Source organism: Streptomyces sp. NPDC048258 (genome assembly GCF_043201995.1).
Taxonomy (GTDB): domain Bacteria; phylum Actinomycetota; class Actinomycetes; order Streptomycetales; family Streptomycetaceae; genus Streptomyces.
The window spans coordinates 1-55513 of record NZ_JBICZH010000027.1 but is presented as its reverse complement, the minus strand read 5'-3'; the positions used below and the strand labels follow the sequence as shown (position 1 = coordinate 55513).

Annotated in this window: 55 protein-coding genes (1 of these 55 cut by a window edge); 37 read left to right on the top strand and 18 right to left on the bottom strand. The window is 71.7% G+C overall.

Annotated features, from left to right (window positions below; translation table 11 throughout):
- Positions 1 to 523, top strand: the final stretch of a protein-coding gene (locus tag ACGFYQ_RS37200) for an FAD-dependent oxidoreductase (RefSeq protein WP_393750974.1). 1082 nt of this gene lie to the left of the window's left edge; the window shows 523 of its 1605 coding nt (coding positions 1083–1605); the start codon falls outside the window, past its left edge; its stop codon occupies positions 521 to 523.
- A gap of 105 nt (positions 524 to 628) precedes the next feature.
- Here the strand turns inward: ACGFYQ_RS37200 and ACGFYQ_RS37195 are convergent, their stop codons facing one another.
- Positions 629 to 2218, bottom strand: a complete 1590-nt coding sequence (locus ACGFYQ_RS37195) for an FAD-dependent monooxygenase (RefSeq protein ID WP_393750971.1) — start codon at positions 2216 to 2218, stop codon at positions 629 to 631.
- A gap of 229 nt (positions 2219 to 2447) precedes the next feature.
- Between ACGFYQ_RS37195 and ACGFYQ_RS37190 the strand changes: the two genes are divergently transcribed.
- The 22 genes from ACGFYQ_RS37190 (at position 2448) to ACGFYQ_RS37085 (ending at position 22789) form a co-directional block, all read left to right on the top strand.
- A complete protein-coding gene (locus ACGFYQ_RS37190) occupies positions 2448 to 2900 on the top strand; it encodes a DUF1772 domain-containing protein (protein WP_393750969.1) in 453 nt (150 codons plus the stop codon).
- The gene (locus ACGFYQ_RS37185; RefSeq protein WP_393750967.1) at positions 2897 to 3448 is read left to right on the top strand and encodes a hypothetical protein; all 552 of its coding nucleotides are present in this window, start codon (positions 2897 to 2899) and stop codon (positions 3446 to 3448) included. The genes ACGFYQ_RS37190 and ACGFYQ_RS37185 overlap by 4 nt, the downstream gene beginning before the upstream one ends.
- Positions 3445 to 5322, top strand: a complete 1878-nt coding sequence (gene asnB / locus ACGFYQ_RS37180) for an asparagine synthase (glutamine-hydrolyzing) (RefSeq protein ID WP_393750965.1) — start codon at positions 3445 to 3447, stop codon at positions 5320 to 5322. The genes ACGFYQ_RS37185 and asnB overlap by 4 nt, the downstream gene beginning before the upstream one ends.
- Positions 5323 to 5413: 91 nt before the next feature.
- Positions 5414 to 5785: a TcmI family type II polyketide cyclase gene (locus ACGFYQ_RS37175; RefSeq protein WP_393750962.1), complete on the top strand. Its 372-nt coding sequence runs from the start codon at positions 5414 to 5416 to the stop codon at positions 5783 to 5785.
- Entirely contained in the window at positions 5782 to 6213 is a 432-nt protein-coding gene (locus ACGFYQ_RS37170; RefSeq protein ID WP_393750960.1) for a cupin domain-containing protein, read from the top strand. The genes ACGFYQ_RS37175 and ACGFYQ_RS37170 overlap by 4 nt, the downstream gene beginning before the upstream one ends.
- On the top strand, positions 6210 to 7487 hold the full coding sequence (locus tag ACGFYQ_RS37165) for a beta-ketoacyl-[acyl-carrier-protein] synthase family protein (RefSeq protein ID WP_393750958.1): 1278 nt from the start codon (positions 6210 to 6212) through the stop codon (positions 7485 to 7487). Before ACGFYQ_RS37170 ends, ACGFYQ_RS37165 begins: the two co-directional genes overlap by 4 nt.
- Entirely contained in the window at positions 7484 to 8746 is a 1263-nt protein-coding gene (locus tag ACGFYQ_RS37160; protein WP_393750956.1) for a ketosynthase chain-length factor, read from the top strand. Before ACGFYQ_RS37165 ends, ACGFYQ_RS37160 begins: the two co-directional genes overlap by 4 nt.
- 25 nt (positions 8747 to 8771) lie before the next feature.
- Positions 8772 to 9035, top strand: a complete 264-nt coding sequence (locus ACGFYQ_RS37155; RefSeq protein WP_328930689.1) for an acyl carrier protein — start codon at positions 8772 to 8774, stop codon at positions 9033 to 9035.
- Positions 9035 to 9499, top strand: coding sequence for an SRPBCC family protein (locus ACGFYQ_RS37150; protein WP_393750953.1), 465 nt, complete (start codon positions 9035 to 9037; stop codon positions 9497 to 9499). The genes ACGFYQ_RS37155 and ACGFYQ_RS37150 overlap by 1 nt, the downstream gene beginning before the upstream one ends.
- A gap of 31 nt (positions 9500 to 9530) precedes the next feature.
- Entirely contained in the window at positions 9531 to 10280 is a 750-nt protein-coding gene (locus tag ACGFYQ_RS37145; protein ID WP_393750951.1) for an SDR family NAD(P)-dependent oxidoreductase, read from the top strand.
- Positions 10261 to 10605: an antibiotic biosynthesis monooxygenase family protein gene (locus tag ACGFYQ_RS37140; RefSeq protein WP_393750949.1), complete on the top strand. Its 345-nt coding sequence runs from the start codon at positions 10261 to 10263 to the stop codon at positions 10603 to 10605. Before ACGFYQ_RS37145 ends, ACGFYQ_RS37140 begins: the two co-directional genes overlap by 20 nt.
- On the top strand, positions 10602 to 10907 hold the full coding sequence (locus tag ACGFYQ_RS37135) for an antibiotic biosynthesis monooxygenase family protein (RefSeq protein ID WP_393750946.1): 306 nt from the start codon (positions 10602 to 10604) through the stop codon (positions 10905 to 10907). Before ACGFYQ_RS37140 ends, ACGFYQ_RS37135 begins: the two co-directional genes overlap by 4 nt.
- A 260-nt stretch (positions 10908 to 11167) precedes the next feature.
- Positions 11168 to 12421, top strand: coding sequence for a cytochrome P450 (locus ACGFYQ_RS37130; RefSeq protein WP_393750944.1), 1254 nt, complete (start codon positions 11168 to 11170; stop codon positions 12419 to 12421).
- A 56-nt stretch (positions 12422 to 12477) separates the two neighbouring features.
- On the top strand, positions 12478 to 13293 hold the full coding sequence (locus tag ACGFYQ_RS37125; RefSeq protein ID WP_393750942.1) for an SAM-dependent methyltransferase: 816 nt from the start codon (positions 12478 to 12480) through the stop codon (positions 13291 to 13293).
- Between the two features lie 54 nt (positions 13294 to 13347).
- On the top strand, positions 13348 to 14124 hold the full coding sequence (locus tag ACGFYQ_RS37120) for an SDR family NAD(P)-dependent oxidoreductase (RefSeq protein WP_393750940.1): 777 nt from the start codon (positions 13348 to 13350) through the stop codon (positions 14122 to 14124).
- A 130-nt stretch (positions 14125 to 14254) separates the two neighbouring features.
- Positions 14255 to 15235, top strand: a complete 981-nt coding sequence (locus tag ACGFYQ_RS37115) for a zinc-binding alcohol dehydrogenase family protein (RefSeq protein ID WP_393750938.1) — start codon at positions 14255 to 14257, stop codon at positions 15233 to 15235.
- A 351-nt stretch (positions 15236 to 15586) separates the two neighbouring features.
- Positions 15587 to 17179 carry an MDR family MFS transporter gene (locus ACGFYQ_RS37110; RefSeq protein WP_393750936.1) on the top strand — a complete coding sequence of 531 codons (1593 nt, stop codon included), beginning with the start codon at positions 15587 to 15589 and terminating at the stop codon, positions 17177 to 17179.
- 67 nt (positions 17180 to 17246) lie between these two features.
- A complete protein-coding gene (locus ACGFYQ_RS37105; protein WP_393750934.1) occupies positions 17247 to 18095 on the top strand; it encodes an SDR family oxidoreductase in 849 nt (282 codons plus the stop codon).
- Positions 18096 to 18275: 180 nt separating this feature from the next.
- Positions 18276 to 19778: a peptide MFS transporter gene (locus ACGFYQ_RS37100; RefSeq protein WP_393750932.1), complete on the top strand. Its 1503-nt coding sequence runs from the start codon at positions 18276 to 18278 to the stop codon at positions 19776 to 19778.
- An 18-nt stretch (positions 19779 to 19796) separates the two neighbouring features.
- Entirely contained in the window at positions 19797 to 20690 is an 894-nt protein-coding gene (locus ACGFYQ_RS37095; RefSeq protein ID WP_393750930.1) for an MBL fold metallo-hydrolase, read from the top strand.
- A gap of 120 nt (positions 20691 to 20810) precedes the next feature.
- Positions 20811 to 21656: an isocitrate lyase/phosphoenolpyruvate mutase family protein gene (locus ACGFYQ_RS37090; RefSeq protein WP_393750928.1), complete on the top strand. Its 846-nt coding sequence runs from the start codon at positions 20811 to 20813 to the stop codon at positions 21654 to 21656.
- Entirely contained in the window at positions 21653 to 22789 is a 1137-nt protein-coding gene (locus ACGFYQ_RS37085; RefSeq protein WP_393750926.1) for a cytochrome P450, read from the top strand. Before ACGFYQ_RS37090 ends, ACGFYQ_RS37085 begins: the two co-directional genes overlap by 4 nt.
- Before the next feature lie 8 nt (positions 22790 to 22797).
- Here ACGFYQ_RS37085 and ACGFYQ_RS37080 read toward each other — a convergent pair whose 3' ends face one another.
- A complete protein-coding gene (locus ACGFYQ_RS37080; protein ID WP_393750924.1) occupies positions 22798 to 23274 on the bottom strand; it encodes a phospholipase in 477 nt (158 codons plus the stop codon).
- A 302-nt stretch (positions 23275 to 23576) separates the two neighbouring features.
- Between ACGFYQ_RS37080 and ACGFYQ_RS37075 the strand changes: the two genes are divergently transcribed.
- Positions 23577 to 26531, top strand: a complete 2955-nt coding sequence (locus ACGFYQ_RS37075; RefSeq protein ID WP_393750922.1) for a BTAD domain-containing putative transcriptional regulator — start codon at positions 23577 to 23579, stop codon at positions 26529 to 26531.
- A 65-nt stretch (positions 26532 to 26596) separates the two neighbouring features.
- Here ACGFYQ_RS37075 and ACGFYQ_RS37070 read toward each other — a convergent pair whose 3' ends face one another.
- Positions 26597 to 26815 (bottom strand): hypothetical protein, encoded by a 219-nt coding sequence (locus tag ACGFYQ_RS37070; protein ID WP_393750920.1) that lies wholly within the window; start codon positions 26813 to 26815, stop codon positions 26597 to 26599.
- 207 nt (positions 26816 to 27022) lie between these two features.
- On the opposite strand from ACGFYQ_RS37070, the gene ACGFYQ_RS37065 reads away from it, so the two are divergent.
- On the top strand, positions 27023 to 29056 hold the full coding sequence (locus ACGFYQ_RS37065) for a BTAD domain-containing putative transcriptional regulator (RefSeq protein WP_393750918.1): 2034 nt from the start codon (positions 27023 to 27025) through the stop codon (positions 29054 to 29056).
- Here the strand turns inward: ACGFYQ_RS37065 and ACGFYQ_RS37060 are convergent.
- From ACGFYQ_RS37060 to ACGFYQ_RS37050, 3 genes are all read right to left on the bottom strand, one after another.
- A complete protein-coding gene (locus ACGFYQ_RS37060; protein ID WP_393750916.1) occupies positions 29050 to 31023 on the bottom strand; it encodes an FtsX-like permease family protein in 1974 nt (657 codons plus the stop codon). The genes ACGFYQ_RS37065 and ACGFYQ_RS37060 overlap by 7 nt on opposite strands.
- Positions 31023 to 31826, bottom strand: a complete 804-nt coding sequence (locus ACGFYQ_RS37055; protein WP_393750914.1) for an ABC transporter ATP-binding protein — start codon at positions 31824 to 31826, stop codon at positions 31023 to 31025. Before ACGFYQ_RS37055 ends, ACGFYQ_RS37060 begins: the two co-directional genes overlap by 1 nt.
- A 64-nt stretch (positions 31827 to 31890) precedes the next feature.
- Positions 31891 to 33504: a tryptophan halogenase family protein gene (locus tag ACGFYQ_RS37050; protein WP_393750912.1), complete on the bottom strand. Its 1614-nt coding sequence runs from the start codon at positions 33502 to 33504 to the stop codon at positions 31891 to 31893.
- 267 nt (positions 33505 to 33771) lie between these two features.
- On the opposite strand from ACGFYQ_RS37050, the gene ACGFYQ_RS37045 reads away from it, so the two are divergent.
- Positions 33772 to 34878, top strand: a complete 1107-nt coding sequence (locus ACGFYQ_RS37045; protein ID WP_393750910.1) for an IS701 family transposase — start codon at positions 33772 to 33774, stop codon at positions 34876 to 34878.
- Positions 34879 to 34974: 96 nt separating this feature from the next.
- The gene (locus ACGFYQ_RS37040; RefSeq protein WP_393750908.1) at positions 34975 to 35322 is read left to right on the top strand and encodes a transposase; all 348 of its coding nucleotides are present in this window, start codon (positions 34975 to 34977) and stop codon (positions 35320 to 35322) included.
- Positions 35323 to 35405: 83 nt separating this feature from the next.
- On the opposite strand, the gene ACGFYQ_RS37035 is transcribed toward ACGFYQ_RS37040, so the two are convergent.
- The 3 genes from ACGFYQ_RS37035 to ACGFYQ_RS37025 all read right to left on the bottom strand — a co-directional run bounded on the left by ACGFYQ_RS37035 (position 35406) and on the right by ACGFYQ_RS37025 (position 38858).
- Positions 35406 to 36677, bottom strand: coding sequence for a cation:proton antiporter (locus ACGFYQ_RS37035; protein WP_393750906.1), 1272 nt, complete (start codon positions 36675 to 36677; stop codon positions 35406 to 35408).
- 97 nt (positions 36678 to 36774) lie between these two features.
- Positions 36775 to 37950 (bottom strand): ABC transporter permease, encoded by a 1176-nt coding sequence (locus ACGFYQ_RS37030; RefSeq protein WP_393750904.1) that lies wholly within the window; start codon positions 37948 to 37950, stop codon positions 36775 to 36777.
- Positions 37947 to 38858 (bottom strand): ABC transporter ATP-binding protein, encoded by a 912-nt coding sequence (locus ACGFYQ_RS37025; protein ID WP_393750901.1) that lies wholly within the window; start codon positions 38856 to 38858, stop codon positions 37947 to 37949. The genes ACGFYQ_RS37030 and ACGFYQ_RS37025 overlap by 4 nt, the downstream gene beginning before the upstream one ends.
- An 87-nt stretch (positions 38859 to 38945) precedes the next feature.
- Here ACGFYQ_RS37025 and ACGFYQ_RS37020 point away from each other — a divergent pair, with 87 nt between their 5' ends.
- Positions 38946 to 39362 carry a hypothetical protein gene (locus tag ACGFYQ_RS37020; RefSeq protein ID WP_393750899.1) on the top strand — a complete coding sequence of 139 codons (417 nt, stop codon included), beginning with the start codon at positions 38946 to 38948 and terminating at the stop codon, positions 39360 to 39362.
- Positions 39359 to 39664: a transcriptional regulator gene (locus ACGFYQ_RS37015; protein ID WP_393750897.1), complete on the top strand. Its 306-nt coding sequence runs from the start codon at positions 39359 to 39361 to the stop codon at positions 39662 to 39664. Before ACGFYQ_RS37020 ends, ACGFYQ_RS37015 begins: the two co-directional genes overlap by 4 nt.
- Positions 39665 to 39739: 75 nt before the next feature.
- Here ACGFYQ_RS37015 and ACGFYQ_RS37010 read toward each other — a convergent pair whose 3' ends face one another.
- The 6 genes from ACGFYQ_RS37010 to lxmK all read right to left on the bottom strand — a co-directional run bounded on the left by ACGFYQ_RS37010 (position 39740) and on the right by lxmK (position 44414).
- Positions 39740 to 39895, bottom strand: a complete 156-nt coding sequence (locus ACGFYQ_RS37010) for an LxmA leader domain family RiPP (protein ID WP_393750895.1) — start codon at positions 39893 to 39895, stop codon at positions 39740 to 39742.
- A 104-nt stretch (positions 39896 to 39999) separates the two neighbouring features.
- On the bottom strand, positions 40000 to 40155 hold the full coding sequence (locus ACGFYQ_RS37005) for an LxmA leader domain family RiPP (RefSeq protein ID WP_393750893.1): 156 nt from the start codon (positions 40153 to 40155) through the stop codon (positions 40000 to 40002).
- 347 nt (positions 40156 to 40502) lie between these two features.
- A complete protein-coding gene (locus ACGFYQ_RS37000; RefSeq protein WP_393750891.1) occupies positions 40503 to 40667 on the bottom strand; it encodes an LxmA leader domain family RiPP in 165 nt (54 codons plus the stop codon).
- A 339-nt stretch (positions 40668 to 41006) separates the two neighbouring features.
- Entirely contained in the window at positions 41007 to 42311 is a 1305-nt protein-coding gene (locus ACGFYQ_RS36995; protein ID WP_393750889.1) for an NAD(P)/FAD-dependent oxidoreductase, read from the bottom strand.
- A gap of 26 nt (positions 42312 to 42337) precedes the next feature.
- Positions 42338 to 43306: a T3SS effector HopA1 family protein gene (locus ACGFYQ_RS36990; RefSeq protein WP_393750886.1), complete on the bottom strand. Its 969-nt coding sequence runs from the start codon at positions 43304 to 43306 to the stop codon at positions 42338 to 42340.
- A 1-nt stretch (position 43307) separates the two neighbouring features.
- Positions 43308 to 44414, bottom strand: coding sequence for a class V lanthionine synthetase subunit LxmK (gene lxmK, locus ACGFYQ_RS36985; protein WP_393750884.1), 1107 nt, complete (start codon positions 44412 to 44414; stop codon positions 43308 to 43310).
- A gap of 158 nt (positions 44415 to 44572) precedes the next feature.
- Between lxmK and ACGFYQ_RS36980 the strand changes: the two genes are divergently transcribed.
- From ACGFYQ_RS36980 to ACGFYQ_RS36945, 8 genes are all read left to right on the top strand, one after another.
- Positions 44573 to 45844, top strand: a complete 1272-nt coding sequence (locus ACGFYQ_RS36980) for a M16 family metallopeptidase (protein ID WP_393750882.1) — start codon at positions 44573 to 44575, stop codon at positions 45842 to 45844.
- The gene (locus ACGFYQ_RS36975) at positions 45841 to 47121 is read left to right on the top strand and encodes a M16 family metallopeptidase (RefSeq protein ID WP_393750880.1); all 1281 of its coding nucleotides are present in this window, start codon (positions 45841 to 45843) and stop codon (positions 47119 to 47121) included. The genes ACGFYQ_RS36980 and ACGFYQ_RS36975 overlap by 4 nt, the downstream gene beginning before the upstream one ends.
- A 5-nt stretch (positions 47122 to 47126) precedes the next feature.
- The gene (locus tag ACGFYQ_RS36970; RefSeq protein ID WP_393750878.1) at positions 47127 to 48101 is read left to right on the top strand and encodes an LLM class flavin-dependent oxidoreductase; all 975 of its coding nucleotides are present in this window, start codon (positions 47127 to 47129) and stop codon (positions 48099 to 48101) included.
- On the top strand, positions 48098 to 48709 hold the full coding sequence (locus ACGFYQ_RS36965) for a flavoprotein (RefSeq protein ID WP_393750876.1): 612 nt from the start codon (positions 48098 to 48100) through the stop codon (positions 48707 to 48709). The genes ACGFYQ_RS36970 and ACGFYQ_RS36965 overlap by 4 nt, the downstream gene beginning before the upstream one ends.
- Positions 48706 to 49644: a hypothetical protein gene (locus ACGFYQ_RS36960; protein ID WP_393750874.1), complete on the top strand. Its 939-nt coding sequence runs from the start codon at positions 48706 to 48708 to the stop codon at positions 49642 to 49644. Before ACGFYQ_RS36965 ends, ACGFYQ_RS36960 begins: the two co-directional genes overlap by 4 nt.
- Before the next feature lie 61 nt (positions 49645 to 49705).
- Positions 49706 to 50047, top strand: coding sequence for a transposase (locus ACGFYQ_RS36955; RefSeq protein WP_393750872.1), 342 nt, complete (start codon positions 49706 to 49708; stop codon positions 50045 to 50047).
- Between the two features lie 84 nt (positions 50048 to 50131).
- Positions 50132 to 51913, top strand: a complete 1782-nt coding sequence (locus tag ACGFYQ_RS36950; RefSeq protein WP_393750870.1) for an ABC transporter ATP-binding protein — start codon at positions 50132 to 50134, stop codon at positions 51911 to 51913.
- 97 nt (positions 51914 to 52010) lie between these two features.
- Positions 52011 to 52316: a hypothetical protein gene (locus ACGFYQ_RS36945; RefSeq protein ID WP_393750868.1), complete on the top strand. Its 306-nt coding sequence runs from the start codon at positions 52011 to 52013 to the stop codon at positions 52314 to 52316.
- A 76-nt stretch (positions 52317 to 52392) separates the two neighbouring features.
- Here the strand turns inward: ACGFYQ_RS36945 and ACGFYQ_RS36940 are convergent, their stop codons facing one another.
- The 3 genes from ACGFYQ_RS36940 to ACGFYQ_RS36930 all read right to left on the bottom strand — a co-directional run bounded on the left by ACGFYQ_RS36940 (position 52393) and on the right by ACGFYQ_RS36930 (position 55399).
- Positions 52393 to 53304 (bottom strand): hypothetical protein, encoded by a 912-nt coding sequence (locus ACGFYQ_RS36940; protein WP_393750866.1) that lies wholly within the window; start codon positions 53302 to 53304, stop codon positions 52393 to 52395.
- A gap of 353 nt (positions 53305 to 53657) precedes the next feature.
- Positions 53658 to 54449, bottom strand: a complete 792-nt coding sequence (locus ACGFYQ_RS36935; RefSeq protein WP_393750864.1) for an ABC transporter permease — start codon at positions 54447 to 54449, stop codon at positions 53658 to 53660.
- Positions 54446 to 55399 (bottom strand): ATP-binding cassette domain-containing protein, encoded by a 954-nt coding sequence (locus ACGFYQ_RS36930; protein ID WP_393750862.1) that lies wholly within the window; start codon positions 55397 to 55399, stop codon positions 54446 to 54448. Before ACGFYQ_RS36930 ends, ACGFYQ_RS36935 begins: the two co-directional genes overlap by 4 nt.
- Between the last annotated feature and the right edge of the window lie 114 nt (positions 55400 to 55513).

Below are 55513 nucleotides of genomic sequence, written 5' to 3'. Positions count from 1 at the left end.
GATGCTGCGCTTCGCGGTCCGCGAGGGCAAGCAGTTCCAGGACGTCGCCAAGGACCTGGTCGACGAGACCACGATGACCTTCGGGTACGCCTACCCGGCGGGCGCGTTCGCCGGCGAGGACCCGGAGCTGTGGACGGTCACCGAGGACCCGGACAAGCCCAGCGGCCGTCCCGGCTCGCGCGCCCCGCACGTGCTCGTCACCGGTGAGCACGGCCCGTTCTCCACCGTCGACCTCTTCCCGGTCGGCTTCACCCTGCTGACCGCCGGCCCCACCGCCCCGTGGGCCGCGGCCACCGCGGCCGGACGCGAGCTCGGCCTGGTGCTGACGGTCCGCGGCATCGGCGAGGGCGGCGACTACGCCGATACCGAGGGCACCTTCAAGGAGCGGTACGGGATATCCGAGGGCGGCGCCGTCCTCGTCCGCCCCGACGGCTTCGTCGCCTGGCGCTCCCAGGACGGTCCCGAGGGCGACGTCGCTCAGACCGTGACCGGCCTGCTGCGCCAGATCCTGTCCCTGGACTGAGCCGCCCGCCCCGACTCGGCCCCCACCGACTCGGCCCCCCACAACGACTCGGCGCGCCTCCCGGAACCGGGAGGCGCGCCGAGTCGTTTCCGCTGTGACCGCTGGTCAGACCGTGCGCGACAGCAGCCGGTGGACGACCGCCGACAGCTCGACCGCCGGGTCCGCGGGCTCCTCGGCCGCCCGCCAGGCCAGGAAACCGTCCGGGCGGACCAGCGCCGCGCCCGTGGCCGTGATCCCGTACTTCTTCAGGAACGCCTCCACGACCTCGGCCGGCTCCTCGCCGCCCACCCGGTGGAAGGCCAGCTCGATCCCGGTCAGCCGGGACACGCCGCCCGCCGCACGCTCCCACAGGGCGCTGTCGGGCCCGGCCAGCAGCCGCCAGCCGCCCGTCAGCGTGTCGTGCAGCGGCGCGCCGACGCCGCCGGCCCGCAGCTCGAAGTGCGGGGCCCGGGTGCCGGGACGGCCCGAGGGCTGGGTCGGGTCCTCGACCGGGGCGCCGTCGTCGTCGCCCGGCTCGGACAGCACCGCGCCCGAACGGTAGACGTGGCCGAACAGCACCGTCGTCTCCGGGCGGTGGCGGGCCGCGACCTCCTCGTCCAGGCCGCTGCGCTGCAGGTACCGGATCACGCCCTGCTCGGTGGTGAACTCGGCGACCGGGACCCGCTCCTCCTCGTACGTGTCCAGCAGCTCCGGACCGGCCTGCCCGCGCAGCACCAGCGCCAGCTTCCACGCCAGGTTGTGCGCGTCCTGCACGCCCATGTTGCCGCCGAAACCGCCGGTGGGCGGCATCACGTGGGCCGCGTCACCGGCCAGCAGCACCCGGCCGGAGCGGAACCGGTCGGCGATCCGCGCCGCGATCTCCCAGCTGGTGCTCGACTCCACCGCCACGTCCAGGTCCGGCACGCCGACCGCGGCCCGGACCATCTCGACGCAGTCCTCCTCGGAGTACTCGGCGTGGGTCTCCTCCGGCGGCAGGCTCGGCGCCAGCACCCAGCGGTCCGCGTTGTCGAGCCGGCCGAGCACGCCCTTGACCTTGTCGTTGCTGACGAAGCAGAGGAAGAACTCGCGGCCCGCGACGTACTCGTCGAGCGCCGCGTGGAAGATGACGTTCATCTGGCGGCCGAAGACGCCCTGGCCGTGCGTGCCGATGCCCAGTTCCTCGCGGATCGCGCTGCGGAACCCGTCCGCCGCCACCAGGTACTTGGCGCGGACCGAGGTCTCGGTGCCGTGCCGCACGTCCCGCAGGACCGCGCTGACCCCGTCCTCGTCCTGCTCGTAGCTCACCAGCTCGGTGGCGAAGCGGATGTCCGCCCCCAGCTCCTCGGCCTTCGCGCGCAGCACCGGCTCGAAGCGGTCCTGGCCGATCAGGGTCCAGCCGGTCGTGCTGACCTCGTTCGGGTCGTGCCGGAAGGGACCGTCGAACCGGCCCAGTTCGGCCCCCGTCAGCGACTGCACCTGCAGGATGTCGCCGTACTGCGCGTACGGGTTCTCCTGCGCGCGCACGGCCTGCTCCAGGCCCAGCGCGCGCATCAGCTCCATCGTGCGGGGGCTGGCCGCCTGGGCCCGGGGGTGCGCCGAGATGTGCGTGTGCCGCTCGACGAGGATCGGCCGTATGCCCTGCTGCGCGAGGAACAGCGCCTGGGCCAGCCCCACCATGCTGCCGCCCACGATCAGTACGTCGGTTTGCTCCGCCATCGGATGTGCTCCTTGTTCTCGATGCCGCTGCCGTCTCCATGCGGTTCCGGACACTCCCGGCCAGCCAACACGGCCCGGCTAGAGGACCGCTCGGACCCGGAACGCGCCCGCCACCACCCGTGACGCCGGGCGCCGGCCGCGTCCAGACCGCTTCAAGCGGCGCGCGAGCCCCGGCTGAAAACCTTCGTACCGCTGTTGACGATCCATGCTGGACGGGAGGCCTCGGGCCGTGCTGGAAACCCTGAGTGTGCTGGTGCTGCTGGGCACCGGGCTGGTGGCGGGGGTGCTCTTCGCCGTGGCGGTCAGCGTCATGCCCGCCCTGATCGCGATGACCCCCGACCGCTACGTCGACACCCACAAGCTGCTCGGCAAGCGGTACGACCGCTTCATGCCGTTCATCGTGAGCGGCTCCGTCGTCGTCGACGTGGTCTTCGCCGTGCGCGCCGACGAGAGCGGGCCGCGGGCCCTGTTCATCGCCGCGGCCCTGGCCATGACCGGCGTCGCCATCGTCTCGCAGACCCGCAACGTGCCCATCAACAACCGGGTCAAGAAGACGCAGCCCGAGGACCTGGGACCCGACTGGCAGGACCCGCGCACCCAGTGGCGCGACTGGCACCTGGTGCGCACCTGCTTCGCCATCGCCGGCTGCACCCTGACGGCCGCCGCGGTGGTGCTCTCATGACGGCCGCACCCGGGCAGGCGCTCACCGGCGCCCCGCGCGTCGCCCGGGCCCTGCCCGACGCCGAGGACCGCGCCGCCGCCAACGCCCGCATGATCGCGATCCTCTCCAAGCCCGACCCGGGCCCGGTCGCCGAACACCTCGCCCTGCTCCACTTCACCGGCCGGCGCAGCGGCGCCGCGCACACCATTCCGGCGGGCGTGCACCGCCTCGCCGACGGCCTCTTCATCGCCACCGGCAGCGCCTGGCGCCACAACTTCGCCGGCGGCGCCGACGGCGAGCTCACCTGGCGCGGCCGCCGCGAACCGGTCCGCTTCGAGCTCGTCACCGACCCCGAGCGCACGGCCCGCGGCTACCTGGAGCTGTACGAGCGCTACGGCGCCGAGGCCGCCCACCGCCGCCTCGGCATCCTCGTCGCCGAGGACGGCCCGGCGCCCACCCTGGACGACTTCCGGGCCGCCGTCACGGGTATTCCGCTCGCCCTGGTCGCCGTGACGGCCACCGCCGGCGACACCACCGAACTCGCCATGAATGAGAGGACCTCCCGATGAGCGCAATCGCTGGCTGGGTCGACTTCGAGCGGGACCTGTCCCCGGAGGCCGCCGTCGTCGAGACCATGGCGGCCACCCTCGCCCACCGCGGCCCCGACGGCCAGGGCATCTGGATCGAGGGCCATGCCGCGCTCGCCCACCGGCGCCTGGCCCTCCTCGACGTGACGGAGACCGGACAGCAGCCGGCCGTCTTCGCCACCGAGGGCGGCACCACCGTCGCCGTCCTCACCCTCGACGGGGCGATCACCAACCACCCCGAGCTGCGCGCCGAACTGGCCTCCAAGGGCCACCGGTTCACCGGCGGCGGCGACGGCGAGACCGCCCTGCACGCCTACCTGGAGTGGGGCACCGACTTCCTCACCCACCTGGAGGGCCTCTTCGCGATCGCCCTGTGGGACGTCCGCAGCCAGGAGCTCCTGCTGGCCCGCGACCGCCTCGGCGTGAAGCCGCTCAGCTACTACCCGACCCCCGCCGGCGTGCTGTTCGGCTCCGAGCCCAAGGCGATCCTCGCCCACCCGTACGTGGCCCCGATCGTCGACGCCGACGGCCTGCGCGAGCTGTTCGCACACAGCCGCAAGCCCGGCACCTCCGTCTACCGCGGCATGCGCGAGGTCGTCCCCGGCCACGTCCTCGTCGTACGCCGCCCCGGCACCCGGGAGCAGCGCTACTGGTCGCTGCCCGCCCGGCAGCACACCGACAGCCTCGAAGACACCATCACCACCGTCCGCGGGCTGCTCGCCGACGCCGTCGCCTCGCACCTGCGCGCCGACGTCCCCGTGGGCGCCATGCTCTCCGGCGGCATCGACTCCAGCGCCCTGACCGCGCTCGCCCACCGGACCCTGACCGGCGCCGGCGGCGGCCCGCTGCAGAGCTTCTCGGTGAACTTCACCGGCTACACCGAGAACTTCGAGCCGCACCCCACGATGCGCTCCACGCCCGACGCCCCCTACGCGGCGCTCGCCTCGCAGCACATCGGCTCGCAGCACCGCGAGATCCTCCTCGACACGGCCGCCCTCACCGACCCCGAGGTGCACGCCGCCGCCCTGCGCGGCCAGGACGCCCCGTCCCCGCTCGGCGACATGGACGTCTCCCTCATCCAGTTCTTCGCCCGGCTGCGCGAGGCGGGCTTCGCCGCCGTGCTCTCCGGCGAGACCGCCGACGAGGTCTTCAACGGCTACTTCTGGGCGTACGACCCCCAGCACAGCAACTCGCAGACCTTCCCGTGGGTCAACTTCGAACGCAGCCACGACGCCGCGGCGGGCGGCCTGGGCACCTCCATGATCGACCGACAGCTGCGCAAGGAGCTCGACTTCCTCGGCTACGCCGACCAGCACTACCGCGACGCCCTGACCGAGGTCCCGCACGTCGAGGGCGACACCCCCGCCGAGCGCCGGGCCCGCGAGGTCACGTACCTCGCCCTGACCCGCTGGGCGCCCACCCACCTCGACCGCGCCGACCGCATGAGCATGGCCCACGGCGTGCAGCTGCGGCCGCCGTTCTGCGACCGGGCGCTCGTCGAGTACGTCTACAACGTGCCGGCCGCCCTGAAGCGGGTGGACGGCGTCGAGAAGAGCCTGCTGCGCTCCGCGGTGGCCGACCTGCTCCCCGACGCGGTGCTGCACCGCAAGAAGAGCGCGTACCCGACCACCCAGGAAGCGGCCTACGGGGACTTCGTGCGCCGCCGGTTCGTCGAACTGGCCACCGACCGGGGCGCCGCCGTCGCCGGCCTGCTCGACACCTCGGCGTCCGCCGACGCCCTGACCGCCGACGGCTCCCCGCAGGGCGCCTTCGCCTGGGTGGAGCGGGCCAGCATGGAAATGGTGCTGCAGCTCGAGACCTGGCTGACCGAGTACCGGATCGACCTGCGGCTCTGACCGTGCGGGCCGCCGGTCCAGATCGTTTCAAGACAGCTTCGAGACGCACCCGCGAGGGTGAGTCAACGACCGAGGAAGCCAGGAGGGCAACGTGCACCGCACACTGATCGTGGCGAGGATGGGACTCGCCGACGCCGAAGGCGTCGCCAAGGTCTTCGCGGATTCGGACAACACCGACCTGCCGCACATGGTGGGCGTCTCCAGGCGGACCCTGTTCGCCTTCCACGACCTGTACTTCCACCTCGTCGAGGCGGAGCAGGACATCGGCCCGAACCTCTACAAGGCGCGCAGCCACCCGCTGTACAACGACATCAACACCCGGCTGCAGGAGTTCATCTCCCCGTACGACCCGAACTGGCGCGAGCCGCGCGACGCGATGGCCGTCCCGTTCTACTCCTGGACCCCGGAGAGCGGCGTCGTCATCACCCCGCCGTCCGGCCCGAACCTGGGCGGCGCCCGATGACCACCTCCGCCACCCCCACCAAGGTCAACCTGGAAGAGGTCGTCTCCAACCGCAAGCGCGGCGGCGACATCCGGATCACCCTCAGCCCCCGCACGGTCGGCTGCACGTCCGGCTTCGGCGGCACGCTGCGCCTGGCCCACGGCGAGTACGTCACCGAGCACCTGCACCCGTACTCCGAGGAGTTCCTGCACGTCGTCTCCGGCGAGCTGGAGATCACCCTCGACGGGGAGCCGGTGCGCATCGGCCCCGGCGACTCGCTGCTCGTCCCGATCGGCGTCCGCCACCGCCTGGTCAACTCCGGCCCGGAGCCGGCGCACGTGGTCTTCCACCTGTCCCCGCTCGCGCCGCGCCCGGAGCTCGGCCACGTCGACACCGAGGCCCCGCTCGTAGAGGGCGGCGCCAACCCGGATGTCGGAGGGGCCCGATGAGCCGTCGCGCCGTCATCACCGGGGTCGGCGCCGTCGCCCCCGGCGGCATCGGCCGGGACGCCTACTGGGACCTCCTCTCCAACGGCCGCACGGCCACCCGGGAGATCAGCCTGTTCGACGCGTCGAAGTTCCGCTCCCGGGTCGCCGCCGAGTGCGACTTCGACCCGGTGGCCGCGGGCCTCAGCGCCCAGGAGATCCGCCGGATGGACCGGGCCGCCCAGTTCGCGGTCGTCGCCGCCCGCGAGGCGATCGAGGACAGCGGCATCGACCTCGGAGCCGGCGACCCGGGCCGGATCGGCGTCAGCATCGGCAGCGCCGTCGGCTGCACCACCGGCCTGGAGGACGAGTACGTGGTCCTCTCGGACGGCGGCAAGAACTGGCTCGTCGACCACAGCTACGGCGTCCCGCACCTGTACGGCTACATGGTCCCCAGCACGCTGGCCGCGGAAGTGGCCTGGCAGGCCGGGGCCGAGGGCCCCGTCGCGCTGATCTCCACCGGCTGCACCTCGGGCCTCGACGCGGTCGCCCACGGCGTCCAGCTCATCGAGGAGGGCACCGCCGACATCGTCATCGCCGGCGCCACCGACGCCCCGCTGTCGCCCATCACCCTGGCCTGCTTCGACGCCATCAAGGCGACGACGCCCAACACCGCCGAACCCGGCGCCGCCTCCAGGCCCTTCGACGGCCGCCGCGACGGCTTCGTGCTCGGCGAGGGTTCCGCCGTCCTGGTCATCGAGAGCGAGGAGTCGGCCCGGCTGCGCGGCGCCACCGTGTACGCCGAGGTGGCGGGCTTCGCCAGCCGCTCCAACGCGTTCCACATGACCGGGCTCAAGCCCGAGGGCCGCGAGATGGCCGAGGCCATCCGGGTGGCACTGGACCGGGCGCAGCTCAACCCGGAGGACATCGACTACATCAACGCGCACGGCTCGGGCACCAAGCAGAACGACCGGCACGAGACCGCCGCGTTCAAGCGGAGCCTGGGACAGCGCGCGTACGAGATCCCGGTCAGCTCCATCAAGTCGATGATCGGGCACTCGCTCGGCGCGATCGGTTCGCTGGAGGTGGCCGCCTGTGCTCTGGCTCTGCGTCATCAAGTGGTGCCGCCGACCGCGAATCTCTCGGTCCCGGACCCCCAGTGCGACCTCGACTACGTACCCGTGACCGCCCGCGAGCACCGCATGGACCACGTGCTCAGCGTCGGCAGCGGATTCGGCGGCTTCCAGAGCGCCCTGATTCTCGGCCGCCCCGGCGGCAACGGAAGGGAGGCGGCATGAGCGCCCTCGGCATACCCGACGGGCGGAGGCGCCCCGCGGTCGTGACCGGCCTGGGTGTGGTCGCCCCCACCGGCATCGGGGTCCGGCAGCACTGGGAGTCGGTACTGGCCGGCAAGAGCGGCCTCGGCCGCATCACCCGCTTCGACCCGTCCTCGTACCCGGTCAAGGTGGCCGGGGAGGTGCCCGGATGGGAGGTGCGCGAGCAGGTCCCCAAGGGCCTGATCGCCCGCACCGACCGGTTCACCCACTTCGCCCTGGCCGCGGCCGAGGCGGCGCTCGCCGACGCGGCCGTCGACCCGGAGCAGCTGCCCGAGTACGAGATGGCCGTGGTCACCGCGAGTTCCTCGGGCGGCACCGAGTTCGGCCAGCGCGAGATGGAGCAGCTGTACCAGCAGGGCCCGGCCTGGGTCGGCGCCTACCAGTCGATCGCCTGGTTCTACGCGGCCACCACCGGCCAGGTCTCCATCCGGCACGGCATGCGCGGCCCCTGCGGGGTCATCTGCGCCGAGCAGGCCGGCGGCCTGGACGCCCTGGGCCAGTCCCGGCGGCTGCTCGACACCGGCTCCCGGCTGGTGCTGTCCGGCGGTACGGACGCCTCGCTGTGCCCGTACGGCCTGACCGCCCAGCTGCCCACCGGCGCGCTGTCCACCGAGGACGACCCGACCCGCGCCTACCTGCCCTTCGACGAGGCCGCCGCGGGCTACGCACCCGGCGAGGGCGGCGCCATCCTGGTCGTCGAGACCGAGGAGGGCGCCCGCGAGCGGGGCGCGAAGCACTACGGCCGGATCCTCGGCTACGCCGCCGGGTTCGACCCGCCGGCCGGGTCCGAGCGCCCGCCCGTGCTCGCCTCCGTGATCCGCCGCGCCCTGGCGGACGCGGGGGTCACCGCCGACGCCGTGGACGTCGTCTTCGCCGACGCCGTCGGCACCCCGGACCTCGACCGCGCCGAAGCCGCCGCGATCAACGAGGTGTTCGGCGCCGGCCGCGTCCCGGTGACCGCGCCCAAGACGCTGACCGGCCGCCTGTACGCGGGCGGGGCCGCTCTGGACGTGGCGACCGCCCTGCTCAGCCTGAGCGCCGGCGTGATCCCGCACACCGCCGGCCCCGGCCGCGCGGCACCGGGACTGGGCATCGACCTGGTCGTCGACCGCCCGAGGCGGACCGCGCCCAGGACGGCGGTGGTCCTGGCCCGCGGCCACGGCGGTTTCGCCTCCGCGCTGGTCGTGGACGCCGGGGACCGCACCGACCACACCAACTGACTCATACGCGAAAGGGCAGGAAGCCATGAGCGATTTCACCGTAGCTGACTTGAAGCGGATCCTGCAGGCGGGCGACGGCATCGACTGCGAGGTGGACCTGGAGTCCGACCTGGACCCCAACACCTCCTTCGCCGAGCACGGCTTCGACTCCCTCGCCGTGCTGGAGCTGACCAACCGGATCGAGCGCGAGTACGGCATCTCCGTCGAGGACGGCGGCCTGGAGTACGAGAACACGCCGCGCGAGGTCGTGGACTACGTCAACGCGCTGCTCGCGGAGGCCCGAGTCTGATGGCAGGCCACACCTGCAACTCCATCGTCATCGACGCTCCGATGGACCTGGTCTGGGAGCGGACGAACGACGTACGGTCCTGGACCGAGCTGTTCAGCGAGTACTCCGTCGCCGAGATCCTGGAGCAGGACGGCCCCACCGTCACCTTCCGGCTCGCCCTGCACCCGGACGAGAACGGCAAGGTGTGGAGCTGGGTCTCGCAGCGCACCACCGACGAGGCCACCCGCACCGTCCGCGCCCACCGCGTGGAGACGGGCCCCTTCGAGTACATGAACATCCACTGGGAGTACACGCAGACGGACGAGGGCGTCCGGATGCAGTGGACCCAGGACTTCCACATGAAGGACGGGGCGCCCCTCGACGACGAGGGCATGACGGACCGCCTCAACCGCAACACCCCGGTCCAGATGAATCTGATCAAGGAAAAGCTCGAGGCCGCCGCACGCGCAGCCCTCGCCAGCTGACTCCGCCGCAGTACCACAGGAGGGAAACACCGTGGAATTCGGACTGCACGGCAAGAAGCTGCTCGTCACCGGCGGAACCCGCGGCATCGGCCGTGGCATCGTCCTGGCCGCCGCACACGCCGGCGCCGACGTGCTCACCTGTTACCGCCAGGAGAGCGAGTACGTCGAGAGCCTGCGCCGCGAACTGAAGGAGACCGGCGGCGACCACCACGTCATCCGCGCCGACATCGGCGAGATCGAGGAGGTGGACCGGCTCGTCGAGGAGGCCAAGAACCGCTACGGGCGGCTCGACGGCATCGTCAACAACGCCGGCACGATCACCCACATCCCGTTCGCCCAGCTGCCGGTCGACGAATGGTCGCGGGTGATCGACACCAACCTCACCGCCTCGTACCGGGTCATCCAGCAGGCGCTGCCGCTGCTCGGCCCCGGTGCCTCGGTCGTCAACATCGGCTCCCGCGGTGCCGCCGCCGGCATCCCGCTGCGCGCCCACTACACCGCCGCCAAGGCCGCGGTGATAGGCCTGACCCGCTCGCTGGCCAAGGAGCTGGGCGGCAAGGGCATCCGGGTCAACGTCGTCGCGCCCGGCGTCATCGAGACGGAGGCGTTCGCCGACATGCCGGCGGAGCGTGCCGAGGGGCTGCGCGCCACGTACTCGCAGAAGACCGCCCTCGCCCGTCTGGGCACGGTGGAGGAGCTGGCCGCACCCGTCCTCTTCCTGATCAGCGATCTCTCCGCGTACGTCACGGGTGAGACGATCAATGTCGACGGAGGAATCTGACGTGGCTCAGCCGATATTCCGAGTCATGCTGCGCATGCAGATAAAGCCTGGGATGGGCGCCGAATTCGAGCGGGTGTGGAAAGAAGTCGGCGAATCCGTCACCAGCCACCCCGCCAACATCGGCCAGTCCCTCTCCCACGGTGCCGAGAAGGACGAGGAAGGGGTCTACTACATCGTGAGCGACTGGGTCGACGAGCCCCAGTTCCGCGCGTTCGAGACCAGCGACACCCACCTCGAACACCGCACCAAGCTCCACCCCTACCGCAGCGGGGGCTCCATGACGACCATGCACGTCGTGGCGGGCATCGCGGGCGCGGCCGCGTGAGCGCCCCCGCCGTCGAGGTGGTGCTCTACCACCTCACCGACCGCGGGCCGGACGTGCTGGCCGCGTACCACGAGGCCAGCCGCCGCATGGCCGGCACCCCGGGCCTTCTGGGCAACCAGCTGATGAACGAGGTGGGGCGGCCCGACAGTTACGTCGTCGTGAGCCACTGGGACAGCTGGGACTCCTTCGAGACGTGGGAGGGCGGCGTGGGGCACAAGGACCAGACGGCCCCGCTGCGGGAGTTCCGCGACACCGAGCGCGCGCGCCCCTTCGAGATCTACAAGGTGCTCGCGAGCTACTGAGCGCCCGCACGGGAAGCCCGCCTGCCGGGCCGGACCGACCACGGTCCACGGCCCCGCAGGCGGGCTCGTGCCGTTTTCACCGGGGAACCGGAAATCGGAATTCCCATGGAAACAGCCGGAGTCGGAATTCGCTAGAAGTCTGGTCGAATCCGCCTGGACGGCAGTGGAAACTGCCGTTTCCTTGTGGCTGAATGAGATCCGAGAAAACCAGAGTTCGCGAACTGAACGCATAATTCAGCCGCCATACGAGGGAGCCCCACGTGGCCAGTGCCGCGACGACGAGCAACGTGCTCGAGCTGTTCGACTCCGGTTTCGTACGCGATCCACACCCCACGCTTGCGTCCTTGCGCGAGGAGTCGCCGGCACACCTCGTGGCCACTCCCAACGGCCTCAAGACGTGGCTGGTGACCCGCTACGAGGACGCCAAGGCGCTGCTGACCGACCCGCGGGTCAGCAAGGACATGCGCGTCGGCTACGGCCTGGTCCCGCAGAATTTCGTGGACCCCGAGAAGCAGGCGCACTTCCAGGCCCAGCGCGGCACCCGCAAGCAGTTCGCGACCGAGCTGAGCACCACCATGCTCGACAGCGACGCCCCGGACCACACCCGCCTGCGCAGGCTCGTCGCCAAGGCGTTCACCATGCGCCAGGTCGAGGCGCTGCGCCCGCGGATCACCGAGCTGGTCACCGAACTCCTGGACGCTCTCGAAGGCCAGGACGAGGCCGACCTGATGGACGCCCTCAGCTTCCCGGTGCCCTTCACCGTGATCTGCTGGCTGCTCGGCGTCCCGCCGGAGGACCGCGACCGGTTCCGCCGCTGGTCGAACCTGCTCACCTCCGGCCAGGGCACCGAAGAGGCCCTCGACGCCAGCCAGGACATGGTCGCCTACCTGCGCGCTCTCATCGCCGCCAAGCGGGAGAACCCGGCCGACGACATGCTGACCGCGCTCATCGAGGCGACCGACGAGGGGGAGAAGCTCGACGAGGTCGAACTGATCTCGATGGCGTTCCTGCTCCTCGTCGCCGGCCACGAGACCACGGTCAACCTGCTCAACACCGGCACGCTGGCGCTGCTGACCAACCCCGACCAGCGCGCCCTGCTGGAGGCCGACCCCGGCCTGTGGGACAGCGCGATCGACGAGTTCCTGCGCATCGACGCCCCGCTGGCCAATGCCACCTGGCGCTTCACCCTGGAGCCCATCCAGCTGGGCGAGGTACTCATCCCCAAGGGCGAGTTCATCACGATCTCGCTCAGCGCCGCCGGCCGTGACCCGGAGCGCTACGCCGACCCCGACCGCCTCGACATCACCCGCAAGAACTCGGGGCACCTGGCGTTCGGACACGGCGTCCACCACTGCATCGGCGCGCCCCTGGCCCGGCTGGAAGGCCGCATCGTGCTCGGCGAGCTGTTCCGCCGCTTCCCGGAGCTGAGCCTCGCCACGGCCGAGGGCGAGCTGCCCTGGCGCCCCAGCTTCAACCTGCGCGGCCTCGCCTCCCTGCCGGTCCGTCTGCGCTGATCCGCGTGGTCCGCGCCGCTCCCATCCCGAAGAACCAGTCGTTGAAGGAGACTTCCGTGAACCGTCCGTCCTGGGCACCGCCCGAGGTCGACATCGAAAAGCCGAGCATCGCCCGGGTCTACGACTACTGGGTCGGCGGCACGCACAACTTCCCGGCCGACGTCGCGGTCGCCAAGGCCATCGCCGACAAGAACCCCCTGCTGCCGCGCACCCTGCGCTCCAACCGGGCCTTCCTGCGCCGTGCCGTCGCCGAGCTGAGCGCGCTCGGCATCGACCAGTTCATGGACGTCGGCTCCGGCATCCCGACCAACGGGAACGTGCACGAGATAGCCCTGGAGAAGAACCCCGACAGCCGTGTGCTCTACGTGGACATCGACCCGGTCGCCGTGGCCCACGGCAAGGCCATCCTGGCGGGCAACCCGCAGGCCAAGTCCCTTCTGGGCGACCTGCGCAAGCCCGGCGACATCTTCGCCGCCCAGGAGACCCAGGACCTGATCGACTTCTCGCGCCCGGTCGCCCTGATCCTCGCCGCGGTCCTGCACTTCATCAGCGACGCGGACGACCCGAAGGCCATGCTGCGGGAGTTCACCGACAAGCTCGCCCCGGGCAGCTACGTCGTCATCTCGCACGCCGGCATGGAGAAGAAGCCCGCGCCCGAGGAGGTTCCCGCCTCCGCCTCGCAGACGTACCAGGAGAACGTGAGCGAGGTCTACTGGCGCGACATCAGCGAGGTCAACGCGCTCTTCGAGGGCCTCGAGCTCATCGAGCCCGGCGTGGTTCCGGTCCCGCTGTGGCGGGTCGGACCGGAGGGCGACCCGGAGGGCTTCGGCGCGGAGGCGCACGCCCTGGCCGGTGTGGCCAAGAAGGTCTGATCCGCCGCGCACCGCAGCGACCGAACCGATGAGCTGGCTGGAATGGAGTGACTGATGGAGACCGATCTCCGGAACAAGGTGGTGCTGGTGACGGGGGCCTCCTCCGGCATCGGACGAGCGACCGCCGTCGCCTACGGCGCTGACGGCGCGCGGGTGGCGATCACCTACCACAACAACAAGGAGGGTGCGGAGGAGACGGCCCGGCTCGCCCGCGAGGCGGGTGCCGCCGACACCCTGACGGTGCGTTACGACCTGAACGACGAAAGCGTCATCCGGGATGCGGTCAAGACCGTCGCCGACGCCTGGGGCGGGATCGACGTCCTGGTCAGCAATGCCGTCGTGTGGTCCGAGGGCATCCCGCGGCCGGGCCGGGAGATGCCCGACTTCGAGAACGCCGACCCGAGGCTGTGGCAGGAGGTCCTGCGCAGCACCGTCGACGCGACGTTCTACACGATCGCGGCCGCACTGCCGGCCATGCGCGGCCGCGAGTGGGGCCGGATCGTCATGGTCTCCTCGGGCCTCGCGGACCACGGCATGCGCGGCGGCGCGGCCTACGGCGCGGCCAAGGCCGGCCTGCTGGGCATCGCGCGCAGCCTGACCTGGGAGCTCGCCTCGGAGAACATCCTGGTCAACGTGGTCGCCCCGGGTCAGACCATGACCGAGAACGTCCGCCGGATCGCTCCGGCACCGGCGCTCGAAGCCAAGGCCAAGACCCTTCCCTCGGGACACCTTTCGGTCCCGGAGGACGTGGCCAACACGATCGTGTTCCTCGGCTCCCGCGCCAACGGCAACATCAACGGCCAGGCCGTCCGGGTCACCGGCGGAACGTGATGCCCGCGGCCGGCCGGCGGGCGACGGGGAGCCGCCCCGTCGCCCTCCGGCCGGCCTCCGGCCTCCCCCCACGCTGATTCCGAGCCGGCGGCCATACGTCGGCTCAAGCACCGACCACTGTGGAGACAACATGCGCATCGTCCGCTACCACCAGCACGGCGCCCCTGACGTGCTGCGCCTCGAAGAGGCGCCCAGGCCGGACGCCGGTCCCGGCGAGGTGCTGATCCGGGCGGAGGCGATCGGCGTCAACTTCGCCGATGTCCAGAAGCGCCAGGGCAAGCCGATCGGCGGCCCCGCCACGCTCCCCGGCGCACCCGCCGGCGACGTCGCGGGCGTCGTCGAGGCGGTCGGTCCCGGCGTGACCCAGGTGTCGGTGGGGGACCGCGTCGTCGCGCCCGTGCGGTACGGCGCCTACGCCGAGTACGCCGTCGCGTACGCGTCGACGGTGTTCCCGCTCCCGGAGTCGATCGACGCCGCGCAGGCCACCGCGCTGCCGAGCCCGGGTGAGACCGCGTACCACGTGCTCAACACGGTCGGTCAGCTCAAGGCCGGGGAGACGGTCCTGGTCAACGCGGCCTCCGGCGGCATCGGCCACCTGCTCGTGCAGCTCGCCAAGGCGAAGGGCGCGGGCAAGGTCATCGGCACCGTGGGCAGCGCCGCCAAGCTGGACTTCGTCCGTTCCGTCGGCGCGGACGACGCTTTCTGCTACGGGGACGAGAGCTGGGTCGAGCAGGTTCGCGAGGCCACCGGTGGCAAGGGTGTCGACCTCGTCCTGGAGACCGTCGGAAACGAGGTGCTGAGCCACAGCATCGCGCTCGCCGCGCGCTTCGGGCGGATCGTCTGCTACGGCGGCGCGTCGGGCGAGCGGCCGCCGGCGATCTCGCCCTGGGACTTCGTCGACATGAAGTCGCTGCACGGGTTCAACCTGTACGCCCTCTTCCAGGACCGCCCCGAGGCGGTTGCCGCCGGACGCAAGGAGCTGCTCGCGTACGTCGAGTCGGGCCAGGTCACGCCGGTCGTGCACAGCAGGCTTCCGCTGGAAGAGGCGGCCAAGGCACATGAGTTGATGGAGTCCCGGGTGCACACGGGCAAGATCGTGCTGGTGCCCTGACCCCTTCCATGTCGGCACCGATCGCGGTTGCATGGTCCTTGGATCTCCGCTACTGTGCTAGACGTCTGTAATCGACACACAGGGAGTCCCGAGAAGCAAGCGAGCAACGAAGGACCGCGATCGGAAAGTCCGTCCAGGACTGATCGACGGTAGAGAGGGCCGAAAGAGGCCGGAGTCAGACACAGGATCTGACCACCCCATCTCCGCTGCCACAGCAGGCAGCGTTCTTCATCGAGTTCGTTATGCGTACTCCCGTCGTGAGCGATCTATCCGGGTACGTCTCTTCATGAGACAGCGGCTTCGTCCGTGCCGTACCAGGGCAGCGCTCCTCGATTACAAGGACATCCCCTCATGGCTTCCCGCTCCTCCGCGCCGGCCGCCGTCCCCACGGCACCACCCGCCTCCCGTAAGACCAACGCCGTGGTGCTCACCCTCATGGCAGCGGTCTTCCTGGCCCTGCTCGACTCCCAGATCATCGCGACGGCGCTGCCGCGGGTGGTCGGTGACCTGGGCGGACTCGACCAGTTCGCCTGGGCCACCACCGGCTACCTCATCGGCGGCAGCGCCGCCCTCCCCGTCTACGGCAAACTCGGCGACCTCTTCGGCCGCAAGCGCATCTTCGTCGGCTCCCTCGTGGTCTTCCTGCTGGCGTCGGCCGCATGCGGCCTCGCCCAGACCATGGAACAGCTCATCGCCTTCCGCGTCGTCCAGGGCATCGGCAGCGGCGGCCTGTTCATCTGCGTCCTCGCCATCATCGGCGAGATGTTCGGCTACCGCGAAGGCGCCCGCTACTACGGCTGGATCTCCATCACCTTCGGCGCCGCCTCCATCGCCGGCCCCACCATCGGCGGCATCCTCACCGAACTCGCTTCCTGGCGCTGGGTGTTCTTCGTCAACCTGCCCATCGGCGCCGTCGTCCTGTTCGTCGTCGTCATGATGCTGGACCTCCCGGCCCGTCCCCAGAAGGCCCGCATCGACTACGCGGGAGTCGTACTCCTCACCGTCGCGATCGTCGCCCTGAACCTCTTCGCCGGCTGGGGCGGCGTCAAGTACGCCTGGACCTCGCCCGCGATCCTCGCCCTCGCTGCCGGCACCGCCCTCGCGATCACGCTGTTCATCCTGGTCCAGCGCCGCGCGGCCGATCCCGTCATCCCGCTGCGGCTGTTCGCCAACTCGTCCTTCAGCATCATCATGGTGCTCAACTTCATCGGCGGCTTCGTCGGCCTGGGCCTGCTCAACTACCTGGTGCTCTGGCTCCAGACCGTGACCTCCCTCGACGTGCAGAAGTCCGGCTACGTCCTCACCGCCATGATGCTCGCCGTCGTGGTGAGCTCCTGGGTCAGCGCCAAGGCCATCGGCTCCACCGGCTCCTACCGCTGGCACCCGACCCTGAGCATGGCTCTGTTCGCCGTGACCGCTGTCCTCTTCATCTCCGCGGGCCCCTCGACCAGCGTGGCGCTCACCATCGGCTACATGGTGATGTTCGGCGTCGCCGCCGGACTCAACATGCAGGCCCTGAGCATCGCCGCACGCTCCACCGCGAGCATGCAGGACATCGGCGCCGTCCAGGGCACGGCGACCCTGATGCGCCAGCTCGGCACCGCGCTCGGCGTCTCGTTCTTCGCGGCTCTCATGGCCAGCAGGCTCGCCACCGGGCTGCAGGAGCGCTTCGGCGGTGACTCCGCGGTCCACATCGACAAGGACGGATCCCTCTCGCCCGAGGTGCTCGGCCAGCTGTCCGCGCCCGCCCGGCTCGAACTCGCCACCGTCTACGCCGATTCGCTCCGTCCCGTCTTCGTCGCGATGATCCCGCTCGTGCTCATCGGCCTCCTGGCCGCGTTCTTCCTCAAGGACGCCAAGCCCGCCGAGCGCCCCGCGCAGGACGCGCCCGGCGAGTCCCCCGCGGACGAGACGTCCGCCTCCGGCGCCCGCGCCGAATCCTGACCTTCCACTCGACCAGGGGTAATTCCCCCCGCACGGTTCCGTGCACCGCACCAAGGAGACAAAACGCATGATTCTGGTTACTGGCGCCACCGGCAACGTCGGCTCCGAACTCGTCGTTCAGCTGGCTGCCGCGGGCATCCCGGTCCGGGCCATGACCCGTTCGCCCGAGAAGGCCGACTTCCCCGCCGGCGTCGAGGTCGTCGCCGGCGACTTCGACAAGCCCGAGACCCTGCCCGCCGCCCTCGCCGGCGTCGAGCGCGTCTTCGTCGTCCCGCCGGGCTACGGCCCCGAGGGCCCGGTCCAGGAGACCACCCTCGTCGCCGCCGCCCGCGAGGCCGGCGTCAAGCACCTCGTCAAGATGTCCACCAGCGGCGTGCACTTCGACGCCACCGACCCGCTCAGCAACGGGCACCGCCTCGGTGAGCAGGTCATCCGGGAATCCGGGCTCCAGTGGACCATCCTGCGCCCCGGCACCTTCATGATCTACCTCTACAGCTACGCCCAGACCATCGCCGCGGACAAGACGATGTACTACACCGAGGGCGACCCGGTCTCCGCGATGATCCACCCCCGCGACATCGCCTCCGTCGCCGCCAAGGTCCTGACCACCTCCGGCCACGAAGGCCAGACGTACACCCTCACCGGCGCCGAGGCCTACACCCCGAAGCGCCAGGGCGAGATCATCGGCGAGGCCCTCGGCCAGCCGGTCAAGGTCGTCGAGCGCACCACCGCCGAAGCCCAGGCGGAGTACGACCGCCTCGGCTGGGGCGGCCCCCGCCTCGCAGGCCTGCTCGAGCTCAAGCGCCAGTCGGCCGCCTGGGACTTCGAGGTCTTCGACAACGTGGAGAAGATCACCGGCAACGCGCCGCTGACGCTGCGCGACTGGGTCGACGAGCACCTCCACATCTTCAACTGACCTGGTAACGCCACGCGGGGCCGGTGCGCTCGGGATCTCCGAGCCACCGGCCCCGTCCGCGTCCCGGTTGCCCCGCACGCCCGGCCGCCCGGACCGGGTCTCCAGGGCGGCACCAGCCTCCGCCGAGTGCGGCTCCGCAGGATGGAAGGCCAGCGCCGCAACCGCCCGAAGGAGACTGCCGTGGAGAGCCCGACCCGGTCGCACGACCCCAGCGGCGCCACGCTGCCGGGCGAGGACACGCCGACCGCCGCGCGGATCTACGTGCCGCCCATGGCGTCCGGCGGCGCCCCGCCCGGGCCCAGGGCACGGCGGGCGTTCGTCACGCTGCTCGGCGTCGACCTGTGGGAGCGGTTCAGCTTCTTCGGGATGGCCGCGATCCTGGTCCTCTACCTCACCGCCGCCCCCGCCGACGGCGGCCTGGGCATGGCCTCGCAGACCGCCACCGCCGTCTTCGCCGCGTACATGTCCCTGAACTTCATGGCCGGACTGCCCGGCGGCTGGCTGGCCGACCGGGTGCTCGGCGCGCGCCGGGCCGTGCTCCTGGGCGGCGTCCTCATCGCCACCGGGCACGCCGTCCTGTCCATCACCACCGCACCCGCGCTCTACGCCGGACTCGCGCTCATCGTCGCCGGTACGGGCCTGGCCAAGCCCTCGCTGGCCGCGATGGTCGCCGCCGTCAGCGGCGCCGAGAAGCGCGAAGCGGCCTTCTCCCGCTTCTACATGTGCATCCAGGTCTCCGCGCTGCTCGCCCCCGTCGTCACCGGACTGCTCGCCGAGAAGGTCGCCTGGCACCTCGGATTCGCCGCGGCCGCCTTCGGCATGGCGGCGGGTCTGGCCCAGTTCGGCATCGGGCTGCGCGCCTTCGACGACGTCGGCCGGTCCCCGGTGCGCCCCGTCTCGCGCGCGGAGGCCCGTACCGCCCTGCGGCGCGCGGCCGCGGGCCTCGCCGTCGCCGCGGCCGCCGTGACCGCGGTCGCGGCCGGCGCGCTGCCGCTGACGGCGGTGCTGGCACTGCTGGGCCTGTCCACCCTGTCCCTGCCGTTCCTCTACCTGCGCACGCTGCGCCGCCGCACACCCGTCGACGGGAAGCGGCTCTCGGCGTTCACCGGGGTGATGGGGGCCTCCGCCGCCTTCTGGATGATCTTCGCCCAGAGCGGTTCGGTGCTCGCCCTCTTCGCGGAGCGCCACACCGACCGCGCCGTCCTCGGCTTCGACGTGCCGGCGAGCTGGTTCCAGTCCGTCCACCCGCTGTTCGTCCTGCTGCTCGCCCCGTTCGTGACGAGGCTGCGCGGACCGGTGACCACGAAGTTCGCCGCGGCGCTGGGCGCGGCCGGCCTGAGCTTCGTCGTCATGGCGGCGGCCGCCCTGCTGGCCCAGGACGGAACCGTCTCCGCGGCCTGGCTGATCGGCGTCTACCTGCTCTACTCCTTCGGCGAGATCGTCCTCGCCCCGGCCGGACTCGCGCTCGCCGCGGCCGTCGCCCCGCCCGGCTTCACCAGCCGCTTCCTCGCCCTCAACGGCATGTTCGCCGCGGTCGGCGTGGTGCTGGGCGGCCAGCTCTTCCGGCTGACCGCGGTGCTCCCGCTGTCCGTCTACTTCCTGCTGATGGGCAGCGCCGTGCTCGCGGTCGGCGCCGCCGTGGCCGCCACCGCGCACCGGGTGCGCCCGCACCTTCCCGCCTGAACCCGAAAGGGGTATCCCGTGCATGTCACCGAGGTGGCCGACGGTGTCCACGCGTACGTACAGCCCGACGGCGGCTGGTGCCTGAACAACGCGGGCATCCTCACCGACGGGACCCGGAGCGTGCTGATCGACACCGCCGCCACCGAGGCCCGCGCCCGGAACCTGCGCCGCGCCGCCCTGCGGCTGGCGCCGCGACCGCCGCACGCCGTGGTCAACACCCACTTCCACGGCGACCACACCTACGGCAACTGCGTCTTCCCCGAGGCCCTGGTCATCGGCCACGAGCGGACCCGCACCATGGTCGGGACGGCCGGGCTGCACATGGCCGGCCTGTGGCCGGACGTCTGCTGGGGCGACATCGAGATCACCCCGCCGGAACTGACCTTCCAGGACCGCATGACGCTCCACGTGGGCGCGATCCGGGCCGAGCTCATCCACATCGGCCCCGCCGCGCACTCCGTCGACGACACCGTCGTCTGGCTGCCCGACCAGGGAGTGCTGTTCACCGGCGACCTCGCGATGAACGGGGTCACGCCCTTCTGTGTCATGGGCTCCGTCGCGGGCTCCCTGCGCGCCCTGGAGCGGCTGCGCGCCCTCGGCGCCACCACGCTCGTCCCCGGCCACGGCCCGGTCGGCGGCCCCGAGATCCTCGACGCCAACGAGGCGTACCTGCGCTGGGTCCAGGGGCTCGCCAAGGAGGGTGCCGCGGCCGGTGCGAGCCCGATCGAACTGGCGCGTGCCACCGACCTCGGCCCGTACGCCGCACTGCTGGACGCGGAGCGCCTGCTCCCCAACCTGCACCGCGGGTACGCGGAGGAGCGGGGGCTGCCCGAGGGCGCCCCGCTGGACATCGGCGCCCTCTTCGAGGAGATGGCCGTCCACCACGGCCGCCGCCCGGAGTGCCACGCCTGAGCCACGGGCAGGAGCGGCGCCGGCCTCGCGCGCCCGGTCGGGGAACTCGTACGGAGGGCAGGTACGTTGAGCCGATCGGGCTCCCACCGGGGCCCGACGCCCCAGCACAGCGAGGAACCCATGGCCCACACCGACGACGCCCAGCACCGGCGGGCCGTCGCCTTCCGGGAGCTGCACCACGGCCCCCGGCCCTTCGTCGTCCCCAACCCGTGGGACGCGGGCAGCGCGCGCATCCTGGCCGGCTTCGGCTTCGCGGCCCTCGCCACCACCGGCGCCGGCCTCGCCCACAGCCTCGGCCGCCCCGACGGCCGGGTCGGCCGCGCCGAGATCCTCGACAACGCCCGCCTGATCGTGGAGGCCTGTGACCTGCCCGTCACCGCCGACCTGGAGAGCGGCTTCGGGGACGAGCCCGAGGACGTCGCCGGGACCATCCGCCTCGCCGCCGCCGCGGGGCTGGTCGGCGGTTCGATCGAGGACTCCACCGGACGCGACGAGGACCCGGTGCGCCCGCTCGCCGAAGCCGTGGAGCGGGTGGCCGCCGCCGTGGAGGCCGCCGAAGGCCTCGGCTTCCCGTTCACCGTCACCGCCCGCGCCGAGAACTTCTTCCAGGGCCGGCCCGACCTCGACGACACCATCCGCCGCCTCCAGGCGTACGAGGCGGCCGGGGCCCACGTGCTCTACGCCCCGGCCCTGCCCGACGCCGAGGCCGTCGCGGCCGTCTGCTCCTCGGTGACCCGGCCCGTCAACGTCCTGATGGGCGGCGCCCTGAAGCTGTCCGTCACCGAGCTCGGCGCCCTCGGCGTGCGCCGGATCAGCACCGGATCGGCCCTGTCCCGCGCGGCGCTCGGTGCCCTCACCCGGGCCGCCCGCGAGATCACCGAGTACGGCACCTTCGGCTTCGGGGCGGACGCGCTCCCCTACGCCGAGGCCAACGCGCTGCTCGCCGACGGAGGCGGCCACCTGTGACCACCACCCCGGTCGAGGCGGTCCGGCTGCCGGACCCCTACCCCTTCTACGCGGCCCTGGTCGCGGACTCGCCCTTCGCGTACGACCGGACGCTCGGCGCCTGGGTCGCCGCCGACGCCGCGGCCGTCCGCGCGGTACTCGGCTCCGGGGCCCTGCGGGTGCGCCCGCCGGCCGAACCGGTCCCGGCCGGTATCACCGGCACCGCGGCGGGCGAGGTCTTCGGCGACCTGGTCCGGATGACCGACGGCGACACCCACACCCGCCTCAAGGCGGTGGTGACGCAGGCGCTGGGCAGCGCGGACACGGCCCGGGCCGGCCGTCTCGCGGCAGAGTTCACCCACGAGGCCCTGGCCGCCGGCGGCCCGCCCCCGTACGAGGAGCTGATGACCGCCGTCCCCGCGCGCGTGGTCGCCGCCCTGTGCGGGCTCGCCGACGGCGCGGACCGGGAAGCGGCCCGCGCCGTCGGCGACTTCGTCCAGTGCATCCCGGCCTCCGCGACCCCCGGTCAGCAGCGGGCCGCGGCCCGCGCGGCGGAGCGCCTGCGCGAACTGCTGGGCCCGGGCATCGAGTCCGGCGCGGACGGACTGCTGGGCGAGCTGGTCCGGGCGGCCGGCCGGGCCTCCTGGGCCGCGGCCGCGCCCCTGCTGTCCAACGCCGTCGGCTTCCTCTCCCAGACCTACGACGCCACCGCCGGCCTGATCGGCAACACCCTGGTCGCCCTGGCCCGCGGCGCCGCCGTACCGGGCACCGCGCGGGCCGCCGAAGCCCTGGTCCGCGAAGTGGTCCGGTACGACGCCCCGGTGCAGAACACCCGGCGCTTCGCCGCGGAGCCCTTCGTCCACGGGGACGTGAAGGTGGAGGCGGGCGCGCAGATCCTGGTCCTGCTCGCCGCCGCCAACCGCGACCCGTCCGTCAACCCGGAGCCGCACCTGCTGCTCCCCGACCGGGCGGATCCCGTGGTCTTCACCTTCGGCGCCGCCGCCCACCGCTGCCCGGGCCGGGAGCTGGCGACCGCGCTCGCGACGGCCGTCGTCACCGAGCTGCTGAGGGCGGGGGTGGGGCCGTCCGACCTCCCGGCCGCGCCCGCCTACCGTCCGTCGCCCAACGCGCGGATCCCGCTCCTGGGGAGTTGAGAGGTGGGTCAGGCGGACGCGCCGCTGTCGACGGCGGCGGTGTTCCCGAAGACCTTGACGGCCTGGTAGTAGGTCCAGGCGGTGGAGTCGCACGAGGTCCGCGACACCCCCGAGTAGCCGGAGCAGACCCGCTTGAGGTCGGCGTAGAAGGCGTCGTCGAGCCGCGACTTGTTCGCGCTGAACGAGCCGGCCGCCTTGTAGTTGCGGTAGCCGAAGTCATGGCGGGCACAGGCCGTCTGGAACGGGAAGCCGAACGGGTTGTCCGGGGAGGAAGAGCAGTAGTCGGTCGACCAGTCGAATCCGTAGGCCGACCAGCTGCCCTGGTTGGCGCGGGCGGACACCCAGGCGTTGTAGCTGGACGCGCTGGTCTGCGTCCAACTGCTGAGTATCTGGGGCTTGTCGGCCGGGGCGGCGGCGGCCGGGGTGGCGAGAGCGACGATTCCGGCCACGGCGGTGGCAGTCACGGCGGCGAGTCGACGGCGCATCAGGAGCCTCCAACGAGTGGGCGCCGGGGATCTCCCGGCACCGATGCGCATCAGACTGGAAGGCCGGAATATTACGGAACCCCTACTCGCCTGTACGGAATCTCCACGTGCCCACATCGCTGTTGGCGAGAGCAATATCCGGGATGTGATCCAAAGAGTCGTTGAAAGTAGATCTACCCGCCGGTAACTGATCGTATGGGGAGGTGCGTGGGGGACGCGCCGCAGGGGATGTTCAGGGGGTCGCAGCGATGCGAGAGGTGTTATTCAGCCTGTTGGGGCCACTCGACGTGCAAATTGACGGAGTGTCGGTTCACCTCGGCGGAGCCCGTCAGCGGACGGTGCTGACCATGCTGCTGCTGGCACCTGGCCGGATCGTCTCGGTGGACAGCCTCATCGACGCCGTCTGGCCGTCCGGCGCACCCACCACCGCCCGCAACCAGATCGCCATCTGCGTCGCCGGCCTGCGCAAGGTGTTCAAGGGCGCCGCCGCCTCCGGGGGCACCGCGGACGCCACCCCCCTGATCACGACGTCCCACCCCGGCTACGTCCTCAATCCGCTCGAACACCGCATCGACGTGGTCGCCTTCGACGACGCCGTCCGCCAGGCCCGGGAGCTGGCCCGCAGCGGAAAGAACACGGAGGCCTGCGACGCGTACGCCGAAGCACTCTCCCTGTGGCGCGGCCGCGCCCTGGAAGGAGTCACCGGCCCCCGTGTCGAACAGGAGGCCACCCGGTTGGAGGAGCTGCGCCTGGACGTCCACGAGGAGTACGCCGGGCTGCGGCTGCAGCTCGGCCGCCACCGTGCCCTCATCCCCGAGCTCTCCGCGCTGGTCAGGGAGAACCCGCTGCGGGAACAGGCCCGCGCCCACCTGATGCTGGCCCACTACCGCTCCGGGCGCCGCGCCGAGGCCCTCGCCCTCTTCCGCGAGGGCCGCGGGCTCCTCGTGGAGGAACTGGGCATCGAGCCCGGCCCCATCCTCCAAGGCCTGCACGACCTCGTCCTGAGCGACTCACCCGAACTCACCCAGCCGCCCGTCGACCCCGCCCCGGCCCCTCCGACCCACGTCCCCGCCCAGATGCCCGCCGCCTCCGCCTCGTTCACCGGACGCGCCAAGGAACTCAGCGCCCTCGACCGGATGCTCGACGAACGCCTGGGCCAGTCACCGCTGACCATGGCCGCCATCAGCGGTATCGCAGGCGTGGGCAAGACCGCCCTGGCCATCCAGTGGGCCGGCCAGATCGCCGCCCGTTTCCCCGACGGCCAGCTCTTCACCGACCTGCGCGGCTACGACGAGACGTACGAACCGGTCTCCCCCGCCACCACGCTCGACCGCTTCCTGCGCGACCTCGGCGTCCCGGCGCCCCAGATCCCCGCCGACCCCGGCGACCGGGCCGCCCTCTACCGCAGCGTGCTGGGCGGCAAACGCGTCCTGATCGTCCTCGACAACGCCCGCTCCTTCCGGCAGATCCAGCCGCTGCTGCCCGGCAACGGCCGATGTTGCGTGATCATCACCGGCCGCGACCTCATGGACGACCTGATCGGCGACTACGCCGTCCTGCGCATCGGCCTGAACGTGATGTCCGCGCAGGAGGCCACCGGGCTGCTCGCCGAGGTCGCCGGCGCGGAGCGGATCGCCGCCGACCCCAGCGCCACCGAACGCCTCGGCGAGCTCTGCGACCGGCTGCCGCTCGCCCTGCGCATCGCGGGCGCCCGCCTCGCCGCCAAACCGCACTGGTCGGTACAGAGCCTGGTCACCCGGCTCGAGAACCAGCGGCGCCGGCTCGACGAACTGAGCCCGGGAGAGGGCGGCGTACGCGCCGGGTTCAGACTCAGCTACCGCGACCTGACACCGGCCACCCGGCAGCTCTACCGCCGGCTCGGACTGCTCAGCGTGCCCGACTTCGCCGCCTGGGTCGGCGCGGCCCTCGTCGACGCCGAACCGATCGACGCCGAAGACCTCATCGAACAGCTCGTGGACAACCAGCTCCTCGAAGTCGCCCCCTGCTCGGGCCCCATCACCCGCTACCGCTTCCAGGACCTACTGCGGCTCTTTGCCTGGGAATGCGCCCAGGTCGAGGAGAGCGAGGAGGAGCGCACGGCCGCCCTGGAACGGGCGTACGGCGGCTGGCTGCACGTCGCCGACGCGGCCCGCGAGCGGACATACGGCGGTAGTCACGCCGTGGCGTACGGCCGGGTGTCCCCCTACCCGCTGCCCGCCCGCCTCGTCGACGAACTCCTCGCCAACCCCATGGAATGGTTCGAGTCCGAACGCGTCGCCCTCGGCGACGTCATCAGCCAGTGCGCGGCCACCGACCACTTCGCCGCCTATGCCTGGGGGCTGACCCTCAACAGCACCACCCTCTTCGAGGCCCACAACTACCTGGAGGACTGGCGCACCTGCGCCGGCCACGCCGTGGCCTCGGCCGTCCGCACGGGCGACACCCTCGGCGAGGCCACGATGCTGCGCTCCCTGGCCACCCTGGCGATATACCAGCACCACTACAAGGACGCCCAGCCGCTGCTCGGCCGCGCGCTGGCCCTCTTCGACGCGTGCGGCGAAGTGCACGGCCGCGCCGTCACCCTGCGCAACCTGGCCCTGTGCGCGCGTTTCTCCGGCGACCTGGACGGGGCGACGAGGGACGCCCGCGAGGCCCTGGAGGGCTTCCGGACGGCCGGCGACACCGCGGGCGAGTCCCACGCCCTGGGCCTGCTCGCCCAGCTCGCACTCGAACGCGGCGACCTCGCCGAGGGCATAGCCCTGTGCACGCAGGCCATCGCCAAGAGCCGCGAGGCGGGCAGCGTCCGGGGCGAGACCCAGAACACCTACCGGCTGGCCGAGGCCCTGCTGCGGCACGGCGACCCGGCCGGAGCGGAGACCACCTGCTTCACGGTGCTGACCCTGACCCGCGAGGACGGCGACCGGCTCGGCGAAGCCCACGCGCTGCGCGGGATCGGCGAGGCCCGCTGGCGCCAGGGCGAGCACGAGGGCTCCGAGAGCGTGCTCCTCCAGGCGGTGGAGGTGGCCGAGGAGGTGTCGGACCGCTTCCTCCAGGCCCGTATCGAGGCCGACCTCGGATGCGCGCTCGCCGTGCGCGGCGCGCCCGACGCCCTGCGCAGGCTGGAGTCCGCCCGGGTCGTGTTCGAGGAACTGCGCGCCCCCGTATGGCGGGACCGGGTGGAGCGGGTGCTGCTGACCGTGACCGCCGCCGGCGGACCCGTAGCGCCGCAGGACCTGGTCCGCGTACTGGAGAGCTGAGGACGGCGGAAGGCGCGGGCACCGCCGACGGCGGTGCCCTGATCCGGTGTCCGTCGCGGGGACGCTCAGGTCCAGGGGACCTCGACCGTGTCGATGACGATGTCGCCGGCCTCGGTGACCACGATGATCACGAGCGGGATCGGACCCGTCCAGGGCACCTCCGGATTCGGACCGGTCCACGGCACCTCGTCCTCGAGTCCGCTCTGGACCGCGGTGGCGGCGGGCAGCCCGCTCGCCGACGCCTGTCCCGCCGACCCCACCGTGAAGGCCACGGAGGCGGCCACGGAACAAAGGATGCCTGCGAGAACGGTGCGGGTGCTTCGCATACGGGGTCCCCTCGTCAAATCCACTGCGCCGCCTCCGGTCCGGGGCGACGGGAAGAAGCTATGGAGCGCCTCTGTCGGGATGATGTTGCTCCTATTTCGCCGCCGGGGCGTGCCGCTGTCGAGGGTCGAAATCGATCCGACATCGGCGGGACAGGGCCTTCGGCCATGGTGGTGCACAGAGCCTGCACCCGCCGTCGTCGACAGGACACCATGGACTTCCAGTTGCTCGGCCCGGTCGAGGCCACCCGCGAGGGCGCGCGGATCGCGCTCTCGGGGACGAAGATGCACACCCTTCTCGCGGCCCTGCTGCTCGCCCGGGGCCGGGTCGTTCCCGACACCCGGCTCAGCAGCCTGCTGTGGGGCGCCGACCCGCCGGCAACGATGAGCGCGCAGATCTACACGTACGTCTCCAGGCTGCGCAAGCTCCTGGACCCGGAGGTCACCCTGGAGCGCCGCCCGCCCGGCTATGCCATCAGGGCCGGCGACAGCCGCGTGGACATCGTCGAATACGAGCGGCTCGACCGGCTCGGCCGGCAGGCGCTCCAGGAACACCGCCATGCCGAGGCGGGCACCCTGCTGCGCGACGCTCTGGACCTGTGGCAGGGCCCCATGCTGGTGAACGTCACCGACATCCTCGCGGAAGAGGAAGTCCCGCAGTGGGAGGAGTGGCGGGCCGCCACGCTGGAGAACCGGATCGAGGCCGATCTCGCCCTCGGCCGGCACCAGCAGATCGTCGCCGAACTGACCCGGCTGGTGGCCGATTTCCCGCTCCGCGAGCGGATGCGCGCCCAGCTGATGACGGCGCTGTACCGGTGCGGGCGGCAGGCCGACGCGCTCCTCGTCTTCCACGAGGGCCGTTCGCTGCTCGCCGACGAACTGGGCGTGGAACCCGGCAGCGCTCTGAAAGCCGCCCATCAGGCCCTGCTGTGCGCCACTTTGGACCTCGAACCGCAAGGCGCGCAGGCAGCGCCCGCGTCCGTGTCCGCCATGGCACCGGCCCGCGGGCCCGTCGGCGTCACCGTCCCCGTCCGTCGCATCCTCGTAGGCCCCCGCTCGGGGGCCCGGCCGCTGCCCATGCCCGTCGAAGCCGTGGCCGCCGCTCCCGGCGAATTCGCGGCCGCCCCCGCCGACGCGTCGCCCTTCATGCTGCCGCCCGATGTCGGCGCCTTCACCGGCCGGGCCCGCGAACGGGCCGCGCTGCGCCGCCTGCTCGCCCCCTCGGCCGACGGGGCCCCCGCCGCGGCGCGCCGCTGCCTGATCACCGGCATGGCGGGCATCGGGAAGACCGCCCTCGCGGTGCACGCCGTGCACGCCGCCCGCGCGGACTTCCCCGACGGGCAGCTCTACGCCGACCTGGCCGGGCCGGACGGCAGCGCCAAGGACCCGCGTGATGTGCTGGTCCGGTTCCTGCGCGCGCTCGGCCAGGAACCGCCCGAGTCCGCTGTGCGCGACATCGAGGAACTGGTGCGGACCTACCGCACCCGCACGGCGGGCCGCCGGCTCCTGGTCCTGCTGGACAACGCGGCCGACAGCGCCGGGCTCGCCGCGCTCCTGCCGGCCGGACCGTACAGCGCGACGCTGGTCACCGGGCACGTCCACCTCGCCGCGGCGACCGGTCCGCACACGCTCGCTCTGGGCCCGATGAACCGCGACGAGTCGCTCGACCTGCTCACCAGGGCGGTCGGCACGGCCCGCACCACCGCCGAACCGGCGGCCGCGGAACGGCTCGTGGACGCCTGCGCCGGCCTACCGCTCGCCCTGCGCATCGCCGGAGCCCGCCTCGCCTCCCGCCCGCACTGGTCCGTGGCGCGGCTGGCCCAGCGGCTGGCGGACGAGCGGACCCGGCTGGAGGAACTCTCCTTCGGCGAGCTGGACGTGGCCGGATCGCTGGCCGACTGGCTGGGGCGTACCGACACCGAGTGCCGCGAGCTGCTGGCCCGCCTCTCGGTGCTCGGAGAGCGGCCGTTCTCCGCGGCCTCCGCCGCGACCGTCCTCGGTCTGCCGGTGCGGCGGGCCGAGGACCTGGTGGAGCGCCTCGTCGACGGCTCGTTGCTGGAGCTGGTCCGCTCTCCGGGCGCGCTGGGGGTCATGGCCGGGGACAGTTTCCGCTTCCACCCCCTGGTGCTGCTCCACGTCCAGTCGCTGCCCGTCGAGCGCCCCGTCCGGGCCACCGGTTCCCCTGCCGTGGCCGGTCACTGACGGGCCGAAGCCAGGTCCAGCGCCCGCGCGCGCAACGCGAGCCGGGCGGGCAGCAGGCTGGAGACGAGGGCGAGGCCGAGTCCGGCGGCGGCCGCGGCGCCGATCGCCGGCCACGGCAGAGTCAGGGGAAGGGACGAGCCGGAATCCAGGACCCGGTGCTCGATCAGCATCAGGGTGGCGGCCTGGGTGCCGGTGGTGACCAGCAGCGCCAGCGCCGTGGCGGTCGCGGCGGTCAGCAGCGCCTCGACCCCGACCATGGAGAGCACCTGGCGGTCGTTGCCGCCGGTGAGGCGGAGCGTGGAGAAGTCCCGCAGCCGGTCGCCGGTCGACATCATCATCGTGTTGACGATCGCGATCAGCGCGTAGAGCAGGGCCGGCCCCAGGATGGCGATCATCGCGATCCAGTCGGAGCGGGACCGGGGGTCGTCGTCCCCGCCCCACGCGGCGGCCGCGGTGACCTTGGCCCCGGTGGTGCCGTCCAGCACCGGCGCCGCGGCTCCTTCGGGGGTGGCCAGGAAGGCGGCGGTGGGCTGCGGGTTCCCGGCCAGGTGCCCGGCCACCACCGAGTACGGCAGGAGCACCTCGGCCAGGCTCAGCGGGGTCTTGACCAGTGCCACCACGCTCAGGGCGACGGGGGTGCCGTCGTCCAGCGTGGTGTTCAGACTGTCGCCGACCTGCCAGCCGTTGGCCGTGGCCAGCGAACTGGAGACGGCGACCGAGGAGCCCTGGAGCCGCTCCAGCGAGCCCGCCTCGGTGGGGAGATTCCAGGTGGCGGCGGCGTCCCCGTCGACGGCGGTCGCCGCGATGGTGCCCGAGGCCGCCGCGCCCGTGGCCGCGCCGCCGTCGAGCCCGGTGAGCAGTGCGCCGCGGACCGTGGTGGTGCGTACGCCGGGCAGCGCGCGCAGCCGCTCCACGGTGGCCGGGGCCAAGGCGGGGGCGCCGCCGTCGGGTTCGACGACGTACTGCGCGCTGAGCGCCGCCCGCGACTGGAGGGTCCTGGCGTCCCCGAAGGTCAGGGTCGAGCCGACCACCGTGCCGGTCAGGCCGATCACCAGGAACATCGGGGTCGCGGTGGAGACCGTACGGCGGACCGAGGCCAGCGCGTTCTGCCGGGCGAGCAGGCCCACCGCGCCGGACGCCAGCGGCACCGGCAGGGTCAGCAGCCGCACCAGCGGAGGGACCAGCAGCGGGGCGAACAGTGCCACCGCCATGATCGCCATGACGTCGATCAGCAGCGACCAGACCGGCATGTTCTGCGGATCGCGCAACTGCGGGTCCTGGTCCATCCCGGGCGGCATCGTGGTGAACAGGGCCAGCACGGCCGCGAACACGACGAGGTAGCCGACGGCCCACAGCCAGCGGCCGAGCGTCATCACCCGGCCGTCGACGGCCGCGTCCCCGAGCGCCTCCACCGGCCGCACCCGGCCGGCCCGGCGGGCCGCCGCGTACGCGCCGACCACCGCCACCGCGACCTCGACCGCTGCGGCGATCAGCAGCGGCCCCGGACTCATGTCCACGGTGAAGCCCTCGGGAGCGGCGCCGCGCGAGACGAGCCAGCGGGCGAACAGCGGTGCCACGCCCAGGCCCAGCAGCGCCCCGCAGACCGAGGCGGCCAGCGAGACGACGACCGCCTCGCCGAGGACGAGCAGCCGGACCTGGCGCGGGGTCGCGCCGACCGCCCGCAGCAGCGCCGTCTCGCGGCGCCGCCCGGCGACCGCGAACGCGAAAGTCGAGGCGACGACGAAGACGGACACGAAGCCGGACATGCCCGCCATGAAGGTGAGCAGCTTCTTCAGCGACGGCGCCGACGGGTCGTTGTTCTGTAACCCGGCCGAGGTGCTGACCAGCAGCCCCGACGCGGCGATCAGGGCGACGCCCAGGGTCAGGGCGACGAAGGAGCCGATGAAGCCGAGCCACCGCTTGCGCAGGGTGGCCACGGCCACGGGCAGCAGGAGCGAGATGCCCATCACCGGCCACCGTCGATCCGGACGGGCTCCGCGGCGGCTTCCCCGGTGGGTTCTGCGGCCGGCTCCGGCTCGGCCTCCAGCTGCGCCATGTGCTCGGCCACCCGCTGCGCGGTCGGCTTGTGCATCTCGTCCGTGACCCGGCCGTCGACGAGGAAGATGACGCGGTCCGCGTACGAGGCGGCGACCGGGTCGTGCGTGACCATGATCGTGGTCTGCCCCTGCTCGTCGACCAGACCGCGCAGCAGCTTCAGCACGGTCCGGCTGGAGCTGCTGTCCAGCGCCCCGGTCGGCTCGTCGGCGAACAGCACCTTCGGACGGCTGATCAGGGCCCGGGCGATGGCCACGCGCTGCTGCTGGCCGCCGGACAGCTGGGAGGGCAGGTGCCCGCCGCGCTCGCCGAGCCCGACCTGCGCGAGCGCGGCCCGTACCCCGGCGGGGTCCGGACGGCGGCCGGCCAGCCGCAGCGGCAGCCCCACGTTCTGCTCGGCGGTGAGCGCGCCGAGCAGGTTGAACGCCTGGAAGATGAAGCCGATCCGGTCCCGGCGCAGTTCGGTGAGGGCCTTCTCACCGAGCGGGCCCAGATCGACGCCGTCCACGACGACCCGGCCCGAGTCGGGCCGGTCGAGCCCCGCCGCGCACTGCAGCAGGGTGCTCTTGCCCGAGCCCGAGGGGCCCATCACGGCGGTGAAGGTGCTGTGTTCGAAGGTCAGGGAGATCCCGTCGAGGGCGCGCACCTGCGCCGACGACCCGGCCGCGTAACACCGGCTGACTTCTTCGAGCCTGACTACCTGGTTGTCCTGCATACCTCAACACCTATCAAGTGATCGCGTGCCGGGGAGAGCCGGAGCCTGGAGGCGTCCGCTCAGGTCAGCCTCCGTGCAGGTGCAGCAGGCACTCGTAGGCCGTCGGCAGCGTGTCCAGGAGGATGCGCTGCTGACGCTTGACCGCCGTGAACACCTCGTCCGCGGCGGCGGCCTGCTTCACGTGATGGGCGAGCGCGGGCAGCGGGCGCGCCGGCTCCGTCCCCAGGCCCGTCAGGATGCTGTAGTAGTGCCCGTCGGTCCAGATGTTGCGGAGCTCAGCCTCGGGCCTGCCGGTCGAGCCGTAGTACGCGGCCTCGTCCGTGGCCGTCGGATTGACCGGAAGACCGGCGCGGTAGAGGGCGGCCTTGCGCCGCAGCCCCTCGGGCAGCTCCCGCTCCCCGAGTGCTCGCCAGAACGGCGTGTCGGTGCGCGGGGCGAAGGCCAGATGGGCCTGTACGAAGTCCCGGGACTGCGCGAACAGCTCCTCGGTCTCCCGGTTGTAGCTGTCGGCCAGCGCCGGGTCGAAGTCCCGGTCGGGGAAGTGCGTGACCAGCCGGTGCAGCGCGGCCACCAGGAAGTGGCTGTCGGTCGGCTGGAGCGGCCCCAGCGAACCGGCGGACCCGCCCAGGGCGACGACGTTGCCCACCCAGGCGCGGCGGATCCGCCCCACCCGCAGGGCGACGACGTCGAACCGGGTCCGCGCCCGGTCCGCGCCCCACAGCGCGCACAGCTCGTCGACCGCCTCCTCCGGCGTGGTCAGCGAACCGTGGTGCACGTGGCCGGTGAGGAACCCGGAGCGCAGCGGCAGCTTCCAGGCCCAGCCCGACGGCACGGCCACCGCGGAGGTGTACGGCTCGACGGTCTCGGCCCGGTCCTCGTGCGGGATCCGGGCGACCACCGCCCGGTCGCACAGCAGTTCGCCGGACAGGTCCAGGAACGGCTCGCCCAGCACCCCGCCCACGAGTGCGCCGGCGGAGCCCGAACAGTCGATGAACAGGTCCGCGTCCAGCCTGGTCCCGTCCGTGGTCCGTACGGCGGTGACGAACCCGCGGCCGTCCCGGTCGGCGCCCGCGAAGTCGCCTCCGACGGCGCGCACGCCGCCCTCCGCCGCAAGGACGAGGCGGCGCAGGTACCCGGTGAGCAGGCCGCCGTCGAGGTGCCAGGCGTACCGGGTGGCGGCCCGACCGTCGAGCCAGCGGGGCGCCAGCTTGGCGTCCATCAGCGGGGGCTCACGGAAACACGCGTAGTCGAAGGGCTCGGTGGTGCGTCCCTCCCGCGTGCGCAGCAGCCAGTACGAGGACAGCGGCAGCCCCTCGCAGTCCGGGAGCAGCCCCGTGGAATGGTAGAAGTGGTCCGCCCCGCCGCCCGGCAGCTCCCGGGGGACCGCCGAAACAGGTCCTCCCGTACGCCAGTTGACGAACCGCGCCGCCGTCTTGAAGGTCGCACCGCACTCGCGCATCCACTCGTCCTCGTTGATGCCGAGGAGGCCGAAGAAGAACCGGTGGAAATGCGGCAGGGTCCCGAACCCGGCCGCCCCCGGCACCGGGGCGTCGCCCGGCGCCTCCAGCACGGTGATGTCGACGGTCCCCCGCAGCGCCTTCCCGAGATGGGCTGCTGTCATCCACCCCTCGGCGCCACCGCCGAGGATGACGACCTTCCGGATGCGTCGGCTGTTCATACGGCGGCACTCCTCGCGGACGGGCGGCGTCTCGGGACCGACATCCTCACCCCCGCCCCTATGCCGGTCCTCCACCACCCGCCCACGCCCCTATGGAAACAAAGAAGAACCGGCATGGATCCGGCATCGAACCGGCGGAGACCCCCGCCCCACCCTGAGGGACGCCCTGAGGGAGAGCCGAATGAAGCGCCCGTTCCGTACGAAGCCCGCCGTCCGCGCAGCGTCTTCGTCAGCTGCCGGCCGGCCAGAGGGGGGAGGAGACGCCTCATGACGACATACGCACCGGCACCACCCACATCGGTGGAGACGTTCGCCGAAGAGCTCTTTGCCGCCTTGCCCCGTGCCGACCAGCGCCGTTGGGCACGCGTCTACATGCGGGGCCTGCTGGCGGCGCCGGGAAAGAAGTCCCTGCGGCGCATCGCGTCGGCTGTCGCCGCCTCGCCGACCGCTTCGCAGTCCATGCACCAGTTCATCAACGTGAGTCCCTGGGACTGGGAGCCCGTGCGCGACGAGCTCGCCCGCTGGATCTCCGGCCGCCTGGCGCCGGAGGCCCACGTGATCGACTTCGCCTACATCCCCAAACGCGGAGACCACAGCTGCGGCGTGCACACACGTTTCGTCCCGCAACTGGGCCGGTCCGCGAGCTGTCAGGTCGGTCTCGGCCTGTTCCTCGCCGGTGGGCAGGAGGCCTTGCCCACCCACTGGCGCCTGCATCTGCCCGCACGCTGGCTGACCGAGACGGAGCGGCAGCGCACGAGGATTCCGGCCCTGGACCGCGCCCAGAACCTGGAGGAGCAGGCGACGGCCCTCCTCGCGAGCGGGGGCCATCGCGCGGGCAGCCGCCCCCTGCCGGTCGTCGCCGACGTCACGTCCCACACCGACAGCCTCCACCTGGTGCGCGCACTGTCCCGGCGCGGCCGGCATTTCGCGGTCCGGGTGCCTCCCCACATGCGCCTCGTGGCCGCCGACGGCGTGACACGCGACGTGCGCTCCCTGACCGGTTGCCCGGAGCGCACGGTGGCCCTTGCCGCGGGCGACGCCGTCCGGCACGCCGCCCTGTCGTCCCCCGTGTGGGTGCCCGGCGGTGCCTCGGCGGGCGGCCTGCGCCGCTGCCGGATCCTAGTCACCGACGGCAGCGGTGAGCGCACCCGCTGGTGGCTGACCAGCCTGACCGATGAGCGCGTGGACAGCCTGCTGGCCCTGACCGGGTTGCTGGACCGCTCCGCCCGCGCCGTCGCCGAGATGCAGGGACATCTCGGGCTGGCCGATTTCGAAGGACGGTCCTTCCCCGGCTGGCACCACCACATGACCATCATCTCCGCGGCCTACGCCTGGCACCGTCTCCAGCGTGGAACGCCGAACACCGCCGGCTGACGCCGCACCGGCTCACACCGTCAGGTCGGCCTGCTGCGGCCGGTCACCGCAGCACCGACACGCTGCCCACCAGCGTCCCCCTTCCAGGAGAACCTCATGCCGCGTCCGCCTGCCCTCCCGTCCGAGGAAAAAGTTCGCATTGTGTTGGCCGTTCTTGCCGGAGAGATCACCGCCGCCGAGGCCGCCCGCGAGGCCGGTGTCACGGACCAGGCCATATACAACTGGAAGAGACGCTTCGTCATCGCGGGCCGCAACGGCTTGCAGACAGGCCTCGACCAGGCCAGCCAGCGCGAGCAGAAGCTGATCGGGGAGCTCAACGAGCTCAAGCAGGCACTGGGCGACTCCTACCTGCAGTTGCAGGCCATCCGCGCGACCATGCGCTCGCGCGCCCCCGTGGTGGCCGGCGGGCATGCACAGGCCCTGCTGCGCAGACGGGGCGCCTGATCCCCCCAGGCGCCGCGACCTCGTCGCTGCCCTTCCCCCCAGCGTGTGCGGCCCCGCGTGAGTGCGGGGCCGCACACGCTTCTTCATGCCCTCTGCCGCTCCGAGAGGACCCGGGCCGGCAGAGCCGGCATCTCCGCCGCCGGGCCGGTGCGGTCCAGGAGGCGCAGCAGGGGCCCGGTCATTGCGGTGGTCACCAGGGCCATGACCACGAGCGCCAGGGCCAGCGGGGCGGTGAGGACGCCGGCCGTCAGGCCCACTTGCAGGACGATGAGTTCGGTCAGCCCGCGGGTGTTCATCAGTACGGCGACCTGGCGGGACTGGTGGACCGGCTGGCCGCCGGCTCGTGCGCCCAGGTAGCCGCCGAGGACCTTGCCCGTGACGCCGAGGACCAGGGCCAGAGCGAACAGCTGCCAGGAGGCGGAGGCGACTCCCTTGCCGAACACGCTGATACCGGTCACCACGAAGAAGACCGGGACCACGGCCTTCCCGACACGGGAGACCGAGGCCACGGCGGGAGCCCAGGGGCTGTCCTTGCCGGCCGGGACGGACGCGCCCACCGCGGCAGCGCCGACGATCGCCGTCATGCCGAGGTGCTCCACCGCCAGTGCGGCGGCGATCGCCGCGACGCCCAGAGCGGCGGCGGCCGCGCGGGGTGCGCGTGCGCACAGGCGACGGGCCGGCGCGCAGGACAGGACGACTCTGATCGCCAGCCCGCACAGGCCGGCGAAGGCGAGCGCGATCAGTGATCGTACGAATCCGTCCACGCTGCCCGACGAGAGGCACACCGCCAGCGTCAGCAACAGCCAGCCCAGCGCGTCGATCAGAACGGCCGACGCGAGGGTCAGACCGCCCGCCCGGGACCGCTGCATCCCGCGTGCGGTGATGATCCGCGCCATCACCGGCACGGCGCTGATGCTCAGGGAGACCGCCATCATGAGGACGAACGAGGCCGTGGGCGCCTCGCCGCGCACCTCGGCTCCTCCCTGCGTGATGACCCAGACGGCCAGCAGCGCTCCGCACAGCAGCGGGAGCAGCAGGGATCCCGTCGTCACCCACGCCACGGCTCGGCGGCCCGGGTGGTCCGACCCGGTCCGCAGATGGTGCGCGAGCCCGACGAGGAAGAGGATCAGGCCGGCCTCGCCCACGGTCTTCAAGTCGCCCAGTACGGGCTGCGGCAGAACCGCGTCGAAGCCCGTGCGGCCCAGTAACGCGAGAGCAGCCGGTCCGGCGAGCAGACCGGCGGTCATCTCCCCGATCACTTCGGGCTGACGCAGCCATCGGGCCGCCACCCGTCCGGCCCGGGCGGCGAGGAGAACGGCGGCAAGGACCGCCAACAGGTGCACCACCTGCAACATGAAGAGAACCTTTCTCGAAGGAAGGGGCCCATGCCTCTGGCGCAGCGCGGCACACCTGCTGTCGGTAGGGAGGCGGGGGGCAGGGAGGGCCGGCGGGTCAGGCCGCCAGTGCCTGGCGCCAGCGCACGGTCGCGCCGATCTTCAGGATGGAAGAGCGGTAGATCCGGGACGCCAGCCACATGCAGCCGCTGACGGCTAGCAGCATCACCGCCGCGGCGAGGATCTGCTCGAGGACCGAGATGTTGCCGACGACGGCCTGCAGGGGGACGAGGACTCCGGAGAACGGAGGCAGGTACTGGACGACGCCGACCCACGGCGCGCTCAGGTCGTTGGCGGCGACGGCCGCGACACCCACCGGGAGCAGGGCCGTCATCATCACCGGCATCAGGACCGACTGCAGGTCCTCCGGTCGCGAGACCAGGGATCCGGCCGCGGCGAACAGGCCGGCGAAGAGCGCGAAGGACAGCAGGAACCACACGAGCAGGGACACCACGGCGCCGGCGCCGGGCACCACTCCGCTCTCGCCGCCCCCTACGGCTCGCGCCCCGACCAGCGCCCCGACCAGCACGAGGATCTGGAGCACCGCGGCCGTACCGATCCCCGCCACCTTCCCGACCATCAGGCGCAGCGGGGTCAGAGTGGAGAGCAGCACCTCGACGATGCGCGTCGACTTCTCCTCCACCACGCCCTGGGCGATGAGCGAGCCCTGCCCGACGATCTGCATGAACAAGATGATCACCAGGCTGACCGCGGCCCCGAGCTGCTTGCTGTCCGGGCCGTCCCCGATGGTCACGACGTGGGGGGCGGTAGTGGACAGGCGCTGCGCGAGAGCGGCCTGGTCCACGTTCTGGTCCTGGTAGGCCTTGTTCAAGGCCCAGTTGCGGCCCATGACGGCGACCGCGTCGCGAGCGCGCTGGTCGCTGTCGCCGCGGACCAGCAGCGACGCCCGTCCCTGGTCGACGACGACGGCCGCGTCGGCATCCCCGTTCGAAGTGGCCGTGCGCGCCTGGCTCATGCCGGCGCACGTCTGCACCTGGACGCCCGCGGGCGCGGCACCGAACTCGGTGGCCTGGGCGCCGCACACGGCGACGTGCAGCGTCTTGGGCGCGCCCATGTAGGACAGGCCCAGCACGATGGCGACCACGACCACCGCCATGACCAGCATGCCGGCGAAGTAGCCCTTGGAGGACAGCCGCGCGGTGACTTCGCGCCGGTAGACGAGCCAGACGTCTCGGAATGCCTTGGATCCGGGGCGTACTGCGGGCGTGGTCATCGGACACTGCCTTCCGCGGGATCGATCAGGTTGCGGAACATGTCGGTGAGGGTGGGCCGCTGCCAGGCCAGGCGGCGCACCACACCCTGCTCCATGGCAGCCCTCAGGAGGTCGTTCTCGTCATGCCCGGCGGCGAGTTCGATCAGCAGCCCGTTGTCGTGCCGCTCGAAGCCCGCGACGGCGGCGCAGCGCTCCGGCCAGTCGTTCCGGGCCCCGTCGACCTGGAGGAAGATGCGGGCCGGTTCGGCCGAGCGCAGGCCGTCGAGGCTGCCGCAGGCGGCGAGTCGCCCGTGCCGGATGACGGCGACGCGGTCGCACAGCTGCTCCACCAGGTCCAGTTGGTGGCTGGAGAAGAGGACGGGTGCGCCCTCCGCCGCCTTCTGCTTGATGACCTGGGCCATGTCCTGGACGGCGAGGGGGTCCAGGCCCGAGAACGGCTCGTCGAGGATGAGGACGTCGGGGTCGTGGACGAGTGCGGCGGCCAGCTGGACGCGCTGGCGGTTGCCCAGGCTGAGCGCGTCGATGGTCGAATCGCGGCGCTCGGCGAGATGCAAGCGCTCGGTCCAGCTCGTCATCGCCTCGCGGGCGTCCTTGGCGCTCAGGCCGTGTAACTGCGCCAGATAGACGAGGTGCTTGGCGACGGTCATCTTCGGGTACAGGCCGCGTTCCTCCGGCATGTAGCCGAAGCGGGCGCTGGAGTGGACGTCCACAGGCTCGCCGCCGTAGCGGACTTCGCCCTCGTCGGCCTCCAGGACGCCGACGGCGATCCGCATCGTGGTCGTCTTCCCGGCTCCGTTGCTGCCGACGAATCCGAAGATCTCGCCGGGCGGCACGGTGAAGGAGAGCGAGTCGAGGGCGAGGCGCTCTCCGTAGCGCTTGGACAGCGCGTTGATCTCCAGGGGTTTCACGTCCGGTCCCACTTCCTGGGTCTCTTCAAGTTGTTTCCAGGAAGCTACCACTTGAAAATCAGGAAAGTACATGCGAACCTGGCAAACATGGATGCAGAAAACGCCCGACGTGACCTCGAGCAGGCCCGCCAGTCCTACGACGCCTCGGTCCAGCCCCGTCTGCCCCGATGGGCCCCGCCCGTCTGTGCCGTCCTGGTCGGCGCCGCCATCGCGCTGGCCGGCGCGGGCCCCGCCACCGGCTGGCTCAAGCTCGTCACCGTGGCCGCGGGAATCCTGTGCGCACTGACCGCGGCCTGGCTGGTCCTGCGGATCCGGAGCGCGCAGGGCGTCACCGGACTGCGTGGACCCGCCCGCGAGAAGTGGAGGACCGTGGGCATCTGCTGCATCGCCATCGTGGTCTCCGCCCTCGCGTCCTCCCCGGACACCCGCTGGATCTACGCCGGTCTGGGTGTCGCCGTGGGCATCTACACCTGGGTGGCCCTGCAGAAGCAGGTTCGCGCATGACGGACGAAGACGACCTGGACGACGCCTTCCGGACGGCCAACCGCCTTCGGATGTCGGCCTTCCTCTCGGGCTGCGACGAAGCGGAGTTCCGGGCCGTCCAGGACTACTGCGGCCTCTCGCCCTCGAACCTGTCGAAGAACGTCGCCGCCCTGGAGGAGCTCGGCTACCTCTCGGTCCGCAAGGGCCACGTGGGGAAGACGCCCCGCACCTGGCTGTCCCTCACCGACCGGGGCCGCAAGGCCCTGGCAGGCCATCTGGCAGCCCTCCGGCACATCGCCGACACCGCCGCGCGCCACGCCTGAAGCCGCCGCGCGCGACCGGGGCGCCATGCCCACCGTTGCCGGTGGGAGACGGCGCCCCGTGCGCATCCGCACTGATCAGCAGGCGATGTCGTACGTCTTGGCCGAGGCGACGAACGACGCCACGGTCAGGGAGACGATCTCGATCGTGGCCGGCGCACTGTCCAGGGCGTCGGCGGAGAACTCCTCCGCGTCCGTGTAAGCGGCGTACCCGGCGATGAGCTTCTCGTTCATACCAATCACTTCCTTTCCTCGATCGGGAAGGGCCGGAACCTCTGCGGGAACTCCCGGCTCTTCATCTCGTCAGCCGGCGTGCGGCCCCGCGGCCGCAGCCGCACTCAGCACTTGATGTCGTAGGTCTCCGCGGAGGCGACGAACGACGCGACGGTGAGGGAGATGATCTCGATCGTGGCCGGCGCGCTGTCCAGGGCGTTGGCGGACAGCTCCTCCGCGTCGGTGTAGGCGGCGTATCCGGCGATGAGCTTCTCGTTCATGAGAATGACCTCTCGTGTGTGACTGAGGAGAAGGAGCCGAGAACCTTTCGGCTCCCCGTCTGACGAGGAAAAATCTGGCATGCACGCTGCGGGGTGTCGATGTTCCGACAACCGCCCTGTTTAGGGAGGAAGCCGCCTCATCTGCGGGAACCTGCGGCGATCGGCAACCTGGCTCGTTCCTTGGGGAACGGGCCCGGACGGGCCGGGCGGGCCGGAAGCCGGCCGGAAACGCCACGGTGCGGTTCCCCTGGAACGAGGAACCGCACCGTGTGGTGAGCGTCAGCGAGTGGCGAGGGGACGCGGGGGATCCGTCCCCTTCGGTCGCCGGAGCCGGACGATTACCGGATTCAGCAGCCGACGTCGAAGGTGGCCGCGACGCTCGCGCCGACGGAGGCGGCGGTGACCACCCAGCTGACGGTCTCGATGGTGGCCGGCGCGTCGCCCAGCGTGGTCGAGCCGAACTCGTCGGCGTCGGTGTAGGCGGCGTATCCGGCGATGAGCTTCTCGTTCATGAGAATTACCTCTCCTGCGATCCGAAAGCGAAGGGCCGAAGGCTCTCCGGCTCATTTCTTCTGACAGGGATAAATCTGTCACACGCCAAGTGGGCTGTCGACGCTGCTAAGTTTCACCTGTTTAGGCAGAATGCTGATTGAGCTGCGGGAATCGAACGGGAAGCCAATATTGGGCCTACGTTGAGGCCTGGTCAGGCCTCTGTGACAGCCCGGGAAAAGCTGCCGAAAACACAACGGTGCGGTTCCCCAGGAATTCTGGGAAACCGCACCGTGTGGATACCGTCAGCGGGGTTGGGCAAAACGGCGGGGCAGCGCGCCGGCCGTGGGCAGCGCCGGTTCTCAGGCCGTCGCGGCAGCCTCCGCCTCGGCCCGTGCCTTCGCCTGCTCCGTGCGCTCCATGATGACCTCCCGCAGACCGTCCATGCCCATCGGGTCGAAGTCGACCAGGTCGGCCACGGCACCGATGCCCGAGATCAGCGCGATGAAGCCGACCCGCGAGGACTGGGTGTACATCTGGGTGATCTCCTGGGCGCGCTCCATGTACTCCTCCCGCAGCCGCGTGGGGTCCATGAAGAACCGCACGTAGGTGAGGATGTCCTTGAAGAGCTGCCGGTAGACGCTGTCGAACTGCTTCAGCGCCTGCTGCTCGTCCGCCGGGCTCCGCAGCGCCTTGTCGAGACTCCGCGCCGCCAGCCACGCGCCGGAGGTCCCGAGCCAGACCCCGGAGGAGAACAGCGGGTCGATGAACGCCGCCGCGTCGCCGACCGCGACCCAGCCCCGGCCATAGAACGTGTCGCTGAGGTGCGACCAGTCCCGCGCCGTCTTCATGTCCGCCGACGTGTCCGAGGGGTCCACCATCGTCTTGGCGATGTTGCTGGCCGCCAGGCCCTGGAGGAACACCTCCCGCTGGCTCAGCCCCTCCCGGACGGCCTTCGCCATCCGTTCCGCCGGCAGCACGTAGCCCATGCTCAGCTTGTCTTTCCCCAGCGGGATGCCCCACATCCACCCCCCGCCCTCGATGGCCTCGCACAGGATGTCGTCCCCGTTCTCGATCGGGGTGTAGGTGTCGTAGTAGCCCCACACCGCGACATTGCGCAGGTCGTCCTGCCACTGGGTCTCCGTCACCTTGCGGGAGACCACGCGCGCCTGGCCCGAGGCATCGACGACGAAGCGGCTGGTGACCCGGTGCTGCTGTCCCCCGTGGGTGTACACCAGCCCGGTCACCGTGCCCGTATCGGCGCCGGTCACCTCGCTGACGTGTGCCTCCTCCACGACCGTCGCGCCCATGGAGCGCGCGTTGTCGAGCATCAACTGGTCGAATTCGCTGCGGGTCACGTGCCAGGCGTGGCCGTAGATGCTGCCCGTCGAGGAGAAGTCGCTGCGCCACGGCTGCGGGTCCGAACCCCACCGCAGGGAGATGCCGCTCTTGTGCTGGAACCGCCGGTCCAGTTCCTCGACCAGGCCGAGTTCCTCCATCAGCGGGGTCATGCCGGTGACCAGGGACTCACCGATGTGGTAGCGGGGGAACCGCTCCCGTTCGAGGATCAGGACCCGGTGACCGGCCTTGGCGAGGAGCCCGCCGACGGTCGAACCGGCCGGCCCGCCGCCGACGACGACCACGTCGTAGTTCTGCATGTCAGACATGTGCGAATTCCCTTCGAGGGTGGGTTTCAAGACGGCCGAACAACGTCGGTGACGGGCGAGGAGAGGTTGCGGGCAGGTTCGGCGGGGTCGATCCCGGCGTCGAGGAAGGCCGTGGCGATGGTGTCGGCGAGCAGCTCGTCCTCGTCGTCGGCCGTGGTGGCGTGCCGGACCAGGGCTTCCGCGAACACCTGCGCCCGGTGCTGCCCGAAGCTCAGGTCCTGCCGGGCCCGGCGCGGGTCGTCCGGCTCGAAGGCACAGCCGACCGAGGCGGTGACGGCCCGGGTGAAGGGGGAGGTTCCCTCCGTGAGGAGGTCGGTTTCCTCGAGCATGACCGCGCAGTCGCGGGCGATCCGCCACGACGGCCGCGGAAGGTAGACGACGAGGGCGTCGTTGCGCGGGTACACGACGGGGGACGAGGCGATCTTCGCCTGCCAGGGGACCCCCGCGTCCTCCAGGAAACCGACGAGCGCACGCCAGACGTCCGGCGCGACGTCCGGGGAATCCAGGTGCCCGTACAGCCGCAGCAGTGGTCCCTTCCGCGGGGGAGCGGACAGGCTGGAGTTGGCGAGGAAGAAGCCCGACGACAGACCCGGCCTGGCGCAGGGCATGACGACGGTGACCTGGTCGCCGGAGCGTCCGGCCACCCGGCCGCGCGGCACCCGGACCCGCAGTCCGTCCAGCACCACGACGGTGTCGTCCGCCGTCTCGGAGACGAAGCGTCCCACCATCGTCGTGCTCGGCGGCCCGGTGGCCTCGTCGAGAGCCGCGTCCAGGGCGGCGTCGCGCAGCGAACGCGGCTTCACGTCCAGTGGCCTGGCGCGGCCGGAGTGCAGGGTGTCGTACAGCACGCCGCCCAGACGGCGGGCCAGGGCCTGGGGATTGTCCGCCTCGTAGACCTCGCCGGCCGTCTCCGCCTTGAGCCCTCCGGCGGTGACGGTGACCCGCTCGGTCAGGGCGGCGATCCGGTCGGCCAGACCGAGATTTCCGTGCGGCATGTCAGGCCTCCAGACCCAGGGACGAGGTGAATTCGGCCGGGGACAGCAGGACTGTGCGCCCGATGCCCGCCGCGGCTTTGGACACGGGCGACAGTCGGGTCGAGGAGCCCGCCGTGGCGAGCATGCGGTCCATCATGTGCCAGCCGGCGTACGAGGCCGCCCTGACGGCGAGCTCCTTGTCGTCCCGGACGAAGCCCGGAGCGCGGTCGAGGTAGGCGGCGTAGAAACGGCGGACCAGCGGGCTGCGCTGCTCGATCTCGCCGACACCGGTGGCGATGATCTCCTCGTGGGTGGGGGTGTGCCCCATGGGGGACGATTCGGCCAGTGTCACGGGGATCCGCAGGGCCGCCTGGAAGAGCCACTCACCCGCGAACGCGCCCAGGTCCCGGGCCGGATCACCGATGCGGGCCTCCTCGAAGTCCGTCAGGTACAGCTGCCCGCCGGCGAGGAGGAACTGGTCCAGCCGCACGTCGCCGTGGATGGGACACCAGGAGGGGAGGGACTCGTCGTCCGCCCCGCGCAGCCGGCGCAGGGCGTCGGCCAGTGGCGGGTCCCCGTGCATCAGCCGCCATGTGGCCAGCTCCGCGGCCGTCGCCTGGGTGTAGAAGGAATAGGGCACCGCCTCCAGGTTCGCCGTGGGCGGCAGCGGATGGGGCGTGGTGTCGAATCCCGCCGGGTCCAGCCCGTGGACGGCCGCGAGGCCGGTACCCGCCCGTTCGCACAGATCCTCGGTGAAGGCGTCGTCCGCGACCAGTTCGGTTCCGCTCCGGCTGTCGGAGAGCCGTTCGAAGACCAGTAGCCCGTTCTCCTTGTCGGACCCCAGCAGACGAGGCGTCGTCACCCAGTCCCCGGCTGCGGCGCAGAATGCCGTGGTACGCGTCATCCGGGCCTCACGGTCGGGCCCGCTGATGCGTTTGACGAATACCTCGGTACCGTCGGCGCTGGTTCCGCTCCAATTGTCATTGCGTCCCAGGGACGTCTTCACCACGGTCCGGTCGAGAATTCCGATACCGAGCCGACTGAGCAGTGCGTCGACCTCCGGAACACTGTCGAGATCGACCGGCGTCAACTGGGGAGTTCCGCCCCGGGCACGGTTTTCTGTCTCCATGCCGGGGACACTAAGGAGGGATCCGGTCGAGCGGCAACATCCAATTTTCCGGGTAAGTTGAAGGTCCGGCGGACCTGATGACGCCCCACTGGGCGGATTCCCCCGGGCGGTCAATTAACGCTTGGTGCGGCGGCGCCGGCGCGGCTGTAATCCTCCGTATGTCGGACGCCATCCATCACGAGACACTCGCCAACGGACTGCGCATCGTGGCTCAGCGAGTCAGGGGAGCCTCCGGTGTCGGAGTCTCCGTGAACTACCGGGTCGGCTTCCGGACCGAGAAACCCACGCGCTCGGGATTCGCCCACCTCTTCGAGCACATGATGTTCCAGGGGTCGCGGAACACCGCCGCCGGAGAGCACTTCGCCTCCGTCCAGGCCTGTGGCGGAATCGTCAACGGCAACACGTTCCCCGACTCGACCGACTACTACCAGGTCGTTCCGGGGGCCGCGCTGCGCATGGTCCTGGAACTCGAGGCCGACCGCATGGGGTTCCTCACGATCTCCCCCGACCTCCTCGCCACCCAGCGCAACGTCGTCAAGGAAGAGATACGGCTGCAAGTCACCGGCAAGCCCTACGGCGGCTTCCCGTGGACCGTCCTCCCCGGCGTGATGTTCGAACGGTGGGAGAACACCCACAACGGCTTCGGGGAACTCGCCGACCTCGACGCGGCGACCGCCGAGGACTGCGCCGACTTCTTCCGCACCTACTACGCGCCCGGCAACGCCGTCCTGGCCATGTGCGGCGACCTCGCCCCGGAGCAGGCCGTCGCCGCGGCCCGCACCGCATTCGCCCACGTTCCCGCCCGCCCCGTGCCCGCACCACCCGACCTGCACGAGCCCGCGCCGGCCGGGGAACGCCGTGCGACCCACCACGACGCCCTCGCCCCCCAGCCCGCCCTGGCCCTCGGAGCCCGCCTCCCCGACGCACGGCACGACGTACGCGGGTACGCCGCCCACGTCGCGCTGGCCCACCTGCTGACCACCGGCAACCACGCCAGGCTGCGCACCGCCCTGATCCCGTTCGGCGCGAAAGTCGACTCGGCCACGGGCTACTTCGGACCGATGACCGTCACCCACCCCGACACCTTCGTCATCGTCGCCCACCACCGCGCCGGCCAGGGCGACCGGACGGAGGAGGTCGTCAAGGGCCAGCTCGCCGACGTCGCCGGCGGTGCGGCCCGGGGAGCGGAGACGGCCCGGGCGGTGGCCTGCGCCCGTACGCGCTTCTACCGGGACTTCGACTCGCTCGCCTACCGCGCCCGGTTCCTCGCCCGCGGCGCCCTCCTCTTCGGCCGGGCCGACATCGGCGAGCAGCTCGCCCGGCACATCGGAGACCTCACCGACGCGGACATCACGGCCGCGGCGGCCAACGTCTCCTCGCCCGCGGGACGCGCGCTGATCAACCTGCTGCCCGAGGAGACGCCCCGATGACCCTTTCCGCACCCGACGCGCACCTGGTCACGGACCAGGCTCCCAACGGCCTGACCCTGACCGCGACCTCCCTCGACACCGTGCCGCTCCTGCAGGCACGCCTCGCGCTGCGCCTGCCGCTCGGCACACCCGCCGACCTCGCCGCCTCGGACGTCGTCGCCGCCTGCTGGTCACTGCACTCCGCCACCGCCCGTCTCGAACAGGCCGGGGGCATCGCCAGCGTCAACCGCCGACGCGACTGGCTGCTGCTCGGCCTGCAGGCGACGGCCGACCTCCAGCCCCTGCTGGCGGACACCCTCGCCGAGCTCGTCCACGCCGGCTTCACCACCGCCACCGTCGAACGCGCCGTCACCCTGGTCACCCAGCAGGCGACCGTGGCAGCCTCCCAGCCCGCCGTCCACGCCACCCGCCGGATGTGGTCCGCGTACTACGGGCAGCTTCCGCCCGCGGTCGACCCCGCACCCGACCCCGAACTGACCGGGCACGCCACCCTGAGCGACGTCACCGAGGCGTTCGCCCGGTTCGTCACCCCGCACCGGGCCCATCTCGCCCTCGTTGGAGCCACGGACACCACGCAGGCCCTCACCCGGTTCACGGCCGCCCTGTCCGACTGGCAGGCCGGCCTTCCCGACGACCGGCCGGCACTCCCGACGCCGCTGCCGTCACCCGGGATCACCACCAGCCACCGCCCCGGCCAGGAACTCACCCAGATACGCCTCGTCGCACCCGCCCCGCCCCGCAACGACATCATGGACTTCGCAGCCCACCAGGTGGCCGCCACCGTCCTCGGTGGCAGCTTCGCCTCCCGCATCAACACCGTCCTGCGGGAACAGCACGGCCTGGCGTACCGGTGCCGCGCCGCCACCGACTACGTCGACGCGGACGTCGTGGTCATAGAGGCCGACGTACACACCCGCCACGCCCCCCGGGCCATGAGCCTCCTCATGGAACTCACCGACGAGTACTCCACCACCGGGCCCGACGAGGAGGAGCTCCGCGCGGCCGGCGGGTTCATCACCGGCGCCTACACCATCAACGCCGGCTCCCAGAGCGGCCGGGCCTCCCTGCTCACCGCGGCCGTCACCCAGGACCTGCCCCCCAGCGCGCTCACCGACGTTCCCCGCGCCATCGCCGCGCTCACCCTCGCCGACGTCCGCGGTGCCGCCGCGCACTACCGGCCCGACCGCTTCAGCGGTGTCGTCTGCGGAGACGCCACCGGCTTCCCCGACCAGTGGCGCCGGCGCCCCGGCCACCCCGCATCCAGCAGCGAAGGATGAACGAGATGTCCACGATCAGCGTCATGTATCCGGCGATGCCGGCCGACATCGGCGACGTCCTGCCCTACGCCCGCGTCGCCGAGACCACTTCCGGCCGCAGGCTGTGGCTCGGGCAGTCCTTCACCATCGAAAGTCACGCGGTCTTCGCCGCACTGACCGGTATGGGCCTCGACATAGGCTTCGGAACCGCCGTCACACTGATGCCGCTGCGTCACCCCATGACTGCCGCCGTCAACGCACGCTCCATCGCGGCCCTGTCCGGCCACTCCTACATCAGCGGCATAGGCCCCGGAGGCAAGGAGCTCCAGCGCCGGGTCAACGGCCGCGCCTACGACAAGCCCGTGACGGCCGCCCGTCACTACATCCGGATGATGCGCACCCTGCTCGACGGCGGCCTCGCCACGGACGACGGCCTGTGGCCGACCGACGGCATCGAGATATCGAAGATGGACACGCCCCCCGTCGAAATCGGCGTCGGAGTCCTCCGTCTGCCGATGGCCCGGCTGGCCGGAGAGGCCGCCGACTGGGCCATCACCTGGCTGACACCCCTCAGCTACCTCGGTGACCGGCTCCTGCCGGCCATGGACGAGGCCGCCCGGACGGCGGGCCGTACCCGGCCGCGGGTCGCCGCCATCGTCCACTGCGCCGTGACCCGCCCCGGCCGCGACCTCCGGCAGCTGGCCCTCAAAGCCGTCGGCCCCCACCTGTCGTCCCCCCACTACAGCGACATGCTCAACCAGGCCGGCATCCCCGTCGACCGCTCCGACCCGGCGACCGCGGCGCAGCACATCATCGACCGGAACCTCTTCGCCACGGGCACCGCCGACGACATCGCCGCCACGCTGGCCTCCTACCACCAGGCCGGCGTCGACGACGTGGTCGTCAACGTGTGCGGCCTGCACATGCACGAGGGAACCGGCGCCGCGATCCGCGACCTCACCGCCATCACCACCGCCTTCGCCCGGCGAGGCACCCGATGACCCTGCCCGTGCCCTCCCCGCAGGCCGCACCCGCCTTCCACGCCAAACGTCTCCTCTACATCACCACCGGCGGGATCCAGGCCATGCTCCTGCCGGCCTGGATGAGCTGGCTGCGCACCCACTACCCGGAAACCGAGGTCCACAGCGTCCTCACGGCGTCCGCCCGGCGCTTCGTGGGAACCACGGCCGTCGCCGCGGCAGGGGGCCGGGGCCTGCCCACCGTCGACGTGTGGCCCGACGAACCCGACCGGGCCCTGCACGTCCACCTCGCCGCGTGGCCCGACGCCGTGCTCGTCCATCCGGCCACCATGCACTTCATCGCCCGCCTCTCGCTGGGCCTCGCGGACACCCCCGCGCTGCTGGCCCTCCAGAGCACCCGGGCCCCGATCGTGATCTGCCCCTCGCTGCCCCCGAACGGCCACCTGAACCCCGCCTACCAGCGGCACATCGTCGAGCTGTCCCAACGGGAGAACGTCACCGTCCTGCCACCCGTGAGCGGGGTGAGCGTGTCCACCGGAGAGGAGGGCATCGGCAGCGCCGCCTACCTGCCGCACGCCCTCACCACCCTGGAGGACATGCGCGCATGGTCCGAGAGCGGTGCCGCATGACCGCACCCGACGAACAGCAGATCGCCACGTACGGCACCGGCCTGCAGACCACCCGCATCACCCGGCGCTCCGACGGCACCATCCGCTGGCAGCACAGCCGAGGGCACAACCACACCACCCCCTACCCTCCCGTCCCGGACGACTTCACCGCGCGCGCACGCGACGCGTCCGACGACCGCCTGCACTTCGCCACACCCACCGAAGCCGACGCGACCCGGAGCACCTGGAACACCGCCGGCCGGCGCAGCGCCGCCCGGTTCCTGCTCATCGAGGACGACCCCGGCCACCACCTGTACGACCTCCTCGGCCGCCTCGGGGCCCGGCTCGAAGTCCTCCACACCCCCCGGCCCGCCCCGCCGCGCGACGTCTACCCGCCGCCCCCCGGTCCGGCCAGGCTGCGCACCTGGCTCGAACACGGCCGCGGCACCCGGGCCGGCGCCGGCTTCCACTACCGCCTGCGCAGCCAACTCGGCCCCGGACGCTTCGCCAAACTGCGCGCCTACACCGACACCGTCCTGCAGCCCACGGACCACGACACCGTCCTGCACGGCTGGCTCACCCTCGGCAGCATCGTCCCGCCGGACGAGCCCGGATCCGGCCTGCCCACCGCGGTCCTCTCCGGCATCGAAGCCGCGTACGGACGCCCCGAAGCAGACCTGTCCTCCATCGTCGGCGAGATCGAGGAGTTCCGCCGCACAGCCGAACTGTCCGGCACGCCGAGGCCCTTCCTCCGCAGGCTGACGGCCACCTTCCTGGACCACTACGGACTCGGCTACGACCGGTCCGTCGTGGCAGCCGGCGCGGTGGTCCGCATCGCCACGCACGCCCACGACTTCGCCAACTACGTGGGCTGGCACGCCAGCCTCCACACCTACGTCCCGATGCTGGCCGACCTCCTGGACTGCGACGGGAACACCGCCCTTCCCGGCACGTGAGCGGTGCCGTACCCCGCCGCCTCTGCCGAGAACCGAAGAACGCAGCACACAAGGGGATGCCGTGTCGCCGCAACCCGTCATACCGCCCCAGGAAAAGGTGCGTCTCGTGCTGGACCTGCTGTGCAAACGTCTCACCCTCTCCCAGGCCGCGCAGCAGGCAGGCGTCTCGCCCCAGGCAGTGGCCAACTGGCGCCGCCAGTTCATCACCGCCGGTCATGACGGCCTGCAGACGCCGGTCCGCCGCTCCGAGGAGGCCGACCGCCAACGCAAGCTGCTCAACGAGATCACGCTGTTGAAGGCCGCGCTCGGAGAGGCCCACCTCGCCCTGCGCCAGCACCGCGGACGAAGAACCGGCCCGCCCGGCAGCTCCCGGCCCGGCCCGTCCGGCGGTTCCCGGTTCTGACCGGCTTCCCGCATCCGCCGGCTGTGCCCCGGCCTCCCGTACGTCCGCAGCCACCGACGCCGACCACCGTGAAAGGCACCCGTCATGAGGCAACCGACCTCACAGCAGCCACAGCCCGCCGCGGGGCAGCCCATCCGGCTCCTGCGAGAGCTTGGCACCACGCCCTGGCCCCTCGTCGCCGCCGTCGTGCTGGCCCTGACCGCGACCGGCGCGTCCCTGTCCCTGCCGCTCCTGGCCAAGGACGTCATCACCAGCTTCGCCGAGGACCAGTCGCTGCTCACCCCCGTCATCTGGATGTGCGTCGCAGCCGTCGGAGGGGCGGCGGCCATGGCGGCCGCCGGATTCCTCATAGCCCGCGCCGGCGAGCAGATGGTCTACCGGGTCCGCAACTACGTCATGGGCCATACCCTGCGCCTGCCGCTGCTCACCGTCCGGACCCAGGGCACGGGCAACCTCACCGCGAGGATCACCTCGGACGCCCTGCAACTGCGTCAGGTCGTAGACGTCGGCGCCCAGTTCCCCCTCGCGATCCTCACCGTGCTGGCCACTCTCGGGGTCATGACCTGGATCGACTGGGTTCTCACCCTGGTGACGGTGGCCTCCCTGCTCCTCGTCACCGCCGTCCTCAGCCTCACCTTCCGGCGCCTCAAGGCCAGCATCACCGGTCAGCAGATCGCCATCGGCAAGATCGCCCAGCGCTTCACCTCCTACCTGGAGGCGCTCACCGCCATCAAGGCGAACCGAGCCGAACCGCTCGTGGCCCAGGTCCTCGCCGACGACGCCGACATCCTGCGCCGCGAGTCCCTCACCAGTGCCCGGCTCCAGGCCATCGTCCCGGCGGCGACCCAGCTCGGCAATCAGTTCGCGATGATCGCCGTCATCCTCGCCGGCGGCACCCGCATCGCCTCCGGTGCCCTCGAGGTCGCCGACTTCGCCGCGTTCCTCCTCTACCTCCTGCAGACCATTCCGTCGGCCACCACCCTGACCAATGCCATGGGACGCCTCCAGGCGGGCCTGGCCGCCCGGGACCGCTGCAACGAACTGCTCGCCCTCCCCGACGAGGCCGCGGACTCGCCCACCACGCGGGCCCCCGCCGTGGACCCGGCCGCACCGGCCATCGCCTTCCGCGACGTCTCCTTCACCCACCCCGGCGTCGGCACCCCCGCGCTGCGCGACATCTCCTTCGAGGCTCCGGCCGTCGGACTCACCGCCCTCGTCGGCTCCTCCGGCGCCGGCAAGACCACCGCGCTCACGCTCATGGACCGGTTCGTACGTCCCGGCAGCGGCCGGATCACCGTCCTCGGCCACGATCAGGACCGCTGGCCGCTCGGCGACCTGCGCCGGCACATCGCCTTCGTCGACCAGAAGTTCACCCTCATCGAGGCCAGCGCCCGCGACAACCTCCAGCTGGGCAAGGACAGCCCCGCCACCGACGAGGAGCTCGCCCACGTCCTCGACGTCCTGGACCTCACGGACGTCATCGACGCGCTGCCCGACGGCCTGGACACCGTACTCGGCCGCGAGACGGACCTCTCCGGCGGACAGCGGCAGCGCATGGCCCTGGCCCGGGCCCTGCTCTCCGACGCCGAGATCGTCCTGCTCGACGAACCCACCAGCCAGCTCGACGGCATCAACGAACAGCGTTTCCGCGCCGATCTGGACATGCTGGCCCGGGACCGTGCCGTCATCGTGGTGGCCCATCGCCTGTCGACCATCAACCACGCCCGCCATGTCGTCCTGCTGGACTCCGGCACCGTCGTCGACTCCGGCGACCACGACTCCCTGATGCAGCGCTGCCCCCAGTACCGGGAACTCGTGGCGACTCAGACCCTGCGGGAGACGGCCACTCCGGTGGCCGCCGCGTAGTGCGGCCGGCGGACCCCTGAAACGCCGCCGCGTTTCCGTGGCGGAGCAGTACGTCCATGGTCGTCGCCTCGGCGTGACCGGAGAGAGGGAAACCGATATGAACCGTTCGATACAGAAGGCCGTGCACTGCACGATCCTCGCTGCCGCGCTGGCCCTGAGCGCTCCACAGGCCTTCGCCGCGTCGGGCAGCGACGCCGCCGGTCCCGCGCGGCAGCCCGTCGCTTCTCAGGCGAGCGCGTGGCTGCCCCCCGCGGGCTACGTAAAGGAAAGCTCCTTCTACGGCACGGCTGCTGCCTGCGAGTCCACGGGCAGGACCGGCATCGCGGAGGGGAAGTGGATCGCGTACATCTGCTACCAGGCGCTGCCTTTCACTCCCTTCCAGGATCTCTACGTCAAGAAGTAGCGTCCGAGACGGGCCGCACGCCCTCCCGTGCGGCCCGTCGCCGGGCGCGGTGGTGGTCCGCCGGGACGGCGGAAGGTCAGGTGAGGACGACGACCTTGTGCATGCCGAGGAACGTGTGCGGAAGGCCGTTCCTGGCGCTCGGGACGTAGCAGAGCAGTACGTAGGTACCGGGCGGCAGGCCGTGCTGCTGGAGCATGGCGGTCCGGCCGGGGGAGATGGCTCCGAGGCCGTACGAAGGGCCGCTGAAGGGCCACGGCTCGGTCGCGGTGCCCTTCAGGAGGTTGTCGAAGTACGTCTGGAGCTGCACGTCCGTGGTGCCCGCGGCGACCGGCTGGAGCACCATCTCGTGGATCTCGTCCGAAGCGTTGTGGACCAGGATGGGGTCTTTGGCCCTGGTGGTGCCTTGCGCCTCGAAGCGGGGCCCGCCCGCTGCCTGCTCCGCGATGACGAAGCTTCCGGGGAACGCCGTGAGGCTCGGGACCCCGGCCTTGCCGAGGGTCATGGTGCGGTGGACCGGGTGGGCCGGGTCGCGCAGGAAGGCAGTGAAGTCGACCAGGACGACCTGGCCGGCCGAGACCGGGGTGGTGAAGGTGGCCGGGACCGCCGGGGTGACCGAGGCGCCGCCGAGCCACTCCGCCTCGTCCCGGACGGCCGCCGAGGCCTCGGCGCCGGCTGCCGGTACGCGGCTGACGAGTTTGGTGAGGTCGGTGAAGAACGCCTCCAGGGTGACACCCGGGCGCAGCCTGACCGCGTGGAGCAGGCGGCCCGTCGCGTCGTCGGTGGTGACGTGGAAGGAGACCAGGCCGCTGGGTGCTTCGGACGGGGCGGTGATGCCCGCGGCGCCGATGCTGATCTCGACCGGGCCGGAGGCCTTGAGGCTTTCGCTGTCCAGGGCATCGGCGAAGGTCATGCCGCTGAGCATGGTGACGAAGGCCAGCGCGACGACGGCCGCGGCTCTGGTTCCGCGTCTGAGCAGTGCGGTGGACATGTGTAACCCCCCTGTCAAGGTGTGACCCCCCATCACCCGGGCAGCGACAACCGATCTGACGACCAGTCAAAAGCACTGCCACCAGGGCGGATTGAGGAGTCGGGCTGCGGATCGGCAGCCCGCTCACACCCTGGCACACGCCCCCGGAGACCGGCTATGAGCTCGCCGGAGAAGATGACGCTGTGTAGCCGTTCTCCAGGGCGGCGCCACACCCGGTCGAGCGCCGCCCGAGCCGACCGTTCACGGGCGGATGGCCGAGAACGCCGACGGGGCGGCGTATGCCGACGCGGTGTCGGGGTACGCCGCCCTGGGGCGGGGCGAGTTGCGGGAGGTGGCCCGCGTTGTCATGGCGGTTACTTCGGGTCGCGGTTGAACTTCGAGGCCGACCAGAAGTAGCCGAGCACGGCCAGCCCCAGGCACCAGGCGACTGCGATCCATCCGTTGTGGCCGATCTCGGTGCCGAGCAGCAGCCCGCGCAGGGTCTCGATGGCGGGGGTGAAGGGCTGGTATTCGGCGATCGGCTGGAACCAGCCCGGCATCGCGTCGACGGGGACGAAGGTGCTGGAGAGGAGCGGCAGCAGGATCATCGGCATCGCGTTGTTGCTGGCGGCCTCGGCGTTCGGGCTGATCAGGCCCATGCCGACCGCGATCCAGGTGAGCGCCAGGGCGAACAGCACGAGCAGCCCGAACGCCGCCAGCCACTCCAGGGCGGTGGCGTTGGTGGAGCGGAAGCCGATGGCCACGGCGACGGCTCCGACGAGGACCACGCTGGCGATGCACTGCAGCACGCTGCCGATGACGTGCCCGATGAGCACCGAGCCGCGGTGGATCGCCATGGTGCGGAAGCGGGCGATGATGCCCTCGGTCATGTCGGTGGAGACGGACACCGCGGTGCCGATCGTGGTGCTGCCGATGGTCATCAGCAGGAGACCCGGTACGAGGTAGGCGATGTACTCGGAACGGTCGGCGCCGCCGCTGCCGATGCCCGCGCTCATCACGTCGCCGAAGATGTAGACGAAGAGCAGCAGCAGCATGATCGGCGTGAGCAGCAGGTTCAGGGTGAGGGACGGGTAGCGCCGCGCGTGCAGGAGGTTGCGGCGCAGCATGGTGGACGAGTCGCGCACGGCGAGGGAGAGGGAGCTCATCGGACAGCCTCCTTGTGCTGGTCGGTGTCGCCGGTCAGGGCGAAGAACACGTCGTCGAGGTCGGGGGTGTGCACGGTCAGCTCGTCGGCCTCGATGCCGGCGGAGTCCAGCCGGTCGAGGACGGTACGCAGCTCGCGCTGGCTGCCGTCGCTGGGGACCTGCAGCGCCAGCCCCTCGTCGTCCCGGGTGGCCTCGCGCAGGGCGATGGCGGCGGACTGGTAGGCGGCCGGGTCGGTGAAGCGGAGCCGGACGTGGCCGCCGGGGATGAGCCGCTTGAGCTCGTCGGCGGTGCCCTGGGCGGCGATCTTGCCGTCGTTGAGCACGGCGATGCGGTCGGCGAGCTGGTCGGCCTCCTCCAGGTACTGGGTGGTGAGGAAGACGGTGACGCCGTCGGAGACGAGCTCGCGGATGATCTGCCACATGTTGTGGCGGGAGCGGGGGTCGAGGCCGGTGGTCGGTTCGTCGAGGAAGATGATCCGCGGGTTGCCGACCAGCGTCATGGCGATGTCGAGGCGGCGCTTCATGCCGCCGGAGTAGGTGGAGGCGGGCTTCTGCGCGGCCTCCACCAGGTCGAAGCGCTCCAGCAGTTCGGCGGCGACCCGCCGCCCGTCGCGCTTGGACAGGTGGTGCAGGTCCGCCATGAGGAGCATGTTCTCCTCGCCGGTGATCAGGCCGTCGACGGCGGAGAACTGCCCGGTGACACCGATCGCGGCGCGCACCGCCTGCGGGTCGGTGGCCAGGTTGTGGCCGCCGATGTGGATGCCGCCGGTGCCCGGGTCGGGGGAGACGAGGGTGGAGAGGATCTTGACGGCGGTGGTCTTGCCGGCGCCGTTCGGCCCGAGCAGGGAAAAGATCGTTCCTTCGGGGACGGCCAGGTCGACACCGTCGAGCACGGTCTTGTCGCCGTAGGACTTGCGCAGCCCGTTCGCCGCGATGGCCAGGTTGGTCATGAGGGGTGCTCCTTTACAGGCTGCGGGCGGTGATGTCGCCGTAGGTGGTGGTCGCGTGGATGTTCAGGCCGGCGGCGGCACCGTCGGTGTTGTTGAGCGAGTTGTGGATCCGGC

What these genes read in the sequence shown, in the direction of transcription:
- ACGFYQ_RS37195 (WP_393750971.1), bottom strand. Translation starts at nt 2,218, where the DNA reads ATGGCGGAGCAAACCGACGTACTGATCGTGGGCGGCAGCATGGTGGGG.
- ACGFYQ_RS37185 (WP_393750967.1), top strand. Translation starts at nt 2,897, where the DNA reads ATGACGGCCGCACCCGGGCAGGCGCTCACCGGCGCCCCGCGCGTCGCC.
- asnB (WP_393750965.1), top strand. Translation starts at nt 3,445, where the DNA reads ATGAGCGCAATCGCTGGCTGGGTCGACTTCGAGCGGGACCTGTCCCCG.
- ACGFYQ_RS37170 (WP_393750960.1), top strand. Translation starts at nt 5,782, where the DNA reads ATGACCACCTCCGCCACCCCCACCAAGGTCAACCTGGAAGAGGTCGTC.
- ACGFYQ_RS37165 (WP_393750958.1), top strand. Translation starts at nt 6,210, where the DNA reads ATGAGCCGTCGCGCCGTCATCACCGGGGTCGGCGCCGTCGCCCCCGGC.
- ACGFYQ_RS37160 (WP_393750956.1), top strand. Translation starts at nt 7,484, where the DNA reads ATGAGCGCCCTCGGCATACCCGACGGGCGGAGGCGCCCCGCGGTCGTG.
- ACGFYQ_RS37155 (WP_328930689.1), top strand. Translation starts at nt 8,772, where the DNA reads ATGAGCGATTTCACCGTAGCTGACTTGAAGCGGATCCTGCAGGCGGGC.
- ACGFYQ_RS37150 (WP_393750953.1), top strand. Translation starts at nt 9,035, where the DNA reads ATGGCAGGCCACACCTGCAACTCCATCGTCATCGACGCTCCGATGGAC.
- ACGFYQ_RS37140 (WP_393750949.1), top strand. Translation starts at nt 10,261, where the DNA reads ATGTCGACGGAGGAATCTGACGTGGCTCAGCCGATATTCCGAGTCATG.
- ACGFYQ_RS37120 (WP_393750940.1), top strand. Translation starts at nt 13,348, where the DNA reads ATGGAGACCGATCTCCGGAACAAGGTGGTGCTGGTGACGGGGGCCTCC.
- ACGFYQ_RS37115 (WP_393750938.1), top strand. Translation starts at nt 14,255, where the DNA reads ATGCGCATCGTCCGCTACCACCAGCACGGCGCCCCTGACGTGCTGCGC.
- ACGFYQ_RS37110 (WP_393750936.1), top strand. Translation starts at nt 15,587, where the DNA reads ATGGCTTCCCGCTCCTCCGCGCCGGCCGCCGTCCCCACGGCACCACCC.
- ACGFYQ_RS37105 (WP_393750934.1), top strand. Translation starts at nt 17,247, where the DNA reads ATGATTCTGGTTACTGGCGCCACCGGCAACGTCGGCTCCGAACTCGTC.
- ACGFYQ_RS37090 (WP_393750928.1), top strand. Translation starts at nt 20,811, where the DNA reads ATGGCCCACACCGACGACGCCCAGCACCGGCGGGCCGTCGCCTTCCGG.
- ACGFYQ_RS37080 (WP_393750924.1), bottom strand. Translation starts at nt 23,274, where the DNA reads ATGCGCCGTCGACTCGCCGCCGTGACTGCCACCGCCGTGGCCGGAATC.
- ACGFYQ_RS37065 (WP_393750918.1), top strand. Translation starts at nt 27,023, where the DNA reads ATGGTGGTGCACAGAGCCTGCACCCGCCGTCGTCGACAGGACACCATG.
- ACGFYQ_RS37060 (WP_393750916.1), bottom strand. Translation starts at nt 31,023, where the DNA reads ATGGGCATCTCGCTCCTGCTGCCCGTGGCCGTGGCCACCCTGCGCAAG.
- ACGFYQ_RS37055 (WP_393750914.1), bottom strand. Translation starts at nt 31,826, where the DNA reads ATGCAGGACAACCAGGTAGTCAGGCTCGAAGAAGTCAGCCGGTGTTAC.
- ACGFYQ_RS37050 (WP_393750912.1), bottom strand. Translation starts at nt 33,504, where the DNA reads ATGAACAGCCGACGCATCCGGAAGGTCGTCATCCTCGGCGGTGGCGCC.
- ACGFYQ_RS37045 (WP_393750910.1), top strand. Translation starts at nt 33,772, where the DNA reads ATGACGACATACGCACCGGCACCACCCACATCGGTGGAGACGTTCGCC.
- ACGFYQ_RS37040 (WP_393750908.1), top strand. Translation starts at nt 34,975, where the DNA reads ATGCCGCGTCCGCCTGCCCTCCCGTCCGAGGAAAAAGTTCGCATTGTG.
- ACGFYQ_RS37035 (WP_393750906.1), bottom strand. Translation starts at nt 36,677, where the DNA reads ATGTTGCAGGTGGTGCACCTGTTGGCGGTCCTTGCCGCCGTTCTCCTC.
- ACGFYQ_RS37030 (WP_393750904.1), bottom strand. Translation starts at nt 37,950, where the DNA reads ATGACCACGCCCGCAGTACGCCCCGGATCCAAGGCATTCCGAGACGTC.
- ACGFYQ_RS37020 (WP_393750899.1), top strand. Translation starts at nt 38,946, where the DNA reads ATGGATGCAGAAAACGCCCGACGTGACCTCGAGCAGGCCCGCCAGTCC.
- ACGFYQ_RS37015 (WP_393750897.1), top strand. Translation starts at nt 39,359, where the DNA reads ATGACGGACGAAGACGACCTGGACGACGCCTTCCGGACGGCCAACCGC.
- ACGFYQ_RS37010 (WP_393750895.1), bottom strand. Translation starts at nt 39,895, where the DNA reads ATGAACGAGAAGCTCATCGCCGGGTACGCCGCTTACACGGACGCGGAG.
- ACGFYQ_RS37005 (WP_393750893.1), bottom strand. Translation starts at nt 40,155, where the DNA reads ATGAACGAGAAGCTCATCGCCGGATACGCCGCCTACACCGACGCGGAG.
- ACGFYQ_RS37000 (WP_393750891.1), bottom strand. Translation starts at nt 40,667, where the DNA reads ATGAACGAGAAGCTCATCGCCGGATACGCCGCCTACACCGACGCCGAC.
- ACGFYQ_RS36995 (WP_393750889.1), bottom strand. Translation starts at nt 42,311, where the DNA reads ATGTCTGACATGCAGAACTACGACGTGGTCGTCGTCGGCGGCGGGCCG.
- ACGFYQ_RS36990 (WP_393750886.1), bottom strand. Translation starts at nt 43,306, where the DNA reads ATGCCGCACGGAAATCTCGGTCTGGCCGACCGGATCGCCGCCCTGACC.
- lxmK (WP_393750884.1), bottom strand. Translation starts at nt 44,414, where the DNA reads ATGGAGACAGAAAACCGTGCCCGGGGCGGAACTCCCCAGTTGACGCCG.
- ACGFYQ_RS36980 (WP_393750882.1), top strand. Translation starts at nt 44,573, where the DNA reads ATGTCGGACGCCATCCATCACGAGACACTCGCCAACGGACTGCGCATC.
- ACGFYQ_RS36975 (WP_393750880.1), top strand. Translation starts at nt 45,841, where the DNA reads ATGACCCTTTCCGCACCCGACGCGCACCTGGTCACGGACCAGGCTCCC.
- ACGFYQ_RS36970 (WP_393750878.1), top strand. Translation starts at nt 47,127, where the DNA reads ATGTCCACGATCAGCGTCATGTATCCGGCGATGCCGGCCGACATCGGC.
- ACGFYQ_RS36965 (WP_393750876.1), top strand. Translation starts at nt 48,098, where the DNA reads ATGACCCTGCCCGTGCCCTCCCCGCAGGCCGCACCCGCCTTCCACGCC.
- ACGFYQ_RS36960 (WP_393750874.1), top strand. Translation starts at nt 48,706, where the DNA reads ATGACCGCACCCGACGAACAGCAGATCGCCACGTACGGCACCGGCCTG.
- ACGFYQ_RS36950 (WP_393750870.1), top strand. Translation starts at nt 50,132, where the DNA reads ATGAGGCAACCGACCTCACAGCAGCCACAGCCCGCCGCGGGGCAGCCC.
- ACGFYQ_RS36945 (WP_393750868.1), top strand. Translation starts at nt 52,011, where the DNA reads ATGAACCGTTCGATACAGAAGGCCGTGCACTGCACGATCCTCGCTGCC.
- ACGFYQ_RS36940 (WP_393750866.1), bottom strand. Translation starts at nt 53,304, where the DNA reads ATGTCCACCGCACTGCTCAGACGCGGAACCAGAGCCGCGGCCGTCGTC.
- ACGFYQ_RS36935 (WP_393750864.1), bottom strand. Translation starts at nt 54,449, where the DNA reads ATGAGCTCCCTCTCCCTCGCCGTGCGCGACTCGTCCACCATGCTGCGC.
- ACGFYQ_RS36930 (WP_393750862.1), bottom strand. Translation starts at nt 55,399, where the DNA reads ATGACCAACCTGGCCATCGCGGCGAACGGGCTGCGCAAGTCCTACGGC.